This is a genomic window from Nocardiopsis sp. NPDC007018, from assembly GCF_040635075.1.
Lineage (GTDB): Bacteria > Actinomycetota > Actinomycetes > Streptosporangiales > Streptosporangiaceae > Nocardiopsis.
Genome location: NZ_JBEYHA010000002.1, coordinates 114,145 through 171,081, shown reverse-complemented (window position 1 = coordinate 171,081; position 56,937 = coordinate 114,145). Strand labels below are relative to the sequence as shown.

The following is a 56,937-nucleotide window of genomic DNA, read 5'->3' as shown; positions in this document are numbered from 1 at the left end:
GCGCTGGTCAACGCCGTCCAGAGGGGTTTCCAGTCGAGAGGTCATACTTTGCGCCCCCAAGGCCGATAGCGGTTTCCAGTTACAAATGCTAGGTCAGCGCCCGACTTGTGTCGTCGGTGTCCATTCCTTCTTCGGGTCAATTGTCCGATCATGTGAGCTCACGTACACGGGTGCGTGAGTCGACCGATGATCGCGCAGTACACGAGGGGTACACCCGATGCTCTCCACCACGTCCGCCCAGCAGTGTCCCTACGCCCCGGCCCAGGAGGTCGGCGCGGCGGAGGCCCGCGCCACCCGGGCGGAGAGCAACGGGGGCAAGCCCACCCTGAGCTTCGACCGCACCACCCCCTACGCCGACTACCTCGGCGTCGACACCCTGTTGAGCCTCCAGAACCCCCGCACCCAGGAGCCCGCCGAGTCGGCCTTCATCATCGGCACCCAGGTGATGGAACTGCTGTTCACCCTGATCCAGGAGCGCTGGGAGGCCGCCCGCGGGGCATTGGAGGTCGACGACGTGCCCGGCGCCGTCGCCTGGCTGCGCAGCGCCTGCAAGGCCCAGGACGTGCTGAACAGTTCGTGGGAGCTGTTCGGCGACATGACCCCCACCCAGTTCAACCGCTTCCGCGACTCCTTCGGCGAGGCCTCGGGTTTCCAGTCGTACGGCTACCGCAAGATGGAGTTCCTCCTCGGCCACAAGTCGGCGGCGATGATCCGCCCGCACAAGGCCATGAGCGGTGTCGTCGACGACCTCACCGCCCTCATCGAGCGCCCCAGCCTCTACGACGCCGCCCTGCGCCTGCTGCACCGCAGGGGCCTGCCCGTCCCGGACTCCAGCGCGGACCGCGACTGGACCCGGGACTACGAGCCCAGCGACGAGGTCGAGCGGGCCTGGACCGAGGTGTACGCCGACGACCGCCCCGGAAACGACCTGTACCTGCTCGCCGAGGCGCTGGTCGACGTCGCCGAACGGGTGACACGATGGCGTCAGCTCCACCTGGTCGCGGTCAAGCGCACGATGGGCGGCAAGCCGGGCAGCGGTGGGTCCAACGGGCTCAACTGGCTGGCCCGCAACGCCGAGAAGGACGTCTTCCCGGAACTGTGGTCCCTGCGCAGCACCATCTAGGAACGCGCCCGCGCCCGTCACGCGGGTGACGGCGGCCCCACCCAGTTCACAGCACGGCTAGGAAGCAGGACCCGATGACGCCCACCACCCGTGAGGAGTGCGCCGCCCTGGACGCGGCCGACCCCCTCGCCCCCCTCCGTGAGGAGTTCGTCCTCCCCGAGGGGGTGATCTACCTGGACGGCAACTCGCTGGGCGCCCTGCCCCGATCCACCCCCGCCCGGGTCGCCGACATGATCGAGCGCGAGTGGGGCCAGAACCTCATCCGCAGCTGGAACGACGCCGGCTGGTGGGACAAGCCGCGCACACTGGGCGCCAAGGTCGCCCCGCTGGTGGGGGCCGACGCCGACGAGGTGGTCGTGGGTGACGGCGCCTCCGCCAACCTCTTCAAGACCCTGGTCACGGCGCTGCGGATGTCCGACCGCTCGGTGGTGCTGGGGGAGGCGGGCAACTTCCCGACCGACCTGTACGTCACCGAGGGCGCGGTCGGTCTTGCCGGTGCCGAGCAGCGCCGCGTGGACCCGGACGGCCCCGAGCTGGAACGGGCCCTGGCCCGGGGCGACGTGGCCGTGCTGCTGCTGAGCCACGTGGACTACCGCAGCGGCGTGCTACGCGACATGGCCGCGGTCACCCGCCTGGCACACGCGCACGGGGCCCTGGTGATCTGGGACCTGTGCCACAGTGTCGGCGCGGTGCCCATCGACCTGTCCGGCGCCGACGCCGACTTCGCGGTGGGGTGCACCTACAAGTACCTCAACGCCGGTCCCGGCGCCCCCGCGTTCCTGTACGCCGCGCGCCGCCACCACGCCGTCGCGGACCAGCCGCTCAGCGGGTGGCACGGGCACGCCCGCCCCTTCGACTTCGCTCCCGACTACGAACCCGCCTCGGGCGTCTCGCGCTTCCTCAGCGGTTCCCAGCCCCTGGTGGCGGACGCGGCCCTGGAGGCCGGTCTGGACGTGTGGGCCCGGGCCGACCTGGGGCTGGTGCGGGCCAAGAGCCTGGCCATGACCGACCTGTTCCTGGCCCGGGCGGCCTCGGTGGGCCTGTCCTCGATCACCCCGGCCGAGCACGACCGGCGGGGCAGCCAGGTCTCCCTGATCCAGCCGGAGGAGGGCGCCGGATACCCGATCGTGCAGGCGTTGATCGAGCGCGGCGTGATCGGTGACTTCCGCGCGCCCGACGTCATGCGCTTCGGCTTCACCCCGCTCTACCTGCGCTACGTGGACGTGTACGACGCCGCGACCGCGCTGGTGGAGGTCGTGGGTTCGGGTGAGTGGCGTGCCGAGCGGTTCAACCGGAGGTCACAGGTCACGTGACCCGAGGTGTACTCCCCGGTGGGGCAACCTACCGGGGAGTTCTTTGTGTCGTGTGGCCCCGGGGCGCCCTTCGCTGACCGGCGCCAGTACGGGGATGGCGCGTCCTTTGCCCCGATCCGGCCGCTCCGCCTGCTTCGCCGACCCGCGTCCCGGTGGTCCGTATTCGTGCGGCCCCGGGGCGTTTCGCGGCCCTTCGACCGGTTGCGGCCCGTCCCGCACCCGTGTGTTCCGGTCTATGACGAGGGCCACGCCCGGGCCCGCCCGCCGTCCTCGGATGGGCCCGGGAACCCCTGCCGCCAGGGCGATCTCGTGACCTGGGCCTTCTCACCGAGGGGCGTCATATCGTGTTCGGCGAAACACGCGGTGTCATTTTACCCGGAATCCTTCGGCAGTTTGCCAAACCCTGGGTTAGTGTCCTTCGTGACCGGTTCGTTATGGACCTTTAGCGATCCGGTGCCGAGCCCTTGACCGGCCAGCGAGCCGGAAGGGAAATCGAGACCTTTCATCTCTCTCGGGAGCGAGCAGCGCGAATCCACGCGCAGCTGTCCGGCGGAGCCGATCCGGCCCCCCGCTCCCACCCGCCACTCGCCGCCAGCGACGCGGGACGTGCCACGGCAAGACTCCAGTCCGGAACACGGACCCTTACCGATTCGTGTGCCCTGACGCGCCCTGGCCCGGTCTCCTCGGCTTCTGTCGTCAACCTGGCTATCACTTCATGAGCAACGACACTCCCATTCAGTACGGCGAAGTCACCGCGACCTATTTCTGGGACGACGGTTCCGGCATCAACGGTGACACCGGGATGCCCGCCGGAGGCGAGCCCATGCAGAAGGGGCTGTTCTCCAGCCCCAGCTGGCCGCTGGGCACCGAGGGATTCATCGTCCACGAGGGCGAAGAGTACGACTTCTTCATCGGCGACCGCGGTCCCGGTATCCCCTCTGAGAACTGCGACGTCCTCCTGGACATCGACGGCAAGACCTTCGCCGACATGATGGGCGAGAGCTTCGACGAGAACTCGCTCGTCGTCAGCGGTGGCAACGGCCACGCCGAGGTCGAGTACTTCATCACCAAGTGGGGCGACGGCAACGGGACCGAGGGGGCTCCCCACCCGTTCAACCAGTCCGGCAACAAGTGTGAGAACGCGGTCTCCGACATCCCCGCCAAGTACCTCCCCGAGGAGAAGGCGGAGAAGGAGGAGAAGAAGGAGAAGTCCGAGGACAAGAAGGAGAAGTCCGAGGACAAGGCCTCCGAGGAGACCGCCAAGGAAGAGGAGCAGGAGGACGGCGCCGCCGTCGCCGACCAGGACGACCAGGACCCGGGCGTGACCGCCGAGACCGCGGCCAACGACCTGTCCGGCTTCGGGCTGACGGGCGCGGAGGGCACCCCCTCCGCCGCCGGTCTGCTGACCCTGGCGATCATCCCGGCGATCCTCATCGCGCTGTTCTTCGCGTGGACCCGCCGTCCGGCCGGTGCCCACGCCGGCGCCGAGGACGAGGGCGGCAAGGGCCTGCTGGCCGAGAGCGACGGCCGTCACGGCATCGCCACGCTGCTGGACCGACTGCTCGGGCGCTAGCTCCGACGGTCCGCGACAACCCCCGGACCCACCCCGGTCATCCGTGACCACGGGAGTCCGACATGCCAGGTGTTCCTCCTGGCGGGGGGAAACAAGAGAGACTCCCGCAGGGCACGGGCCCTCGGGGAGTGGGTAGGCCAGGGGCCGCGATCGACGATCGCGGCCCCTGCGTCGTGTACGACCCAGGGAGGGAGGCCCTCGCGGGATGTGTTGAGGACGGCCCCCCACGCCCTCCTGGGCGTCGGGCGCACACGGAGTACTCCGCCGTCCGGTTCACCGGGTACGACGAGGCCTTCGGCGCCGAACCGACCCGCTCCGGTGGCGGGCGGGTCGGGTTGGGGGGCGGGCCTCCGGTCGCCGTTGACGCGGAGGACCCGCCCACCCCGTGGGCGCGACGGCGCGCGGGCCGCGCGCCCTCACCCGTGCTGTCTCCCGCGCGCGGGGTTCTCCCGGGCCCGTGGTACTCGCGGCGGCGCCGTTGCCGCCCGTGGGCTCGCGATCCTGCCGGGGTACGGCACGGTGGTCGGTGCGGAGCGGTGGTCCGACCCGGGGCGCGGGCCGGTCTCCGGGGCGCGGTCAGGTCGGCCGGAGAGCGCCGGTCGTTCGCCGGGCGCGGACCTGCCACCGCTCCCGACCCGGGGGCAGAATCGGGCGGAACCGACCTTCGATGCGCTTCATGTCTTGAATATGAGGCGAATCACCCCATATTGTCGATGCCTCCGGAGTGATGCTGGACGAACTGCTCAGTTGGAGCCCCATCGGCGCACATCATCCAACGTGCCCCCGACGTGGACGGTATGAGGTAAGACACATGGCCGTGCAGCTGGACGACACCGACCGTCGGATCATCGCGCTCCTTCGCGACGACGGCCGCATGTCGATCCGTGCCGTCGCCGAGAGCGCGCACATCTCCCGGGCCAACGCCTACTCCCGCCTCGAACGCCTGCGCGACGAGGGGGTGATCCGGGGCTTCACCGCCGTCATCGACCCCGAGAAGTACGGCACGGCCCTCTCCGCCTACGTCTCCGTGCGGATCGAGCAGCACTCGTGGGAGAGGTTCCGGGGCTACCTGCGCGACATCCCCGAGGTCGACCACGCCGCCCTGGTGTCCGGAGACGTCGACCTGCTGCTCCTCGTACGCGTCGCCGACGCCGCCGCGCTGCGCACCTTCGTCCTGGAACGGCTCCAGCGCCTGCCCGAGGTGAAGAGCACCCAGACCATGTTCATCCTGGACGAGCCGCACCTGCAGTAGCCGGGTGGGGTCCACATCACCCGCAGGTGGACCTTGGCGGCTCCGGCCCGCCGGACAGAATGGACCCATGCCCGAGTACCGCGTCGTCGACGCCTTCACCGACCGGCCCCTGGCCGGGAACCCCGCCGCCGTGCTCGTCCTGGACGACGCCTACCCCGACGCCTGGGCGCAGGGGATCGCAGCGGAGTTCAACCTCTCCGAGACCGCCTTCGCCCGCAGGATCGACGCACCCGACGCCGACTACGAACTGCGCTGGTTCACCCCGGTCACCGAGATCGACCTGTGCGGACACGCCACCCTCGCCACCGCGCACGCCCTCACCGAACTCGGCGTCCAGGGGCCGGTCCGCTTCAGTACCCGCAGCGGTATCCTCACCGTCCGGCAGCGGGACGGCAAGCTCTGGATGGACTTCCCCGCACGGCCCGCCACCGCCACCGAGGCGCCCGAAGGGCTGGCCGAGGCCATCGGCGCCGAGCCCCGCTGGGTGGGGATCGGCGGCAACAACGACCTCCTGGTGGAACTCGCCGACGCCGCCACCGTCCGCGAACTGGACCCCGACCCCACCGCGATCCGGGCCCTGCCCGTACGCATGGTCATCGTCACGGCTCCCGGCGACGGCGGGTACGACACGGTCTCCCGCTGCTTCGCCCCCACCATGGGCATCGCCGAGGACCCGGTCACCGGCGCCGCCCACACCATCGTCGCCCCCCACTGGGCCGAGCGGCTCGGCCGGACCGAGTTCCTGGCCCACCAGGCCTCCCGACGCGGCGGCGACCTGCGCCTGCGTCTGGACGGGGACCGAGTGCACATCGGCGGGGACGCCGTCACCGTCGCCACCGGCGACCTGAACCTGTAGGGAGACCCCATGGAGCAGTGGTCCACCAAGGAAGAGATCAACGCCGCCCGCGAGCGGCTCGAAGCGGGCCACCCCGGATGGCGGCGCCCGGCCGCCTACGGGGTGGGCCTGCACCGGGACGGCCGCACCGTGTTCGGGCTGACCAACGTCGGCACCAGCCCACTGCCCGCCATCGTCCTGGCCGTCGAGTGCGGACACACGTCCGGCACGGCGGTCCACGAGCTCACGGCCGAGCGCCTCGCCTCGGCCGTCCGCGCCCTGGCCCCGGCCGGAGCGTGCACGGAGCTGCGGCACCCCAACCTGGTCGAGTGGGAGCGACTGCTCACGGAGATCGGGGAGGGGGACGGACACCCCGTCGCCGTGTTCGTCGGGGACCTCGCGGACGAGCCGGTGGACCGGCACGACCGGGCGTTCCGGGAGGCTATCGCCTGATACACGCCTTCCGGGGGGAAGCCCGAGCCGGCGAATTCCCGGTTTTCCCCGTACGGTCGCGCCCGGTCCGGTAAGAATGGTTCCACGACACCCCCCACCCCCCTCCGTGGAGGTGTCGGGACCGCGGTCCGACCGGAGCACCCCTTGATTTCGGACGGACCGTGTCCTCCCCGACGGCCGGTGCCGGTCCCCCTCCTGAACCGGTCGTCGCCCTCTGGCGGTCGGGCCGAGCGCCCCGTACCCGGCCCGGCCCCAGAGGCCAGGGAGCACTCAGGGAAGCGTGAAGCCGGGGGCGTCCAGAACCCGGGGGAAGAGCGCCCCGATCTCCGCCAACCCCATCCCGCGGGTCCGGGTCTTGGCCGCCTGCGCGCGCTCCGTCGTGGGCAGGACACCGGTCATCAGCCACGGCAGCCACAACCGCCGCAGGAGCACTTCCCGTTCGGGCACGCCCTGCGGGCGCCGCACCACCGAGTCGTTCACGCGGACCGCGTGCTCGTTCCCCGGCGCCGCCCCGGGCCGGTCCGTCTCGACGGCCGCGTAGCGGAAGCCGTGCGCCAGCGCGCAGGGGGCGCACCCGGCCGGTCCCCGGCCCAGCGGACCCGCGCACCCCTCGCACACCAGCCGCTCCAGCGCGGCGTCGACCACCCGCCAGTCGTACCGCTGGGGTTCTTCCGCCACCAACCCGGCCACCTCGGGCCCGTCCGGCAGACCCTCGCGCAGGAGGAAGGCGCGCCACTCCTCCTCCAGGACCGCGTCGACCAGCCCGCGGCAGCGCGCGCAGTCCGGGGCGCCGCTGTACTCGGGCCCGGGACACTCCGTGCACGCCCTCAGGGGCTCACCCACTCCAGGCCGCGTCGGCCTCACCTCCGGGACCCATCCAAGCTCGCGGGCTCCGCGCTCTCCACTCGTTTTCCTGGAGCGGCAGCGCGCCGGGCCCCGGTCTTCCCGCGACCTTCGGGCAGCCATCGCAAACCCGGTCGCACACCATGGCGGCTGATCACCTACACCCTCACCGCCACAGCCGGAGCGCTCTCTCACCACCTGACCGTCATGCTCCTCTGAGCCCACACCCAACCGACACGCCAGCGGCCGCGCCGGAACGTCCGGCGCGGCCGCTGCTTGTGCGGGCCCATCCCTCGGTCAGTCTGTCGCGGTGTTCTCCCCCGGGAGCACCGATGGCCAGGGAAAGTCCTCGGGCAGGGCGTCCATGACGACTTCGCCACAGCGGCCGCCCCGCCACCGCCCCGCGCTGCGTATGGTGCCGACCTCGCGGAACCCTGCCTTGGTGTATGCGGTACGTCCAGCGGTGTTGGGCTCCAGGACCTTCAGCCAGACCATCTCCAGTCCGATGATGTGGAAGGCGTAGTCCAGGGTCAACCGAGTGGTTGTAGTACCGACACCCTCACCCCGGGCTTCTGGGGCGATGACGAGAACGAACTCCGCGGTTCGCACCTGGTGATCGATGAGCAGACTGGCCAGGCCGCACGGTGCCGGTTCCGCCCCGCGCGTGTTGTAGACGGTGAACCGCGCCTGGTCGGGTGCTCCCCGCAACTGATGTTCCAGCCCCTCGGCCCTCGACTCGACGCTCTCAGGGATCTGGCGTCCGTAGCCGAGAACCGCGCCAGGATCGCTCTCCCACCGCCAGTACTCACGTACCAGGTCGGCGCGCAGCGCACCTAGGGCGATACCGTCCGCCTCCGCCCACAGGATCGGTGCCGTGCTCTCACTCATGTGTTTCCTCGAAGGGTGTGTAATCGGTGATGTCTGCTTGCTCGGCGACCGGTCGGCCGTCCACTTCGATCCAGGCGTGCAACCGGACGGGGTCCGTGGCCACTCCGTGCCGGAAGTCGGAGCGGTAGCCCGCCCAGCGCAGGGCCGTGTAGCTCGCTGCGGCCTCTTCCCAACATGCCACGCGCACCGGTAGGAGACGGCCCACGCGCCGAACCGCTTGCACGGCCCGCACCGCGACGACATGGTCGTTCGTGCCTTCACCGTGCCTGCGAACCAGAGCGCTGACTCGTACGAAGGCGTGCTTGGATCGTCCCGATTTGGTGACGATCACGAGTAGCAGCGCGACTGTGGCCAGGGCACTCCACCGAAGAGGAGCGCGAGGAAGGACCGGGAGCGCTGCCGGGCTGTCCCGAGTCCCCCAGCTGGGTGAGGAAGGCACACCCTGTGTGACCCCCTCCCACGCTCGCCGATCCTCTCCGGGAAGAAGTACCCCCGCGTGGATCAAGGCCACGAGGATGTCTCTCGCTACCGGTCTGTTGACGAATCGGTCGGTAGCACCCACCGTGCCCAGCAGGCCTGCGACCGTATGGGCTGCTTGCTCGGAGAGAGTGAGTACCTTCCCGCTGTTCAGGTCGAGGACTACGCAGGTCGAAGGGAAACAGACCTGTCGCAAGTGGGGTGCTGGAAGGACCACAGGAGGGAGTGTCACGCGGGTTCCTCCGCCTCCATTCCCGGTTGGAGTGGCCGGAGCCATTGAGGAGGGCTGTACGCCGTGACGGTTCGCGACCACACCTCGGCCGCGATCACCGGCTCCAGCGCGCCCCACGCGTACTCCTTCCCCGACTCTGCCGCGCGCAGTTCTGCGCGGACGGCCTGCGGGTCGATCAGCCCGTGCCCCGCCAGCCACCCGTCGAGGAGAGCGCTGACCTCATGCAGACGTATTCGTAACCCCAGGTGATGGTCCGCGTCCGTGCCGCCCTTGGTGCGGCGCTCCAGAACAGTGTGGGGTAGGACATCGGTCATGGTTCGAGTCAGCTGAGGTTTGTAGCTCCAGGGGGAACCCCGGTCCCTGAGGCGAAAGGCCAGCCCTGCCTCCACCACTGCACGGTCGAGAAACGGCGCCTCCAAACGGACCCCGAAACGCGATGCGAACTGCACGTCCGCGTAGGCGGTACGTCCGATCTCTCGTATGGCGACCATCTCCGCGTCCCTGCCGACATAGCGCAGTGCTCTCGGGCCTGGGCGAGGTGAGGCCAGACCCAGGGCCTTGGGTGTGAGCCAATGCGGCGGCGTGTCAACACGGACCCTCAGGACACGGGACAGCAGCCGGGCCGGACTGGTTCGGTCGAGCTTCGCCCACCCGTGTACGTCACGCAGAGCTCGAAGCGGATGACCGTGCAGGGCGAGCCGTATCGCCAGATCCGGTGACTGCATCAGGAGGGCGTCGCCACCGTCACCGGTCATGTGGACGGTGCTCCCTGCCGCGGATATCCGTTCGTAGGCGAATCTGTGCCGGGCAGCGGTGATCGTGGTCGGTGCCGGTTCGTCGGTGGGAGGAACACACCCCAAGCTGCTGTAGGGGAGCTCTTGTTCGGACAGGGGAAGGAGCATGTGGTTCACTCCTTCCCGCCCTTTCGCCGCTGCCCGCGCATAGTCCAGGTCACCGCCGCGGTTCCTGGACTCGGGATGGACCGTGCACGCAGTGAGGATCTGGAAGGCCTCTCTTTGCCGTGCCGCGAGGAGGCAGAGCGTGGTCGAGTCGAGACCACCACTCAGATCACAGGAAACGTGGTGCTCCCGCCCGAGCCGTAGCGCGACGGCTGTGTCAAGAGCCTGCCTGAACTGGCGGGATGCCTCCATGCGAGGCATACCCGCTGGTGGTGACCACCATCGGCGTACCCTCGGAGGCCTGTCCCCGGTTACCTCAAGGCAGTGGCCTGGTGGCACGGTACATACTCGTTGGAAGCCGCTGTCATGCACCGCTGGAGACTCCGGCGGGTTCGCGAGCAGACGAGAGACCCAGGTGAGGTTCGGGCCGAGTCCGGTGAGACCGGACAACGCCCGACTGGAGGAAGCCCACACCAGTGCGCCGTCCACCTCGGTGTAGTAGATCGGAAGCGCGTGGGCGGGGTCGGTGAAGACGGAGATTCCTCGCGTGTTGCCAACCACGACCGTGTAGGTGCCGGGCCACGGAGGAGGATCGGACTCTCCCCTCACAGACAGCCAGGTTTCCAGGCTCTCGGAATCCGTCCCGTGAGTTCCGAAGACAGCAACCCACTCTGGACCGGCCACCGCTGTGGCGACCGCTCTCCCGGAACACGTCCCCGCAGTCCACAGTTCGACCTTGGCGAGTACCAGGGACCACGTGGTCTCCAGAGGACGCGGGGCCGGGGCCCCGGTGGTCGCGACCGATCCGCCGAACCACTCCATACATCTCCATCGCGCTGTTCGGGACGGTGCACGACCACCGAGCCCGGAGGGGTTACTGGTACTTGTAGCGTTTGTCCTCGGTGCCGCTCCTGCTGCTGGTTCCCTCGGTCAGCTCAACGGCGTTACCGACCTCGCTGATGACGGGATCAGGGGACTCAGCCTGTGGGGTTTCTGCGTCCTGCTTCTCGTTCGGCACGGGTGTGCGCTCCCTTCTTCGGAATCACCAGTCTTTCCACGCCAGAGGGACATCGCTACCGTGTCAAGGACACCTCACAGGACGTCCTGGTGCGATAGAAACGTCCCCATGTCCCCCAACGAACGCCTACGCGCCCAACTGGAACGCTCCGACCACACGGCGGCCTCCCTCGCGGAGAAGGTGGGAGCGGACCCGAAGACTGTGGCTCGCTGGATCAGTACAGGCCGTGTCCCTCACCGTCGCAACGCCTACGCCGTAGCGCAGATACTCGGGGCTGATGTTCATGACCTGTGGCCGTCCCTGAGGGACGGAGCCGAGAGCGCAGAGGGGGCCGCGACAGAATTGGAAGCGGTCTATCGGAAGCGCTCTGACCTGTCGATCGATGTGTGGCGGTCCATGTTCGTGTCTGCCGAGGAATCGATCGACATCCTCGTCTACGCCGCTCTGTTCCTGCACGAACAGATCTCCGACTGGCACCAATTGCTGAAGGACAGAGCAGGTCATGGCGTGCGTGTTCGTGTGCTCATCGCTGATCCGTACTGTGACGCGGTCCGCGTGCGAGGGGAAGAGGAGTGTTTCGGTCACGGAATCGAATCGCGCTGTCTCCTGGCCGCGATGCACTACCGGCCGCTGCTCGGCGTCGCTGGGATTGATGTGGGGCTGCACGCCACGACTCTGTACAACTCGGTATACCGGGCAGACGGCCACATGTTCGTCAACTCGCATCTGTATGGGGTCAACGCCTACGGGAACCCCCTGCTCCGTCTGCGCCGAAAGGGTTCCGATGGGCTGTTTGACGCTTACGCTGCGAGCATGGACGCCGTATGGCGGACGGCGCGGCCCCTGAAGGAGTGACTGGGAGATGGCTCGAACCGAGTACTACGACGATCCGGGCGCCCCTGAGCCGAACCGTCTCGTGGTGGCGGCCAGCGCGGCGGTGATCGGCGACGACGGCCGCATCCTGCTCCAGAGGCGGGTGGACAATGGGCTGTGGGCGATGCCGGGCGGGACGATGGAGATGACGGAGAGCCTGCCCGAGGCCGCTGTACGGGAGACCCTGGAGGAGACCGGCTACGAAGTGAGGGTCACCGGTCTGGTAGGAACCTACACCGATGCCCGGCACGTCATCGCCTACAGCGACGGCGAGGTACGCCGCCAGTTCAACGTGTGTTTCCGGGCCCGCGTGGTCGGCGGGGAGCAGCGGGTCAGCGGCGAGTCCCACGAGGTGGGCTGGTTTCTGCCGGAGGAGGTCGCGGGGCTGCACATGCACCACACGCAGCGTTTGCGTGTGGAACACGCGCTCGGGTCGGACGCACCCCACCCCGGTTGAGTCGTTCCTACGTCGCGTGGGCCCGTGGTCCCCAGTCAGGGTGTCGAGATCAGGGCGCAGATGTGGTCGGCGGCGTTGCGGGCTCCGTCGACACCGGCCAGCCGCTGCCGGAGCTCCTCGGCTCGGACGCGCAGGTGGGGATCGCGGAGCAGGGACTCCAGGGCTCGGCGGAGCCGTTCCCCCTCGGTCTGGCGGGGGGTGAGTCCCACGGCGTTGCCGAAGCGGACGCATTCGGCGACGTTCCAGCGCTGCTCCAGCTGGAGCCCGATACCGAGGAACGGTTTCCCCGAGGCGACGGCGGTCTGCACGGTGCCCTCGCCCCCGTGGATGACCGAGGCGTCCACGAGGTCGCCGAGCCGGTGGGCGGGCAGCAGGTCGAACACGTGCACGTGTGTTCCGAGCCGCTCCCGGTCACCGGGCCCGAGGTAGCGGGCGACCGGGGCGATCACCGTGACGGGAAGTCGGGACAGCTCGCGCAGGACCCTCAGGACGATGTCGCGGTTCCCGGAACTGCCCATCGCGAAGTAGACGACCGGGCGGTCGGCCCCGCGCGCGGTCCGCACCAGGTGCTCCACCTCCGGCGGTACCTCCAGGGGCGGTTTCGCGTACACCGGACCCACCCAGCGGTAGTGGGGCGGGAGCCGGTAGGGGCGCAGGTAACCGGAGATCGAGGCGACCAGGTTGAGGTCACCGTCCAGGGCCTCCACGGTTCGGCGGGGGAGCCGCACCCCGTACTCGCGGGCGACCCTGGAGAAGCCGCCGGGCTTGAGGGTGGTGTATCGGGCTGCCTCGCGCAGGAGTCGTGCCGCGCCGGTGTTGACCGCCCGGGACAGGCGGCGGTTCTCCTGGAGGAGTGGCAGGGAGTCGGCCTGGCGCAGGTGCGGCCACGAGTAGGCGAAGGGTTTGACGTAGACCAGCGGGACCCCGCTGACGCGTGCGGAGATCATCTGGCTCAGCGTGGTGCCGATGACCGTGGCCGAGGGCCGCACCAGCGTGTTCAGGGCCAGCTCGCTCCGGACCCGGGCCCGAACCCTCTCCGTGGTGAAGGGGTGGCTCGCGCCACGGCCCTGGTCGAAGCGGATCAGCTGGTCGGCCTGTTCGTCGGTGAGCTCCGGGGAGAGCGGGTGGTACTCGAAGCCCGCGTCCTGGATCAGTCCCGCGTACCGCTCGGAGTACCCGGCGAACACGCACTCGTGCCGGTCTCGGAGTTGCCGTGCGACCTCGATCGCCCTCGTCGTCTCGGCGAGGTTGAAGGTTTCCGGTGCGAACAGGACCGTGTTCATGGTGCGGACTCCTCGGGAGAGGGGACTCCCCGAAACCTAGCCGTCGGGGAGGTGACGGGCAAAGGCCCTCCTGGGGAGGTGTCGTGCGTGTGCTGGAGGTCCGACGGCGTCCTGCCGCACCCGCCGGGCGAGACGAAGCCGGGCGGGTTCGAGGCGACCCTCACGGACGCGCCGCCCGTTCCGCCGGACTGAACCGTCGCCACGAGCGGAGAGCCCCCGACCGACGCGGTTGTCCACAGGGTCGGAGCGGGATGCGCACAGAAGTCCTAATCTGGCGGGAGTAGCAGTACGTAGCGACACCGGGGGAAGCGATGACGGAGCGACGCGGGAACGGCGGCCAGGGGCGCCGGTACGGCGGCGGGGGCCGTGGCGAGGGCGGCGGTCGCGGCGGCGGGGGCCGCAGGCCCGAGCCCGAGCCCATCCGCGGCAGGCGCGACGAGGCGCGCCTGTCCGAGGAGCTCCTGAAGATGCAGGGCGCCTCCTACGGGCGTTACAAGTCACTCAAGGGTGACTGGGACTTCGGTGACTTCACCCTCACCGTGCAGCGGGTCCAGGCCGACCCCTTCGCGCCGCCCTCGCGCGTCCGCGTCCTGCGTCCCGACGCCGGTATCCCCGCGAGCGCCTTCGCCGACCCGGTACGCCGCCGGGCCACCGCCGACTACCTCGGGCGGCGTGCCCGCCGTCTGCTGCGGGGGTCGCTGCTGAAGATCGACACCGGCGGCCAGGAGGTCATCGCCCGCTCGTCCTGCCAGGTCACCGAGGACGGGGCCCTCGACCTCCGGATCGGGGTGGACCTGCCCGGACACGGCCGCCGGATCGACGGTCGCACCGCCGAGCGGGAACTGTGCCGCACCCTTCCGGCGCTGGTCGACGACCTCGACTGGGACGAGATCGACGAGACGGAGGCCGTGGCCTTCGCCGACAGCGTGGCCGACACCGTCGCCCTCAGGGCGGGGCTGGCCGACCGGGGTCTGGTCGCCTTCGTCGCGGACGGGGCGATCCTTCCCCGGCGCAGCGGCGTGAGCGACCAGCCCATGGCGGGGGAGGGCGTGGTTCCCTTCTCCGCACCCGAGACCCTGCGGGTGAGCGTGGACCTCCCGCACGCGGGCACGGTCACCGGGATGGGGGTGCCCGAAGGCATCACCCTGATCGTCGGCGGCGGTTTCCACGGCAAGTCCACCCTGCTGCACGCCCTGGAGCGCGGTGTCTACGACCACGTGCTCGGTGACGGCCGCGAACTGGTCGTGACCAGGGAGGACGCGGTCAAGATCCGGGCGGAGGAAGGGCGCGGCGTGGAACGGGTGGACGTCAGCCCCTTCGTGCGCAACCTGCCCACCGGTGCCGACACCCGCGACTTCCGCACCGAGAACGCCTCGGGTTCCACCTCGCAGGCGGCCAACATCTGCGAGGCGGTGGAGGCAGGGTCGCGCACCCTGCTGGTGGACGAGGACTCCACCGCCACCAACCTGATGATCCGCGACGAGCGCATGCAGACCCTGGTGCACGGCGACCGGGAACCCCTGGTGCCGTTCGTGGACCTGGTGCGGCCCCTGCACCGTGAGCACCGGGTCTCCACGGTCCTGGTCATGGGCGGCAGCGGCGACTACTTCGACGTCGCCGACCAGGTGATCATGTTGGACGCCTACCACCCGCACGACGTCACCGAGAAGGCGCGCACCCTGGCACGCGACCGTGTCGACGCCGAGTTCACCCTGCCCCGGGCCCGCGTGGTCGACCCCGGGTCGGTGGATGACGACACCACGAAGGGGCGGAGCCGGATCAAGCGCCGGGACATGGACGTGCTGGTCTACGGGGAGGGCGACATCGACGTGCGCTCGGTGGAGCAGTTCGTGGACCCCGGACAGATCACCGGTGCGGGTCTGGCCCTGCGCGCCCTGGTCCGGGGGCAGCACCTGGACGGCCGACGGACCGTGGCCGAGGCCCTGGACTCCCTGGAGGAGACCCTGGCCAAGGAGGGCGTGGGCCTGCTCGGTACGGACTTCGGCGGCGACTACGCCCTGCCGCGCCGACACGAGATCGGCGCCGTCCTCAACCGGCTGCGGACCCTGAGAGTGGTCCGCCACCGCTGACGGCGTGTGCCGCGCCCACGGCGTCCGGCGCGGCGGGCCCGAGCGAGCGGAGCCCGGGCCCCTGTGGTCGCCCGGGCGCCCACTCGCGACCTCAGAACGCCCTGACCAGAAGGGCCACCAGGATGGTGGCGCCCACGGCGGTGTCGTACACCATGCACCACTCGGCCAGGGACCGCGAGATCACCTTCCGGGTCCACCAGTGCACGGAGTCCCAGGCGGCGTGCGCGAGCAGACCGACCGCGACCACCGCGACCGCTGCCTCGGGGGACACCACCAGTGTGAGGAGCCCGGCGCCGCCGAACACCGCCAGCGCGGGGGTCTGGAGCGCGAACACCCCGGGGCGGCGCAGGGGCCCGCGCACCAGTCCGACCGCGACCAGCAGCACCCCCAGCACCAGGACGAACGGCCAGGACGGCAGGCCCGCCGCCTCCAGCAGGAAGTGGAGGGCGATCACCGAGCCCACCATCAGCCAGCTGGTCCGGGGCCGGTCCAGGACCGCGACGGCCAGGTACATGACCGGAAGGGTGAACAGGAGGAACACGAGCCCGCCGCTGTCTCCGCCCACCGTGACGGTGAGCGCGGCGGCCGTGGCGGCGGTCAGCGCGGGCCACCAGCGCCCGAACGTCGTGGCGGGGGCGCCCCGCGCCCCGGCCGCACGACCACCGTCGGGGCCGACCGCCCCGCCTCCGGCGGAGCCGAGGTCGTCGGCTCCGGAGGGGAACCGGGCCGGTGTCACCGCCGGGGCGCCCCCGGCGGCCCGGCGGCGGACGTCGCCCCGCGCGTCGTGGCCGGTGTCCGCGTCCCGGTAGGCGCGGACGGGGGAGGAGGTGGACGGACGAGCCTTCGAGGACCGGCCGCCGGAAGGTGGGGATGTCATGCCGACCAGACTGCGCCGGCCCGCGGGCGGCGGCCAGGCGTAGGCTGGGACGGGTCCGAAATCCTGGGAATCCTGTCCGGACGGACCCGGTCGGGGGAGTGACCGTCATGGACGCACGCAGAGTCGTGATCGTGGCCTACGAGGACGCGGAGCTCCTGGAGATCTCCTCGGTCACCTCGACCCTGGCCACCGCCAACGATCTCCTCCCCGACGGGCCCGCCTACGAGACGACCCTGGCGACGCCGGGCGCGGCGCCGGTCCGCTGCTCCTCCGGCCTCACGCTCCAGGGCCAGGCGGCGTTGGAGGAACTGCGGGGTCCGCTCGACACCCTCGTGGTCTCGGGCGGATGGGGGCACCGGCGGGCGGCTGCCCACGCCCCGCTCGTCGCCCACGTGCGCAGACTCGCCCGGGAGAGCCGCAGGGTCGCCTCGGTGTGCACCGGTTCGAGCGTGCTCGCCGCCGCCGGGCTGTTGGAGGGTCGCCGCGCCACCACCCACTGGCACTTCGCTCGTGAACTCGCCGACCGCTACCCCGGGGTGACGGTGGACCCGGCGCCGATCTTCGTCCACGACGGCCCGGTGTCGACCTCGGCCGGGGTCACCAGCGCGCTGGACCTCACCCTGGACCTCGTCGCGCAGGACCACGGTCCGGCCCTGGCCCGGTTGGTCTCCCGGGTCCTGGTCACCTACTTCCAACGCCCCGGGAACCAGGCGCAGATGAGCGTGCTGACCACCCTCGACCCGGAGAACCTGCTGGTCCGGAAGGTGCTCACCTACGTCCGCGACCACTTGGACGGCGACCTCTCCACGGGCGCTCTCGCCCGCACGGCAGGGGTGAGCTCCCGCCACCTGCGCCGACTCTGCCTGGCGCACACCGGCCACACCCCCGCCCATCTCGTCCGCCGCGCCCGGGCCGAGGCCGCAGCCGACCTCCTGGAGTCCACCGCCCTGCCGGTCACCCGGGTGGCCGCCCTCTGCGGGTTCGGCTCCGCGGAGACCCTGCGCCAGGTCTTCGTCGAGTTCTACGCGACCCCGCCCTCGCGCTTCCGGGCGGTGCACCGGCGTCCCTGACGGTCCGGCCCCCCGGCGTGTGGTCGTCGTCACCTCCGGGGGCGCCGGGACCGGTCCCACCCGCATCGGGTCGGTATGGTGGAAAAGCAGGGCACAGCGACCCCGCCGCGCGCCGCTCGCGCCCTTCGGGCAGGCCAGTACGGGTGCGTCGCCGTCCTGCGACCCCGACCAGTTTTGGAGACGAGAACCCGGTGCGCGACCCCGCAGAACTGTACGAACTCCACCCCGGCTTCGACGACGTCACCGGGCTGGTGATGCTCGTCTGCCTGGACGGCTTCGTCGACGCCGGAAACGTCGGCAGCCAGTTGTCCGACTCGCTGTTCGAGCGGTTCACCGCCGAGGAGGTCGCGACCTTCGACACGGACCTGCTGGTGGACTACCGCGACCGCAGGCCGCAGATGACCTTCGTCGAGAACACCTGGACCGACTACCGGCCGCACAAGCTGGCCCTGTACCGGATGCGTGACGAGGAGGGCCACCCCTTCCTCGTCCTGCACGGGCCCGAGCCCGACCTCGCGTGGGAGGGCTTTGTCGCCGCCGTGACGGGGCTGGTGGACCGGTTCCGCGTCTCCCTGTCGATCAGTGTCAACGGCATCCCGATGGCCGTGCCGCACACCCGGCCGGTGACGGTCACGCCGCACTCCACCCGTCCCGAACTGATCGCGGGGCACACCCCCTGGATCGGTCGGGTCGAGGTGCCCGCCAGCGTGGCCGCCCTGCTGGAGTACCGGCTGGGGGAGCAGGGTCACGACTTCGTCGGCTACACCATCCACGTGCCCAGTTACCTGGCCCAGTCCACCTACCCCCGGTCGGCCATCGCCGCCCTGGAGTACGTGGCCGGGGCGACCGGTCTGGCCCTGTCCACCGAGGCCATGGAGGAGGTCGCCGCCGCCACGGACGTGGAGATCGCCGAACAGGTCGCCGCTTCCGAGGAGGTCCAGCGCGTGGTGGCCAACCTGGAACGCCAGTACGACGACATCATGTCCTCGCGCTCGGAGGAGGGCGGCGGCCCGACCCCGCTGACCGACGACGACTCGGGACTGCCCACCGCCGACGAGCTCGGCGCGGAACTCGAACGCTTCCTCGCGGAACGCGAGGGAGACGGAAACGGATGACCGTGTTCTACCAGATCCTCTTCAGCTCGGTCCTGCGCCACATGGACGCCGAGACCGTCCACAAGCTGAGCTTCGCCGCCCTGCGCGGCGTCACCGCCGTACCGGGCGTGGCCGAGGCCATGGGCAGGGTCCTGGGCCCGCGCGAACCCGAGCTGACCGTGCACGCCTTCGGCCGTGAGTTCCCCGGCCCGCTGGGCATGGCGGCCGGTTTCGACAAGAACGCCGAGAGCCCGCGCGGTCTGGCCGCCCTGGGCTTCGGCTTCGTCGAGGTGGGCACCGTGACCGCCCACCCGCAGCCGGGCAACCCCAAGCCGCGCCTGTTCCGGCTGGTGGCCGACCGCGCCATCGTCAACCGCATGGGCTTCAACAACGAGGGTTCCGCCCTGGTCGCCGAGCGGCTGCACCACCAGCGCCGGGGCCCGGTCCTCGGGATCAACATCGGCAAGACGAAGGTGACCCCGGAGGAGGAGGCCCCCGCCGACTACGCGCTGAGCGCGCTGCGACTGGCCCCCTTCGCCGACTACATGGTCGTCAACGTCAGCTCGCCGAACACCCCCGGCCTGCGCAACCTCCAGGGTGTGGAGCAGCTGCGTCCCCTGGTCGCGGCAGTACGCGCGGCCCTGGCCGAGGCGGGCCGACCCGACCTCGCCCTGCTGGTGAAGATCGCCCCCGACCTGGCCGACGAGGACGTCGACGCCGTCGCCGACCTGGCGCTGGCCGAGGGCCTGGACGGGATCATCGCCACCAACACCACCATCTCCCGCGCCGGGCTGGACTCTCCCGGCGCCGAGGTCGAGGCGGCCGGGGCCGGGGGCCTGTCGGGCGCCCCGCTCAAGGAGCGCTCGCTGGAGGTCCTGCGCCGTCTGCGTTCCCGTGTGGGCGACCGCGTGACCCTGGTCGCCGTCGGCGGTGTCGAGACCCCCGAGGACGCCTGGGCGCGTGTCCGGGCGGGGGCCACCCTGGTCCAGGGTTACACCGGGCTGATCTACGGCGGTCCGCTGTGGCCGCGCCGCATCCACCGGGGCCTGGCCCGCCTGGTCCGCGAGGCCGGGTACCGCTCCGTACAGGAGGCCGTGGGCTCCGACGCTCCCGCCCCGGCCCTGACGGTGGTCCGGGAGGCCCCCGAGGCCAGCTGACCGGCGTCGCGGGCGGTCGGCGGTGTCCCGTCGCCCGCCCGCGCGTGTTCGGGCCGCCCCTACCAGTCGCCGTCCCAGTCCGGCGGGTACACGCGGCCGGGTTCGGGTCCGCCGAGGGCCTGGCCGCTCGTGACGAAGACGTAGTCCCGGGCGCGCAGCCGCTCGATGATCTCCGGGACCGCGGCGAGCGTGGCGGGCTGGGGGTCGTGCAACAGGACGACAGCGCCCGGTTCGACCTCCGCGACCACGTGTTCCACGATCTCGTCCCGGTCGTGGCCCTCCCAGTCGCGGCTGTCCACCGTCCAGGCGACCTCCGCCATGCCCTGGGCGGCGATCTCCTCGTGCACGGCCTCGTCGGTGGCCCCGAACGGGGGCCGGAACTGTTCCACGGTGAACCCGGTCTGCCTGCGGACCATCGCGCTGACCGCCGCCGTCTGCGCGGGCAGGCGTTCGGCGTCCATCGTGTTCATGTGTTCGTGTTCGTCGCCGTGGCTGGCGATCTCGTGCCCTTCGGCGTAGGCGCGGCGCAGGACGCTCGGCCGGGTCAGGGCCGGTCCGCCGTTGAGGAAGAACGTGGCGCTCACCTCCTCCTCGGCGAGGAGGTCCAGCAGGTGCGGGGTGGCGTCCACGGGGCCGTCGTCGAAGGTCAGGGCGACGCACCGGGTGATCCCGTCCTGGCAGTCGACGCCGGGGTCGCCCGCCGTCACCGCGCCGGGGGGCGGGTCGTCGCTCGGGTCGTCCTTCCCGGCCTCCCCGGCGGACGGCGGGAGCAGGTCGGGTTCGTCCGCGAGGGAGGCCTCACGGGCCCGTTCTCCGAGGTCGGACAGGAGTGGTCGGGCCCGATCGTGGTCGACCACCACGGCCCGGCGCCCGGGTGAGCTGTCGGGTACGTGCCCGTCGACGATCGGTGACAGGTGCCCGTCGTCGAACTCCACCACGAGGTCCCCGGCGGCGTTGAACCCGATCGAGTCGTAGGTCCGCAGCACCGGCTGGAGGGCGTTCGGGTCCACGTCGGCCAGGTCGGCGAGCTCCTCGCGCGCGATCCCGTTGAGCAGGCCCAACTCCTCCTGCCCGCGCAGGAGTTCGGTGGAGGAGGACACGGCCCCGGAGCGGGCGTCGTACCAGTAGGTCGAGTAGCCCTCCCGCAGACCGTGCATGTCCTCTTCGGTGCGCACCAGCCGGACGCCGACGAGGCCCTCCCCGGCGGCGACCAGCTCCCAGCCGATGTCGAGGCGCACCGGGTCGCGGGTGCCCGCGCGAAAGTCCCGTACCTCCTGGTCCACCCGTGCGGCCAGGCCCTCGGACAGGCTTGCGGCGCCCTCGATCTCCGGGTAGGCGACGCTGATCTCCACGCCCGCCGGATCGACGGGGTGCCCGGGGAAGTCACGGGCCTCGCCCCGCCACTCGCCGATCCCGTCCACGGACCGCTCGGACAGCACCGTGAGCCGCTGCGGGTCGCCGCCGCCCGCGCCGGGGTTCGCGCTCCCGCAGGCGGCCAGCGGCAGGGCCAGGAGCACCAGCACGGCCCCGGCCCGGAACGGGCGCGGGCGCCCCGAACGGGCGCGCGCAACGGTTCTGACCGGTCCTGCTCTCCTCGGCGCCAACACCCGACTCCCTCGTCCCTGTGGGGGTTCTCCCCCGGCCGCTGGCAGCAACATAGGGGACGGGGCCGCGGCCTCCGGGCCGGTGACCACAAGTGGTCACCGGCCCGGAGGCGCGGGTCAGGCGGAGCCGTCGGCGGTCTCCCGCTCCTCTTCGTCGGGGGTGCCGTCCACGTACTCGCGTCCGGGTTCGGTGGTGCCGAGCAGCTGCGACACCGTGACCATCGTGAACCCGCGCTCGTCCAGCAGACGGATGGCGTCGATCGACGCGTCGATGGTCGTGGGGTGGATGTCGTGCATCAGGATGATCGCGCCGTCGGAGGCTCCGTCCAGGACGCGTTTGCGCACCACGCTGGCCTTGCGGTCCCGCCAGTCGTTGGTGTCCACGCTCCACAGGATCTGTGCCAGGCCCAGCTCGCGGGTGACGTCGGCGACCTTCGCGTTGGTGGCTCCGTACGGGGGGCGCATGAGGTCCATGGTGTAGCCGGTCTCCCGGTACACCAGGGCCTGGGTCGCCTCCAGGTTCTCACGGGCGGCGCCCGCCGACAGCTCGGTCAGGTTCGGGTGGTCGAGCGTGTGGTTGGCGATCTCGTGCCCCTCGGCGTAGGCGCGGCGCACCACCCACGGGTGTTCCGTGACGGGCAGGCCGGTGACGAAGAAGGTGGCCCTCGCGTCATGGGCGGCCAGCGCGTCCAGGAGTTCGGGGGTGCGCCCGCCGGGACCGTCGTCGTAGGTCAGCGCCACGCACGTGGTGTCGGGGTCGGCGCAGTCGACGGTGTCGTCGCGCGGGGCGAGCACGCCGGGCGCGGTGGGGGCGGAGCCGTCCTTGTCCGCCTCCGGGGCACGGTCGATCGTGAACGCGCGAACGCCCGTCGTGGCGGCCGCGCGCGCCCGCAGCCCGAACTCCGACAGCAGGGGCTCGGCCTCGTCCCGGGGGATGACCGCGTGCACCCGGCCCGCGCTGGCGGGGGCCACCTGGCCGGAGTCGAACTCCACCACCAGGTCGCCGTCGGGGTTGAAGCCGACGGAGTCGTAGAGCGCGCTGATCGGGTGCAGGGACGAGGGTACGGCGTCGGTGCCGGCCACCGCCTCGCGCACCCTCTCGTTGAGCTCGGCCAGTTCGGTCTGCCCCGCGATCAGTTCGCTGGAGCCGTGGACGGCGCCCGTGTCGGTCTCGTACCAGTAGGTGCTGTGCCCCTCCCTGGTCTCCTCGGAGTCGGTCTCGGCGGTGGTCAACCGAACCCCGAGGACACGGTCTTCGGCGGCGGTCAGGCCCCACTCGCCGACGAAGGAGCGCGCACCGGGGTTGGCGGCCTCGAAGGCCCGTACCTGGGTGGTGAGGGTGCGGTCCAGGAAGTCGGTCAGCGGCGCGGCGTGGGGCACCGCCGGGTAGGTGACGGTGACGTCGGCGCGTCCGTCGTGGGCGAGGGTCACCTCCTCGGTCCCGGGGACCGCGTCGGGGGAGACCGTGGTCAGTTGGTCGGGCTCGCCGGTGGCGGGGGGACCATCCCCGCCCTCCGAGGAGTGATCGCCGGTGTCGTCCGCCAGGGCGCTGTCCTCCAACGGTCCTCTGGGTCCGGAGACGGACAGCACCAGTCCCAGCACGACGACCACCGCGGTCGCGACCGTGAGGAGGGGGTGGTCGGGAGCCATGGTCTGCCGGTCTTGCTGCTTCACCTGGGGTTCTCCACGTTCATCGTCAGACGAACGTTCGTGGGGGTGACGGGGGAGAGGGCCCCCACGCACGCTGGTTGTCGGGTGTGATGCCGCGAACACGGGGCGGGTTCACGCCGAGTGGGCGATGGCCACGCCGGGTGTAGGGGCAGAGGGGGTGCTCCCTATACTTGCAGCCGTGGAAGGTACACGCTCCGCCTTTGGTCTCCCCGAAATCCCTTCGGGACGGGTGTCGCGTGTCGAGAGAGGGAACCCGGTGCGAGTCCGGGACTGCCCCGCAGCGGTGAGTGGGAACGAACGTCGCCTAGAGCACTGGTGATCCGACCTGAGAAGTCGGGAACTGGGAAGCGGTGACCAGTAGGAGTCCGGCGGTCACGCCGGAGGTGCCCACGAGTCCGAAGACCTGCCTCCACCCGGCGGCGCACCCGTGCCGTCGGTGGTCCCGTGCCCCGAGGGAGGGCCGAGGGCGGAGACGATCGTACGCCGCGAGGCGTCCGTCGGCGTGTCCGCGTCCTCACCTCCTCGTGGTCGGTGCCCGGCTTTCGACGAGGGAGAGAAGCTCCATGCCCAGCACCCCGGCCTCCCGGCCGTCCGTGCGTTCCACCGTGCACGGCTACCCGCGCATCGGCCCCCACCGCGAACTCAAGCGCGCCAGCGAGTCCTACTGGAAGGGCGGCACCACGGCCGCCGAGCTCGACACGATCGCCGCCGACCTCCGTCTGGGCGTGTACTCCCAGCTCAGGGAGGCGGGCGTCGACGACCTGCCGTCCAACACCTTCTCCTACTACGACCAGGTGCTGGACACGGCGGTCCTGTTCGACCTCGTCCCCTCCCGGTTCGCCTCCCCGGCCCAGGCCGGGGACCGCGACGAGCAGCTGCGCCGCTACTTCGCGCTCGCCCGGGGCGAGCAGGGCGCCCCGCCGCTGGAGATGACCAAGTGGTTCGACACCAACTACCACTACCTCGTCCCCGAACTCTCCCCCAGCACCCGGCCGCGCCTGGTCGGTGACAAGCCGGTCGCCGAGTTCCGCGAGGCGGCTGAGGCCGGGTTCCCGACCCGGCCCGTGCTGGTGGGCCCGCTGACGTTCCTCCTGTTGGCCAAGGCCGCCGACGACGCTCCCGAGGGATGGGAGCCCATCGAGCTCCTCGACCAGCTCCTGGACGCCTACGCCCGGCTCCTGGCCGACCTCAGGGAGGCCGGCGCCACCGAGGTCCAGCTGGACGAGCCGATCCTGGCCACCGACGAGGGCCGCGCCTGCGTCGGTCACCTGGAGCGCGTCTACGACCGTCTGGGCGCCCTCACCGACCGTCCCGCGCTCCTGGTCTCCACCTACTTCGGTTCCATCGGCGCCGCCGCCCTGCGGGTGCTCAAGGACTCCCCGGTGGAGGCGGTCGGCCTCGACCTGGTCACCGACTCCGAGGGCGTCGAGGACCTCGCGGCCGTCTCCGGACTGGGCTCCACCCGCCTGGTCGCGGGTGTCGTGGACGGGCGCAACGTGTGGCGCACCGACCTGCCCGCCGCCGTGGCGGAGCTGGGCACCCTGCTCGCCCTCACCGACGAGCTCACGGTGAGCACCTCCTGCTCGCTGCTGCACGTGCCCATCGACCTGGACGCCGAGACGGCGCTCGCCCCGGAACTGCGGGCCGCGCTGGCCTTCGCCAAGCAGAAGGCGGGGGAGGTGGCCCTGCTCGGCCGTGTCCTCAGCGAGGGCGGCGACTCCGCGTTCGACGCGTCGGCCACGGGGACCCCCTCGTTCACCGACGCCCGTGTGCGGGCCCGGCTGGACGCCCTGGGTCAGGACGCCTACGAGCGGCCCGAGGACCGTGGGATTCCCACGGACACCACGCTCACCACGACCACCATCGGTTCCTTCCCGCAGACCGCCGAACTGCGCCGAGCCCGCGCCGCCCACCGCCGTGGAGAGCTGGCCACGGAGGAGTACGAGCGCACCCTGCGCGCGGAGATCGACCGCGTCATCGCGCTCCAGGAGGAGATCGGCCTGGACGTCCTCGTCCACGGCGAGCCCGAGCGCAACGACATGGTCCAGTACTTCGCCGAGCAGCTGGAGGGCTACGCGACCACCGAGAACGGCTGGGTGCAGTCCTACGGTTCGCGGTGCGTGCGCCCCCCGATCCTGTTCGGTGACGTCTCGCGCCCCGAACCGATGACGGTCGAGTGGATCACCTACGCGCAGTCGCGGACCGACAAGCCGGTCAAGGGCATGCTCACCGGTCCGGTCACGATGCTCGCCTGGTCCTTCGTCCGCACGGACCAGCCGCTGGGCGAGACCGCCCGACAGGTGGGTCTGGCCCTGCGTGACGAGGTCGCGGACCTGGAGCGCGCGGGCATCCGCCACATCCAGGTGGACGAGGCGGCGCTGCGCGAACTACTGCCCCTGCGCGAGGAGCAGCGGGCGGCCTATCTCGACTGGGCGGTGAACTCCTTCCGCCTGGCGACGTCCGGGGTGGCGGCGAGTACCACCATCCACACGCACATGTGCTACTCGGAGTTCAACCAGATCGTCGGCGGCATCGAGGCCCTGGACGCCGACGTCACCAGTGTCGAGGCGGCCCGGTCCCGTATGGAACTCGTGGAGGCCCTGGGCCAGCGCGGCTACAAGCGCGGTATCGGCCCGGGCGTGTACGACATCCACTCGCCCCGCGTGCCCTCGGTGGAGGAGATCGAGGCGTCCCTGCGCCTGGCCGCCACGCACGTGGACGCCGGGAACCTGTGGGTCAACCCGGACTGCGGGCTGAAGACGCGGGGCTACGCGGAGGCCGAACAGGCCCTGCGCAACATGGTCGAGGCGGCCCGCCGGGTCCGCGCCGACCTCCCGTAGTCGGGAACCGCGCCCGAACGCGCGACGAAGGGGGCCGCGGCGACGCCGCGGCCCCCTTCGTGCCAGGTCCGTTCGGTGACCGCGCCGGTCAGCCCGCGAGGGCGGCCAGCGCCTCGTTCCCGGCGTTGAGCATGATCTCCTGGACGTCGTCGGAGAGCTCCAGGTCCTCGCGGCCGCCCCGGGTGGTGTCCAGGTAGTAGGTGACCGTGATGACCACGTTGTCCTGGCGCAGCAGCACGGTGGCCTCCGGGAGCCTGTCGCCGAGCCGCTCGGACCGGGTGACGAGCAGGTAGGACTCGCTGCCCAGGTCGAGCTCCTCGTCCACCTCGACGTCGTCGGCCTCGTAGCGGTCCGAATCGTGTTCGCCCCGGATGCGCTCCAGCGTGTAGTTCAGGTCCTCGGAGGCGGCCTCCGGGGAGTCGCTGGCGCTGTAGGGGAGCTTGTAGGCGATCTCGAGGGAGCCGAAGCCGTCACCGGAGTTGTTGTCCGGGAGTTCACCGAGGCCGGAGCAGCTCGACGAATTGTCGGAGACGTACTTGCGGCCGCTGTCGCGCAGGTCGAAGTCGGTCTGGATCTGCTCGGTGAACGACTCGCAGGGCTCGGTGGGCAGGGCGTGCGGCGGGTCGCCGAGCGCGCCCCCCGCGACGGGCTCCTCCTCGGCGGGCTCCTCCTCCACGGGCTCCGCCTCGGGGGCCTCGGAGGTCTCGTCGGGGCCCGCGGCGATCTCCTCGCCGCCGTCACCGCTGCCGTTGGTGACGAGCATGACCACCACGGCGATCACCAGGATGACGATGACGACGCCGCCGCCCATGACCACCCACAGGCCGGCCTTGCTGCCTCCGCCGCCCTGCTGGGGCGGCGGGACCGGCGGGTAGCCGGGGGGACCGCCGGGGCCTCCCGGACCGGGTCCGTAGGGTGGCTGTCCGCCCGCGTACATGCCCTGGTCCTGGCCGGGCGCGCCCGGGTAGGGGCCCTGACCGTAGCCCGGCTGGCCGCCCGTGGCGGCGTCACCGTAGGGGGCTCCCTGCGGCTGCCCGTAGGGCGGCTGTCCGCCGGTGCCGTCGCCGCCGTAGGGGTTCTGCGGTGGCTGGTTGTAAGGTCCGTTTTCGCTCATGGCTCCCCTCGCCCGGTGATGTGGTGACCGTCTTGTGTGAGGCGCTCGTTGGCGCCCGTGGGTTCTCACGAGTTCCCGTGGTGGCCACCGGCGGATCGCCGGGTGGGTGACAGCACGGGGAACCGTGGGGGAGGGCGGCCCGCCTCGGACGCCGTGACCGCGGGCGAGAGCGGACGGGTGAGAGCGGGAGTTCCCCGTGTCGTGAGGAGGTCCCCGGTTCCAACGGGGCACCGACCGCCGCATGTGGAGCCAGCGGGTCGGTTTCCCGCGGGCCAGGGGTCGGGACGCCTTGCATCCTAGCCGTGGCAGGTGCTGCCAGGGCAGGCCGGACCTGGGGTTAGGGACCGAATCGTCATCGTTTCGTGCCACTCGTACCCGAAGTCACCCTTGGTGTGACGTCATCGTGATGTCCGGGTGTGGACGCGCGGGTGGGGGTTCGGGTAATGGCTTCACGGGCTGTCGGGTCGGCGTCCCGCGACCTCCACGCCGCTGACCTGCGCAGGCGGGACGCACCGGGTTTGCGTGCGGGATGTGACGCCTGTGGCCGGTTGTGGCCAGGGTGCGGCCACGCCGCACCCCGCCCCGAGAGCTCAGAACATCGAGATGTGGACGTGGTCGAAGTGGTTCTCGGTCATGTTGCCCCGGTCGGACATCGCACGCCAGCCCTCGTCGCCGCGCCGCACGTCCCAGATCTGCTGCCGGTAGATGACGTACATGATCCCCAGGTCGTCGGCGTTCTCCCTCGCCCACTCGGAGATCTCCCAGCCCCGGTCGATCTGCTCCTGGTCGGGCATGCCGCCGTTCGGGTGCAGCATGAAGTCGCAGGCGCGCCCCTTGGGGTGTTCTCCGACCACCCAGCCGCCGTCCGGCCGGTAGCAGCCGACCCCGCCCACGTCGTCGCCTCGGCCGAACCGCTCGATCACCAGGTCCCGCATCTGTTCCGTGCGGGGGGTGATGCTGTTGTGCGGCTGCATGGGCTGGTTCGGGTGGTCGGCGATCAGGACGTGCACCTCCGAACGGCGCTCCTCCAGCTCGTCCATGTCCTCGGAGGCCTCGTCCAGCCGCTCCTGGGCGCTGCGCTGCGCGACCTCGTCGCGGGACAGCGCCTGGTTCAGGTGGTCGATCTTCTCCTGGTTGGTCGTGGACAGGTAGTCGATGACCACCGCGCGGTCGATGACCTCGTCCGGCTCGGCCTCCACGAACAACGACATGGCCGGGTCGATGCCACCGCTGGTGTAGGTGGCCACGGCCAGGGACACCACCTGGTCGCGGGCGTCCTCGACCTCCTCGCGGGTGGCGTCGGCACGGTCCCCGGCGCGTTCGGCCTCCTCCATCACCGCCTCCATGTCGCGCAGTTCGCCTTCGAACTCCTCGGTCAGGGCGGCGGCCCGGTCCTTGAGGTCGCTCATGCTCTCCGGTTCGCGGGGCGGCGCTCCCGGGGCCGGAGCGGCGGAGGCGGGCAGGAGCGGCAGGGCGGTGGCGGCGACCAGCGAGAGACAGAGCGCGGCGATCCGGGCTCCACGGGGCGGGGCCGCCGAGGCCAGCCCGGACAGGGCGCCCGCGCCCAGCGCGCGGGCGCCCTCGGCCAGGTCGGCCAGGGCCTCGCCCCGGGTGCGGGACGGTGGGTCGGGCGCCCAGAAGTCGGCGTGGCCGTCGGTCTGCGCCGCGCCCTGGAACTGCTCGGTGTCCTCGAACTGCACGGTGTGGTCGCTCCTCGGACCCACGCGCGTCCCCCTGCGGGCACGGGGCGTCGTGGGTGCGTCTGCTCGTCTTCTCCCGGGCGGGCGCGGCGGCGGTGGGGCCGCGGCGGCCCTCGGTACTCGCGGCGCGTGTGCGCCGACGAAGAGTCACGGGACGGTCATGAGTCTAGGCACTCGTGAGGACTCGCGGGCGGGAGAGTGCGGTAGGACTCTCCGGCAAAAGCCTCAATGTGTTCAAAATAACCATATTCACGGCGAGTAAAGTGATGAACCGACCCGGTCGGCCATGGTTGAGTTGACGGCGTGAAGGCTCCTGAGCACGGTAAAGCGACTCCCGCCGCCACGGCGAAGACCACCCGGCGGTGCGTTCCGCTGCCCGGCGGCCGCTGTCGCATGCCCCGTTAGCCGCCTCGGACCCCGAGCCGCGCCCGGCGCACCGCGCCGGGGCCACCCCCCGGGGGCCGTCCTCCGCCGCTCCGCGATCGCCGCGGGTACCGGCGCGCCGCCCCGCACGCCAGGTGAGCGCTTCGTACGCTCGGGTGTGGGCGTCACACCCGCGCCGGGCCCGGAGCGCATCCGCGCCCGTGAGCGCTCCCTGGGACACCACCGCCAGACGTCGATGGGAAAACCGTGATTGACGCAGTGGGTCTACACAAGACCTACAGGTTGAAGAAACGCCAGGTGCACGCTCTCAACGATGTGGACCTGTCGGTCGAGTCCGGCGAGATCTTCGGGGTCGTGGGCCAGAGCGGTGCCGGAAAGAGCACCCTCCTGCGCTCGGTGAACCTGCTGGAACGCCCCGACGCCGGTTCCGTGCGCGTGGGGGAGGAGGAACTCACCTCCCTGCGCGGGTCCCGTCTGCGAGCGGCCCGCAGGCGGATCGGCATGGTGCACCAGCACTTCGCCCTGCTCTCCTCCCGCACGGTGGCGGGCAACGTGGGCTTCCCCCTGGAGGTCGCCGGGGTCTCCCGCGCCAGGCGCGCCGCCCGGGTGGGCGAGCTCCTGGAACTGGTGGGGCTGGGGGACAAGGCGCGCGCCTACCCCTCCCAGCTCTCGGGCGGCCAGAAGCAGCGGGTGGGCATCGCCCGCGCCCTGGCCTCCGACCCCCAGGTGCTGTTGAGCGACGAGGCCACCTCGGCGCTGGACCCGGCCACCACCGACTCGATCCTGTCCCTGCTGCGGCGCCTGCGGGACGAGCTGGGCCTGACGATCCTGCTGATCACCCACGAGATGGACGTGATCAAGCGGATCTGCGACTCCGCCGCGATCATGGAGGACGGGCGGTTCCTGGAGTCCGGCCGCGTGCTGGACCTCATCGGCACCCCGGGCTCCCTGCTGGCCCGATCCCTGTTCCCGCTTCCGGACAACGGGGGTCCCCAGAGCGTGGTCATCACCTACCCGCGCTCCTTCGACGAGCCCTTCATGTCCGAGCTCACCCGCCGGTTCGACGTGGACGTGAACATCCTGGGCGGCGGCGTGGAGCAGGTCGCCGGACAGTCCGTCGGGCGGCTGAGCGTCGACATGCGCGGGGAGCGCCGAGCCGACGCGCTGCGCTACCTGTCCGAGCACGGCCTGCTGGTCGAGGAGGCCGGAAAGTGACCCTCAACCCCGCCGACGTCCTCGTCCTCGCGGAGGACGGCAACGCGCTCACCGCGATCGGTGACTTCGTCGCCGACTGGCCCACCATGTGGCCCAACCTGTGGCTGGGCACCCTGGACACCGTCTACATGGTGTGGTGGGCGACCGTCTTCAGCGTCCTGATCGGTCTGCCGCTGGGGGTGCTGCTGGTCGCCACCGACCGGGGTGGCCTCGTCCCGGCCCCGGCGGTGCGCGCCGTACTCAGCGCGGTCGTCAACATCGGCCGCTCCCTCCCCTTCATCGTGCTCATGGTGGCGGTGCTCTCCCTCACCCGCTTCCTGGTCGGCACGACCCTGGGCCCGACGGCCGCGATCGTGCCGTTGAGCATCGGGGCCATCCCGTTCTTCGCCCGTCTGGTGGAGACCTCCCTGCGCGAGGTCGACCGCGGGGTGGTCGAGGCCGCGCACGCGATGGGGACCCGCAGGCTCACGATCGTGGGCAAGGTGATGCTGCCCGAGGCCATGCCCGGTCTCATCGCGGGTGCGGTGATGACCGTGGTCACGCTCATCTCCTACTCCGCGATGGCCGGCGCCATCGGCGGCGGTGGCCTGGGCGACCTCGCCATCCGCGAGGGCTACCAGCGCTTCAACGACCACTACCTGTGGGCGACCGTCATTTTGTTGATCGTCATCGTGCAGGTGGCGCAGAGCCTCGGCGACCTGCTCGTACGCAGGCTGTCCCGGCGCTGAGCCGCGCCGCGGCCCCCCGCCTTCCCCCACCCCCTCCCGAACTGTCCGGATTCAACGGCGAGGAGAAGTGATGACAGGGACGAAGACGCTGCGGGGGGCCGCTGCGGCGGGTGCGGCCGCGGTCCTGCTGGCGGGCTGCGGCAGCCCCAGTGAGCGGGCGGGCGGCGGCGAGGGGGAGGAGGGCGTCGTGACCCTGAGGGTCGGCGCCACCCCGGTGCCGCACGCGGAGATCCTGGAGTTCGTCGACGAGCGGCTCGCGGCCGACGCCGGTCTGGCCGTCGACGTGGTCGAGTACACCGACTACAACCAGCCGAACGCGGCCTTGGCCGAGGGCGAACTCGACGCGAACTACTACCAGACGGTCCCCTTCCTGGAGGAGTACCTGGAGGGCAACCCGGGCACCGACCTGTCCTACGTGGAGGACGTGCACCTGGAGGCCTTCGGCCTGTACTCCGAGAGCGTCACGGATCTGGAGGACCTCCCCGAGGGCGCCCGGATCGCGGTGCCCAACGACCCGTCGAACATGGACCGCGCCCTGCGGCTGCTCGCCGAGAACGGCGTGGTCACGCTGGCGGAGGACACCCGGGGCCAGGCGTCGGAGTCCGACATCGAGGGCAGCCCCCTGAACGTCTCGGTCACCGCGGTGGAGGCGGCCCAGCTGCCGCGCTCCCTCCAGGACGTGGAGGCGGCCGTCGTGAACGGCAACTACGCCCTGGAGGCGGACCTGCCCGCGGCCGCCCACACGCTGGCGCGGGAGGAGACCGAGGACAACCCCTACGCCAACGGTCTGGTGGTGCGCGCGCAGGACCGGGACTCGCCGGAGCTGGAGCGGCTCAACGAGCTCCTGCACAGCGAGGAGGTGCGGGACTTCATGGAGGAGCGCTGGCAGGGGATCGTCATCCCGGCCGGTCGGGCCTCCGACTGACCGTTACCGTCCGTCCCCGCCTGCGGGGACGGACGGTAACGGTTGAATCTCGGGGAGGTGTCTCTCCGTTGACTCGCCGAGGGGCGTCTGCTTCGGTGATTGGGAGCGCTCCCAAGCGATGTCCACCCGCCACGGAAGGTGCGTACCGAAGCAGTGAGCAACCCGAACGACTTCCCCGAAGGCTTCCTCTGGGGGGCGGCGACCGCCTCCTTCCAGATCGAGGGCGCCACCACCGCCGACGGTCGAGGCCGCAGTATCTGGGACACCTTCGCCGAGACCCCCGGCAAGGTCCTCAACGGGGACACCGGTGACCCCGCCGACGACCACTACCACCGCTACGCCGAGGACGTCGCCCTCATGCGGCGCCTCAACCTCGGCGCGTACCGCTTCTCCGTCGCCTGGCCGCGCGTCGTCCCCGACGGGACCGGCCCCGTGAACCAGGCCGGGCTGGACTTCTACGACCGCCTGGTCGACACCCTCCTGGAGGCCGGTGTCCAGCCCTGGGCCACCCTCTACCACTGGGACCTGCCCCAGCCCCTGGAGGACGCCGGAGGCTGGCCCGCCCGCGACACCGCCTACCGGTTCGCCGAGTACTCGTCGGTGGTCGCCGAGGCCCTCGGCGACCGGGTCGCCCACTGGATGACCATCAACGAACCCTGGTGCGCCGCCTTCCTGGGCTACGAGAACGGCCACCACGCCCCCGGTCGCCAGGACCCCGCCGCGGCCCTGGCCGCCACCCACCACCTGCTGCTCGGCCACGGTCTCGCCGCCCAGGCGATCCGGTCCACCGGCCACCCCTCCAAGGTCGGACTGGCGCACAACCAGGCGGTGATCCGTCCGCACGGGGCCGCCGCCGCCGACGTCCGCGCCGCCCGCCGGGCCGACGGGGTGCGCAACCGCATCTTCACCGACCCCCTGCTCAAGGGCGCCTACCCCGCCGACGTCCTGGCCGACCTCGCCCACGTCAGCGACTTCGCGTTCGTGCGCGACGGCGACCTGGAGACCATCGCCGCGCCCCTGGACTTCCTCGGCATCAACTACTACTCGCCCGAGTTCGTCGCGGGCTCCGCCCAGGGCATCGACCCCGCCCTGGTCAGCGGCGACGGTGACGCCTGGCTGGGCGCGGGCCCCGACGAGGTGCACGTCTCACAGGGGCTCCCCGTCACCCACATGGGCTGGGAGATCGACCCCAGCGGCCTGTACGACGTCCTCCAGCGCCTGGCGGGGGAGAGCGGCGGCATCGACCTCTACGTGACCGAGAACGGCTGCGCGTTCGAGGACACCGTCAGCGAGGACGGCGCGGTCCACGACCCCGACCGCACGGACTACTACGAGGGCCACCTCCGGGCCGCGAAGGAGGCGATCCACGCCGGGGTGCCGCTGCGCGGTTACTTCGCCTGGTCACTTCTGGATAATTTCGAGTGGGCATGGGGATACTCCCGCCGGTTCGGGATCGTCCACGTGGACTACGAGACGCAGGAGCGCGTGGTCAAGGACACCGGACTCTGGTACGCGGAACTGGCCGCGACCGGCCGTTTCCCTGAGCGGTAGACCACCGCGCACGCACCACCGGGTCCGCGGGACGTCCTCGCACGGGCGCCCCGCGGACCTCGTGCGTCCGCACCGTGCCCACCACACCACCGCCGCCGGGCGACCGGCGGCACGACGTCCAAGGAGCCTCGAAGTGGCCAAGAGCGGAGGTCGGCAACGGCCGACCCTGGAGATGGTGGCGGAACGGGCCGGGGTCGGCCGGGGCACCGTCTCCCGGGTGATCAACGGGTCGTCCCAGGTCAGCCCGAGGACCCGGGAGGCCGTCCACGCCGCGATCGCCGAACTGGGCTACAGCCCCAACCAGGCGGCGCGGACCCTGGTCACCCGCCGCACCGACACGATCGCCCTGGTCGTGTCCGAATCGAGGGACCGCCTGTTCGCGGACCCCTTCTTCGCCGACATCATCCGAGGTGTCAGTTCGGTCCTGCACGAGCGGGACCTCCAGCTCATGCTCACCACCGCCAGGGGCGAGGCCGAGCACAAGCGTGTGGGGGAGTACCTCAGCGGTTCGCACGTGGACGGCGCCCTGCTGGTGTCCCTGCACCGGGACGACCCCCTCACCGCGCGGCTGGCCGAGTCCGGGGTCCCCGTGGTGCACGGGGGGCGCCCCTACTCGGAGGCCCAACCCGCGCCGTTCTGCGTGGACATCGACAACCTCGACGGAGCGCGGACGGCCACCCGGTACCTCGTGGACGCCGGGTACTCCCGGATCGCCACGATCACCGGCCCGCAGGACATGAACGCCGGGGTGGAGCGACTGCGCGGCTACCGGGAGAGCATGGCCGGCGCCGGACGCGGGGCGGACCCGCGACTGGAGATCCAGGGCGACTTCAGCGTGGAGGGCGGGGCCCTGGCCATGGCACGCCTGCTCGACCAGGGCGGTAACCCCGACGCGGTCTTCGTCGCCTCCGACATGATGGCGGTGGGCGCGGTCCGCACCCTGCGCGAACGGGGGCTGAGCGTGCCCGGGGACGTCGCCGTGGTCGGGTTCGACGACACCCTCATGTCCCGGCACAGCGACCCGGCGCTCACCACCGTCCACCAGCCGACCGTCCGGATGGGGCAGGAGATGGCCCGGCTCCTCGTGGACGTGGCGATCCCGCGCACCGCCGAGTCCGAGACCATCCTGCTCGACACTCGGCTCGTGGTGCGCGACTCCGCCTGAGACCGGCCCCGCGGGCCCCGCCACCGGGGACGTTCGCCCCGCGTGAGCGCTGGACTCCCATGTGCCGCCTGTGCGAGGCTGGTCGCGATTGCGCGGAAGACGGTGGGGGCACATGAAGTCGACGCGGGAACCGACCCATTCCAGGTGCGCGATTTCCGCGTGCGGCTGGTGCGACCGGGACGGCGACCGTTGCCGGTTCTGCGCCGGGACGGGGTGGTGGCGGCCGGAGCGGCCGCACCGGGAGGTCAACGGGCTGGTCGTCTGGCACCGGGTCGAGGAGCCCTGCCGGGGCTGCGCCGGGACCGGCAAGGAGCACAGCTCGACGGCGGCGTCCTGAGCCCGGCGCGGGGCGGACTCCCCTCGCCCGGCCGGTGCCGGCCCGTGAGCCGCGAGGGGATCGCGAACCGAACGTGGAGGAACATTGCGCTGGGTCACCTATCTGTCGCCGAGCGGCGGCGGTGCGCGCGCGGGCGCGCTGGACGACGGTGACGTGATGGGCAGCCCGGGGTCACAGGGCCTCGGCGAACTGCTGGAGGGCGGCGCGCAGGCCCTGGCGGCCGCGCACGCGCGCGCCGTGGACGGCGCGATCGAGATCATCGTGGAACCCGAGGCGCGCATGTGCGCCCCGGTGACCCCCGCCGAGCCGGTCCCGGTCCTGGCGGGCGACCGCGAGACGCTGGTCGCCCCGGAGCTGGTGAGGGGGGCCGACGACGCGGTGACGGCGCGGGCCCGTTCCGCCCGGGTGGGCGTGGCCGCCCTGAGCGGGGGGTCGGGGACCTCGAGCGCCTACACCCCGGCCTGCCTGTGGCTGGACGCGGAGGGTGTGCCGGTGCAGCTCGTCCTCGGCCCGGTCCTGACCACCGCCGACGAACTGTCCGGCGCGGCGGTGGAGCTGAGTACCTCGGTGGACGACCGGGAGAACGGGCGGGGCCGGGTCGATCCCGGGCACCCGTGGCTGGCCTCGGGCCCGGGGCGGGTCCGGGCGCTGCTTCCGGTGGCCACCCCGGACTTGGAGGCGAACGACGAGTTGTTCGTGGACGCCGGGGAGCTGGGCACGTACGAGGTCAGGGTGGGGTCCCAGGTCTGAGGGGTCCGCCCCCGGGCCCGGCCGTGGCTCAGGGGGTGAACTCCCAGTGCCAGGGCTCGAAGCCGTCCCTGGCCCACTCGGGGTTGTGCCAGCCGTGTTCGGGCGCGTGGTCGAGCATCCACCGGTGCTCCGGGGCGTCCAGCTCGTTCACGCCGCCGCACAGGTCCACGGCGAGGCCGAGCCCGTGCGCGCTGGTGCCCGGCCGGGCCGCCATCCCCGGAAGCATCTCCTGGAAGAGGCGGACTTGCTCGTGGTAAGGCCGGTAGGAATCGGTCACACACATGGGGCGGCCGAACTTTGACCGAAAGTCCCGGTCGAGGGCGACGAAAGCGGTCGCGGCGTCCGCGCGCAGCCGCTCACCGGCCTGAGGCAGCGGGCACAGCAGCGTCTGCGGCACCCGGCCGTTCTCGACGTCGGCGGACCCGCCCTTCTCCGCGCAGCCCTCGGGCGCCTCCCGCTCCGGCGGCCCGGCCGTCCGGGCCTCCTTCCCGGGGGCCGGGGCGGCGGCCATGGCCTTCTCCAGGCGGGTCTGCTGGTCCAGCAGCCTCTCGGACCTCTCCTCCTGCGCGGTGATCGCCGCCTCGGCCGCCTCACGCGCGTCCTCGGCCGCCTCGGTGGCCTCGGCCTGTTCCCGCTCGGCGGTCCGCGCGGCCTCGGCCAGCGTGTCCGAGGCGACCCGTGAGGCCCGCGCGCGGGCGAGGTCGGCGGAGCGGTGCTCCCCGAACAGCGTGAGGTAGGAACCCCGTTCCAGGGCCCGTGTGGGGCCCTCCGGATCGATCCAGGCCCGCATGGGGCTCAGGTCGACGCCCTTGTAGGCCCCGGCCGCCTGGCGTGCCGCGCCCAGCCGGGTGCCCTCGTGGCGCCGTTCGGCCGCGTCGGCGCGGGACTCGGCCGACTCCCGCCGACCGGTGAGCTCGTCGAGCCGGGCGCTCTCCTCCTCGTAGGCGCTGATCCTCTCCTGGGCGCTCTCGCGGAGGGAGGCGACCTCGGCGCGGGCCGTCGCCAGCTCCACCCGTAGGCGGTCCAGGTCGCTCTGGTCCGGATCGGTGACGTCGGCGCCCGCGGGGGCGCACGCGAGGGCCAACAGCAGCGCGGTGCCCAACGGCAGGGCGGTGTGGACCGAAAAGCGAAGAATCACGCGGTTCCATCGCGAACGGTGGTCAGGGTCCGGAGGAAGGGAGTCATCACTCCGAGTGATCGGACCGGGGCGCGCCGAGGTGCGCATTTCCGCCTCCCCCTTCGGGCCTGCGTCTACGTGCTGTCACGATGTCACGCAGAAGTGATCTTCCCGAGGAAGTTGGCGGTGTGTCCAAATAGTTACCTCAATGTCCGACGGGTTTTCGGTCGCCCATCCTGACCTGGGAGATTGGCCCTAATGCGGACTGGGTGGGGATTACGGTCGCCGATGACCCCGGATGATCTTGCTTGATGGGCATCAATCGCCCGAAGCGAGCCCTTCTCGCCCATTGGTACGCTATGCACCGCACGCGCACCACGACAGTGTTGGTGCGCCGCGCCTCTCCTCCCAGGCGAGTCCGGCGGACAGTCTTCACATCTCCCCACACTCCCACTGCTTCCTGCTTCTGGTGGACCACTGTGGCCATGGCGACCTTCCGGTCTGGAGCGGTCCGAATCCCTGGGTCCAACAGCCGTTCGAGGCGGTGACACGAAAGGTTGCGAGGGTCCGTGTCGACACGAGCGACGAAAAGCGGGGCCAGCGCTCAGAGCGAGGCAGCGCAGGCCGACAACGCCGATGCCCAGCCCCGGCGCAGAGCCATCTGGTGGCGGCCACGTAACTGGCGGGTGCGCTCCCGACTGGTGGCCCTCATCGTCATCCCGACCGCCGTGGCGCTCGCGCTCGGTGGTCTGAGGGTCTACGAGGCCTCGGTCTCCACCGTCACCCACGCGCACATCGAGGACCGCGCCCAGGTGGGCGTCCTCATCGTGGACCTGGCCAACCAGCTGGGCCGCGAGCGCACGGCCAGCGCCGTCTTCATCTCCGACAACGCGGACCCGGACCGGCGCTCGGCCGACCTCCGCCAGGAGATGGAGACCGAGCGGGCCGCCACGCTCGACCTCCAGAGCACCCTGAACGCCCGTCTCGACGAGATGGGCGCGATGGACGGCGACCTCGCGCAGACCCGACTCGCGGCGATGCGGAGCCAGCTCTCCACGCTGGAGTCCCTGCGCACCGAGGTCGACTCCACCCGCATCACGGTCCTGCCGGTCGTCACCAAGTACCGGACGATCGCCCGGTCGCTCTCGGACTTCAACCAGACGATCGCGGACGAGACCAACGACACCGAGCTCCGCGAGGCCGTGCGCGCCCTCACCGCGCTGTCGAACGCCCGCGACCAGCTCTCCTACGAGACCGCGCTGATGGGCCACTCCCTGGCCCGCAACACGATGACCGGCGGCATCGCCGAGGCGATCGACTCCAGCCGGGCCCGCTACGAGAACGAGATCTCGAACTTCATCCAGGCGGCCTCGCCCGAGCAGCGCGCGGTCTTCGACGAGAACTTCACCGGCCTGGAGGTCAGCCAGGTATCCACCATGCGTATGCGCGTCATGTACCGCGCCGACCGCGGTGACCCGCTGACCAACGTCACGCCCAACGACGGCCCCGAGGACTACGCGGCCATCGCCGACACCGCGCTGGAGCGCCTCCAGACGGTCGAGTCGACCCTTGCCACGGGCATCGCCTCCGACGCCAACGAGCTGCGCGGCCAGGCCCTGTTCCGCACGATCATGGACCTCATCATCGTCGCGGGCGTGCTCCTCGCCGTCTTCGTCCTCACCTCCCTGGTGGTCCGCTCCCTGGTGCGCCCGCTGCGCACCCTGGAGGACGGCGCGCGCCGCGTCGCCGAGCGCGACCTGCCCGACGCGATCAACCGGATGCAGGAGGCCGGCACGGCCCCCGAGTCGGTCCGGGTCACCCCCATCGAGGTGCACACCCACGACGAGATCGGCGAGGTCGCCCGCGCCTTCGACGATGTCCACCGCGTCGCCCTGACCCTGGCCTCCGACGAGGCGGGTCTGCGCAGCAACGTCAACGCGATGTTCGTCAACCTGTCCCGCCGGAGCCAGACCCTGGTGGAACGGCAGCTGCGCCTGATCGACGGTCTGGAGCAGTCCGAGCAGGACGCCGACCGCCTCTCCGACCTCTTCCAGCTGGACCACCTCGCCACGCGCATGCGGCGCAACAACGAGAACCTGCTGGTCCTGTCCGGCCAGGACAACACCCGCAAGTGGGCCCAGCCCGTCCCGCTGGTCGACGTCCTGCGGGGCGCGGTCTCCGAGGTCGAGCAGTACGAGCGCGTCAACGTGCGCGCCCCCTCCCACATCTCGGTCCTCGGCCGCCCGGTCAACGACGTCATCCACCTCGTGGCCGAGCTGGTGGAGAACGCCACGTCGTTCTCCCCGCACGACACCGAGGTGCTGGTCAGCGCCAAGATCATGGACAACGGCTCCGTGCAGGTCGACGTGACCGACAGCGGTATCGGCATGGCCCCGGAGGACCTGGCGGCGATCAACGCCCGCCTGGCCGCCCCGCCGGTCATCGACGTCGCGGTCTCGCGCCGCATGGGCCTGTTCGTGGTCTCGCGCCTAGCGCACCGCCACGGCATCCGGATGAGCCTCAAGGAGGCGCACGGCGGCGGCACCACCGCCAGCGTCGTCTTCCCGCCCGACCTGCTCATCACCCCGGTCGAGGGCCAGCACGCCCTCGGCGGCCCCGGGGCCCGTCCCGAGCTGTCCGCCGGTGCCCCCGACACCTTCGCCGACGCCGAGGCGGCCTTCGCCGCCAGCCCCGCCGCCGAAGAGCCGAACGACCCCTGGAACAGCCAGGACGCGGGCGGCCTCGGAGGCGACCTGGGCGGTCTGCCCAAGCGCAAGCCCACCGGCGGCCGTCCCGAGGAGCACCCGCCCAGCGGCCAGGACCTGTGGAGCACCACCAGCTCGGAGTCGGTCTGGGAGGCGCCCAGCCGCGCCGAGGGCCTCTCGCCCAACAGCGGCCTGACCGACGGCCCCGGCTCGGTCGTGGACCCCTACGACGTGCCGGAGGAGGACGAGCCGAAGCAGCAGGAGACCACCGGTCGCAGCCTCTTCGACCCGGCCCCCCGCACCACGGACACGGGTTCGTTCAGCGCACCGAACTCCGGAGCGTTCCGCCGTCCCACCGACACGGGCGCGTTCTCGCGCCCCGCCCCGGAGACGGACGCCCTCGGCCGGCCCGCCGAGTCCGAGAGCCGGTCCGCCGACTCCTACGACGCGTTCGGCACGGGCACGCACCGGAGCGGGGCCTTCGAGACCGGCTCGCGGGACGGCGCCCGGCCCGAGCGCCCCGCCGCTCCGGCGCGCGGTGAGGACAACACCGAGACGTTCCCGGCGATCTCCTCGTGGGACACCGGAGCCCAGCAGCCGCACCAGGCACCCGCGCAGGCCCAGCAGCCCCAGCAGGCCGAGCCGAACACCACCGGCACCTGGCGCTCCGGAGGCGGCGACTCCCGGGAGGGCTACGGCTCCACCGCCTACCTGTCGCGCCGCTACGGCGGCAGCCAGGGCCCGAACAGCACCGTCGTCCCGGCCGCCCCGGCGGGCGGGGACGCCGACTCGCTGCCGATCTTCGACGCCATCGAGTCCAACTGGTTCAAGCGCCGTACCGGGGGTCCCACCGTGGACACCACCGAGACCGGCCCGATCCAGCAGGTGCCCGCGGCGCCCCAGGAACCCCAGGAACCGCAGCGGACCCGCAGGGACGCCGCCGTCCAGCAGCCCGAGGCGGGCAACCGCTCCGAGCAGGAGTGGAACTCCGCGGCCGACCGCGGATGGAAGGCCGCGCGCACCGCGGCCGAGCCGCTCGCGGGCGGACTGACCACCTCCGGCTTGCCAAAACGGGTTCCCAAGGCAAACCTAGTTCCTGGTACCGCACCCAAGCCGGAGAACTTCAAGCAGATGCCCACCCGGAGCGCGGACCGTGTCCGCAACCGTTTCTCGGGCTTCCAGAAGGGCGTCCGCGACGGTCGGAACCGGCTCGGCGACAGTTCGACAGAGGAGTGACCCAAGTGACCAGTGGTGGGACGGGGTCCCTCACAGTCCCGGAAGCCGGATGCAATAGCATCTACCGAGCTTCTCGGACGCGCCACACCCATCGCTTGACGAGAGCGGAACACCAGACTCCCGGTCACCCCCACGGGAGGGGCCGGGTGGTTCGCAAAGGCAGTGCTGTCACATGCCGTGCCGGCGGTAGCAGTGCCCACAGATCGACCGGCGAACTTGGACAGGAGATCAGATGAGTCGACAGGTGAATGAACTCAACTGGTTGATCACTGACTTTGCCGACCGGGTCCCCGATGTCGCCCACGCGATCGTCGTCTCCTCTGACGGCCTTCCGTTGGCTTCGTCCGCGGGCTTCCCGGCCGACCGGGCCGACCAGTTGGCCGCCATCGCCTCTGGCCTGTCCAGCCTGACCCAGGGCGCGGCCAGGGTGTTCGAGGGTGGAGCGGTCGCCCAGACCGTCGTGGAGATGGAGCGGGGGCTGATGCTGATCATGGCGATCAGCGACGGCTCCTGTCTCGCGGTCCTCGCGGCGGCCGAGAGCGACCTGGGTCTGGTCGCGTACGAGATGACCCTGCTCGTCGAGCGGGCGGGGCGGGCGCTGACACCAACGGCGCGCACCTCGGGAATCCACTGATCCACCACCGACAGGAGGAAGTGGTGGCACCTCACAGTAGAGATGCCGGGAGCGCCTCGTGGTTCGGACAACAGCCGGGCCATCCCTCCACAGGAGGGATGCCCGCGGTTCCGGGCGGCGGAGATGTTCCTCGACCAATCCAACAACCGTATGACCAACGACCCGCGCCGGGCAGCGCCCCCAGTTCGCTGGTGCGTCCCTACGCGGTCACCAAGGGCCGTACCAAGCCGAAGTCGCAGCTTCCCCTGGAGGCTCTGATCTCGGCCACCGCGGCGGCCCGGAACGAGTCAGGGACGCTGACGCCCGAATGGCAGGCGATCAGCGACCTGTGTCGGGAGTGGCGATCCGTGGCGGAGATCTCCGCGCTACTGCGGATGCCTCTCGGCGTGGCGCGGGTGCTTGTGGCGGACATGTCCGAGCAGGGACTGGTCCAGATCAGGTCTTCGCTCAACAACGACGCTCGCCCCAACACCAACCTGCTTGAAAGGGTGCTCAGTGGACTTCGCAAGCTCTAGCCCAGCCGAGGAAGGCGGTGCTGGGGGGAACGCGATGACGTCGGTCAAGATCGTCGTCGCCGGGGGCTTCGGTGTCGGGAAGACGACATTCGTTGGCTCCGTCTCCGAGATCGTGCCGCTGACGACCGAGGCGGTCATGACCAGCGCCAGCGTCGGGGTGGACGACCTCGCCAAGACGCCGGACAAGCAGACCACGACCGTCGCCATGGACTTCGGCCGTGTCTCCCTCGACTCCGACCTGATCCTGTACCTGTTCGGCACCCCCGGGCAGCACCGGTTCTGGTTCATGTGGGACGACCTGGTCAAGGGCGCCATCGGCGCGGTCGTGCTGGTGGACACGCGACGTCTGGCCGACTGCTTCCCCGCGATCGACTACTTCGAAGAGGCGCGTCTGCCCTTCATCGTGGGCATCAACGGGTTCGACGGCTACTACCCCCACGCGGCCGACGAGGTCCGGGACGCGCTCACGCTCAGCCCGGAGATCCCCATCGTCCAGGTGGACGCCCGTGACAAGGCCTCCACCAAGTCGACGCTCATCACCCTCGTCGAGCACGCGATCACGGTGGGGGACCCCGAGGGCGCGGCCGGGCAGCAGCCCACCTCCACCGGGGGCCAGAACTCCTGGCGCTGACCAGGAGCTGCCCCGGGCCGGGGTCCCACACGGAGTACGGCCCGGTTCCCGCATGTCGGGAACCGGGCGTCCGTGTCCCGCGCGACCTGGCATCATGACGGGATGACCTCCTCCCATCCCGACGCGGCCGAGACGACCCGACGGTTCCGAGACGTGGCCGAACGGGTGCTGGACGCCCTCTTGGCGGACGACCCCGAATGGGCCCTGGGCCTGGGAGACACCCGGTGGGCCCACCGGCTCACCGACCACTCCGACGAGGCCGACTCCCTCCGGGTGAGCCTCCTGACCGACGCGCTCGGCTCCCTCGACGAGATCGACCCCGACCTGCTCGCGGCCGACGACCTGGTGGACCTGGAGATGCTGCGCACCAGGGTCAGCGCCGACCTGTGGCACACCACGGAACTGCGCCCGCGTTCCTGGGACCCGCTCGTGCACTCTCCCGGCGAGGTCCTGTACACGCTTGTGGAACGCGAGCTCCTGCCCCCGCAGGAGCGCCTGGCGGCCCTGACGGCGCGCTGCGCCGCCCTTCCGGCCTACCTCGAGACCGCCCGTACCCGCCTGTCCGAGGGCCCGGGTATGCCCCGCGTGCACGTGGAGACCGCGCTGGGTCGGCTGGAGGGCGCCCGCGCGATGCTCACCCGGGACCTGCCCGCCCTCGCGGCCCGGTTCCCCGGAGCCGCCCCAGCGGGGCTGGAGGAGGCGCGCACGGCCGCCCTGGCCGCCCTCGACGCCCACACCTCCTGGCTGCGCGTCGAGCGCGAGTTCGCCGACGCGGACCCCCGGCTGGGCGCCCGCCGCTTCGCCGCCCAGCTCTGGTACACCCTGGACTCCGAACTCACCCCGGAGGCGCTCCTGGTACGCGCCGAGAGCGACCTCCTGGCCACGGAGGAGGCGCTCGCCGAGGCGGCGTCCGCGTACGCGGACGAACCGAGCCGCCCCGGCCAGGTCGCCGAGGTACTCGCGGCGCTGGCCGACGAGTTCGCGATCGGTGCCGAGGAGGTCGTTCCCGCCTGTACCGGTGCCCTCGCCCACCTGCGCACCCGGGTCCGGGAGCTGGACCTGGCGACCGTCCACGACGACCCGGTCGAGGTCGTCCCGATGCCGGACGCCCGCCGGGGCGTGGCCGTCGCGTACTGCGACGCGCCCGGGCCGCTGGCCCCCGACGCACGCACCCAGCCCACCCTCGTCGCCGTGGCGCCGCCGCCCGAGGAGTGGGACGCCGAGCGCCGGGCCTCCTTCCTGCGCGAGTACAACGCGGGCCTGCTGCGCGACCTGATGGTCCACGAGGCGATGCCCGGGCACGCCCTCCAACTCGCGCACGCCGCCCGCCACCGGGGCGGCACCCGCGTGCGTTCGGCGCTGGGCAGCGGAACCTTCGTCGAGGGGTGGGCGGTCCACGCGGAGGAGGTCCTGGCCGGGCACGGCTGGACCGACGGAACCGACCCCGCCTCCCGGCGCGCCAACCTGGGACTGCGCCTGGTCCAGCTCAAGATGCGCCTGAGGTCCGTCCTCAACGCGATCCTGGACGTGCGCGTGCACACGGAGGGCCTCACCGAGCGCGAGGCCGTCGCCCTGCTGACCGAACGCGGCCACCAGGAGGAGGGCGAGGCCGTCGGCAAGTGGCGGCGCGCCCTGCTCACCAGCGCCCAGCTGTCCACCTACTACGTCGGCTACGCGGAGGTCTCCGACATCGCCCGCGACCTGGCCCGGGCACGGCCCCACGAGCCGGTCGGCCGCCTGCACGACGCCATGCTGGCCCACGGCAACCCCTCCCCGCGCCACCTGCGTACCCTGCTGGGTCTGTGAACCGGGGGGCCGCGCCGCCCCGGCGCGCGCCACGGCCCCGCCCGGCCCCGCGCCACCCCGGGCCCCAAGGTCCGGCGCTTCACCCGCCCGGCGCTTCTATGCTGGACGCGCAGCACGAAACGGTCAGGCGAGGGGAGCGGACGAGCCATGCGCGGTGCCCACGACGATCCCGCGGACGGACCCGACCGGCTCCCCGGAGCGGGAACCGGGACCCCGGACGGCCACGAACGCCTCTGGACGCCGCACCGCATGGCCTACGTCAAGGGCGAGGGACGCCCCACCGGTCCCGGCGCTGACGACGGCTGCCCCTTCTGCCGTGCCCCCGGCCTCACCGACGAGGAGGGGCTGGTGGTGGCCCGCGGCCGCACCGCCTTCGTCGTCCTCAACCTCTACCCCTACAACAGCGGCCACCTCATGGTGTGCCCCTACCGGCACGTCGCCGAATACTCCGCGCTGGACGAGGAGGAGACCGCCGAGGTCGCCGCGCTCACCCAGCGGGGCCTGCGCACGCTCACCGAGGCCTACCAGCCCGCAGGGTTCAACGTCGGCATGAACCTCGGTACCGTGGCCGGTGCCGGGATCGCCGCCCACCTGCACCAGCACGTCGTGCCCCGATGGGGAGGCGACACCAACTTCATGCCCGTGATCGGCCAGACCAGGGTCCTGCCCGAGATGCTGGAGCGGACCCGCGCCCGACTGGCCGAACTCTGGCCCCGCGAGTGAGACCGGGACCGCCGCCCGACCCCGCCCCGCCCGACCCCGGGGGCGACGCCACCCCCAGCGGGGGCTGATCCCACCCTGACGACCGTTCCCGCCCTACGATCACTAGAAGACATGCTGAGAATCCTTCGCCCCATGATCTCCCGGGTCACCGCCCCGCTCGGCCGGAGCCTGGCCCGTATCGGCCTGACACCCAACATCGTCACCATCGTCGGTGCCGCCGGTGTGGTCGTCAGCGCCCTCTACTTCTACCCCCGCGGACAGCTCTACGCGGGTTCGGTGGTCATCACCGTCTTCGCGCTCTTCGACATGCTCGACGGGGCGGTGGCCCGGGCCAAGGACAGCGCCAGCGCGTTCGGCGCCTTCCTCGACTCCAGCCTCGACCGGGTGGCCGACGCCGCGATCCTCGCCGGGCTCATGTGGTGGTTCGTGGGCGACGGTGACGACCCCGTGCTCGCGGGGCTCACCCTGTTCTGCCTGATCAGCGGTTTCATGGTCTCCTACATCAAGGCGCGCGCGGAGGGCCTGGGCGTCAACTGCGACGTCGGCGTGGCCGAACGCACCGAACGCCTCATCATCGTGCTGGTCGCGGTCGGCCTCAGCGAGCTCGGCGTCCCCTACATCCTCGCGGGCGGCCTGTGGCTCCTGGCCGTCATGAGCCTGCTCACCGTCCTCCAGCGCCTCGTGGAGACACGGGCCCGCCTCAACGACCCCGGCTTCACCCGGGGCGACGGCGAGGACGAGAAGACCAGCAACGGCGCCTGAGCGCGCCCCGGAGGGAACGAACGGACGAGGAAGCGACGTGGACGAACGCATGGCCGATCTGGCCTACTCGGCGGGATGGGCGCTGGTCCGCCGCGGACCGGACGGGGCGGGCCGGGCGGTGTTCCGCGGGCTTGCCGACCGGTCCTGGCGCGCCCACGACGACGCCACCCGGGGCCTGGAACGCAACCTGCGCAGGCCGCTCGGCCCGAACGCCACGGACGCCCAGCTCAGGGCGTTGTCCAAAGCGGGTATGCGCTCCTACATGCGCTACTACCACGAGATGTTCCGCCTGCCCGCCCTGAGCCGCGGGCAGATCCTCGGCCGGACCCGCCAGACCGGGATCGAGGCGCTGGAGGAACACGTGCGCTCCGGGCGCGGCGTGGTCGCGGCCCTGCCGCACATGGGCAACTGGGACCACGCCGGAGCCTGGATCGCCGCTCGCGGCACCCCGCTGACCACCGTGGCGCAGCGGCTGCGGCCCGAGAGCCTGTACCGGAGGTTCACCGCCCACCGCGAGTCCCTGGGCATGGAGGTGCTGCCGCTCGACGGCGGGGCCGCCAACACCGTCGGCGTCCTCTCCCGCCGTCTGCGCGCGGGCGGGCTCGTCTGCCTGCTCGCCGACCGCGACATCAACGGCACCGGTCTGGAGGTGGACCTGTTCGGAGAGCGTGCGCGCGTCCCCTCCGGGCCCGCCGCGCTGGCCCTGAACACCGGCGCCGCCCTCATGCCGGTCTCCCTCTGGTACGACGGCCCGTACTGGAACATCCGCGTCCACGACGAGGTGCCCGTGGCGACCGGCGCCACCCGCACCCGGCGCATCCACCGGACCACCCAGGAACTCGTTCGGGTCTTCGAGGGCGCCATCGCCGAGCACCCCGAGGACTGGCACATGCTCCAGCCCGTCTTCAGCGCCGACCACGAGGCCGACCGGGCCCGACGCCACCGGCACGGGACGCTCGCGGAACGGGGCCGGTGATCGGCCGGTGATCCGGCCACCGGACCGGACCGTCCCCCCGGACACGGTCTCCGAGAAGGACAGGAGCGGGATGCGCGTCGGGATCGTCTGCCCCTACGCCTGGGACGTGCCCGGCGGGGTGCAGCAGCACGTGGGCGACCTCGCCGAGGCGCTCGCGGCGATGGGCCACCAGGTCTCCGTGCTCGCCCCGCTGGGCGACCCCGGCCACCCGGTCCCGCCCTACCTGGTTCCGGCCGGACGGCCCGTCCCGGTGCCCTACAACGGCTCCGTGGCCCGGCTCAGCTTCGGGCCGCGCACGGCGGGCCGGGTGCGCCGGTGGATCAGCGGGGGCGGCTTCGACCTGCTGCACGTCCACGAACCCGCCGCGCCCAGCGTCTCCCTTCTGGCCTGCTGGGCGGCGGACGGACCCATCGTGGCGACCTTCCACACCTCGAACCCGCGCTCGCGTGCCATGGCGGCGGGCTCCGGAGCGCTGCGCTCGGCCCTGGAGAAGATCAACGCCCGCGTGGCGGTTTCCGAGGCCGCCCGGCGCACCCTCGTCGAACACGTGGGCGGCGACGCCGTGCTCATCCCCAACGGGGTGTCCGTGCGCCGTTTCGCGCACGCCGCGCCGCTGCCCGGGTGGCCGGGGCGGGGCGGCTCCATCGGGTTCCTCGGACGCCTGGACGAACCCCGCAAGGGCCTGGCCACCCTCCTCGCGGCCTTCGCCCGGATGGCGCCGCACCGGCCCGGACTGCGCCTGCTCGTCGCCGGGCCGGGGGAGGCCGACCTGTCCGGAGTACCGGACCACCTGCGCGAGCGCGTGGTCCTCCTCGGCCGTCTCGACGACGCGGACAAGGTCCGCGCCTACCACTCCACGGACGTGTTCTGCGCCCCCAACCTGGGCGGGGAGAGCTTCGGCATCGTCCTCACCGAGGCCATGTCGGCCGGGGCCGCCGTCATCGCCAGCGACATTCCCGCGTTCGCGGCCGTCCTGGGCGGCGGCACCGCCGGTGAGCTCTTCCGGGCGGGCGACCCCGACCATCTCGCCGAACGGGCCGGGGCCCTGCTCGACGCGCCCGAACGCCGAACCCGGCTGTCGGAGGCCGCACGCGGGGCCGTCCGGGCCTATGACTGGGACACCGTCGCCGCCGACATCGCCCACGTGTACGCGACCGTGCTGTCATGGGACGACCGGGCCGGGGTGAGGCTGGGCGCCCGGCGTCCGCCCGCGCGGGGTGAGTCGCCCTGATCGAGGACGTCGGCTTCGTCGGTCTGGTCGCGGGGCTCCTGCTCGCGCTGGTCCTGCTCGGCTTCTACCTCTCGTGGCGCGCCACCCGGCTCGACCGCCTCCACCACCGCGTGGAGACCGCGGGCGCGGCCCTGGACGCCGCGCTGCTGCGCCGCGCCGCGGCCGTCCTGGACCTTGCCGCCGACCCCGGACTGGACCGCGCGACCGCCGCGCTCCTGGCGGCCGCGGCCAACGACGCGCGCCGTGCCGGGGAGGGGGAGCGCGAACTCGCCGAGAGCGGACTCTCCAGGGTGCTGCGCGCCACCCTGGACGGCACGCCGACCGGCGCGTCCACGGACCGCCTCGGCGAGGTCGCCGTGGCGGCGCGCGGCGTCCACCTGGCACGGGTCTTCCACAACGACGCCGTGTCCGACACCCGGCGCGCGCGCCGGTCCCGCCTGGTCCGCGTCCTGCGCCTGGCGGGCACCGCCGCGCTGCCCGACTACTTCGAGATGGACGACCGGCAGCCCCGCCTCTGACCCCGGTGCGCGCCCCGGAGCGAAGTGGTCTGACGTCACACCCCAATTATCGGGCCCGGCGTCAGACCAAAAAAGGTGGTGGAACTAGGATGGGACGCCGGTCGACCGGTGCGCGCAACCGACCGCCCGGCCCCACCCAACCGAAGGAACGGGAGACCACCACCGTGGCCACCAACGCAGCGAACACCTCCGACAACGCCGTCGGCACCCAGCGCGTCAAGCGCGGTATGGCCGAACAGCTCAAGAACGGCGTCATCATGGACGTCGTCACCCCCGAGCAGGCCAAGATCGCCGAGGACGCCGGCGCGGTCGCCGTCATGGCCCTGGAGCGGGTCCCCGCCGACATCCGCAGGGACGGCGGCGTCGCGCGCATGTCCGACCCCGACATGATCGACGGCATCGTCGAGGCGGTCTCCATCCCGGTCATGGCCAAGGTCCGGATCGGACACTTCGTCGAGGCCCAGGTCCTGGAGTCGCTCGGCGTGGACTTCGTCGACGAGTCCGAGGTCCTCACACCCGCCGACGAGGCGTACCACATCGACAAGTGGGCGTTCACCGTCCCGTTCGTCTGCGGGGCCACCAACCTCGGCGAGGCCCTGCGGCGGATCGCCGAGGGCGCCGCGATGATCCGCTCCAAGGGCGAGGCCGGGACCGGCAACGTCGTCGAGGCCACCCGGCACATGCGCTCGCTCCGCGGTGAGATCAGGCGGCTGGGCACCCTCGACGAGCCCGAGCTGTTCGGCGCGGCCAAGGAGCTGCGTGCCCCGTACGAGATCGTCAAGGAGGTCGCGCGCCTGGGCAAGCTGCCCGTTCCGCTGTTCTCCGCCGGAGGCGTGGCCACCCCCGCCGACGCCGCCCTCATGCGCCAGCTCGGTGCGGAGAGCGTCTTCGTGGGGTCGGGCATCTTCAAGTCCGGCGACCCGGCCAGGCGGGCCGACGCCATCGTGCAGGCCACCCTGCACTACGAGGACCCCGCGGTGATCGCCCGCGTCTCGCGCGGCCTGGGCGAGGCCATGGTCGGCATCAACCTGGACGAACTGTCGGACTCCCAGCGCTACGCCGCGCGCGGCTGGTAGACGTCCCGCCGACCACCGAACGCACGACGACGAGGCAGCACGTGACCGCCAACCCCACCATCGGTGTCCTCGCCCTCCAGGGCGACGTCGCCGAACACGTCCGGATGCTCGACGACCTCGGCGTGGCCACCGCGCGGGTGCTGTCCGCCGAACGGCTCGCCACCGTCGACGCGCTGGTGATCCCCGGCGGCGAGTCGACCACCATCTCCAAACTCGCCGTCCGCCACGGGCTGATGGGTCCGCTCCGCGAACGCGTCGCCCGGGGGATGCCCGTCTACGGGACGTGCGCGGGCATGATCATGCTGGCCGACCGGCTCCTCGGGGGAACCGCCGACCAGGAGACCCTCGGCGGTATCGACATGACCGTTCGCCGCAACGCCTTCGGGCGGCAGGCGGAGTCCTTCGAGACCGGGGTGCGGATCGACGGCGTCGGCGGCGACCCGTTCGACGCGGTGTTCATCCGCGCCCCGTGGGTGGAGTCGGTCGGACCGGGGGTGACGGTCCTCGGAAGCGTTAACGGAACGGGTGGGGCCGGTAGGATCGTCGCCGTACGACAGGGCGGCCTGATGGCGACGTCCTTCCATCCCGAACTGACCGGCGACACGCGTATCCACCGCCTCTTCGTCGACATCGCGAAAGGACATGCATGAGCGGCCACTCCAAGTGGGCCACCACCAAGCACAAGAAAGCCGTCATCGATGCCAAGCGCGGCAAGCTGTTCGCCAAGCTGATCAAGAACATCGAGGTGGCCGCGCGTACCGGTGGCGGGGACCCCGAAGGGAACCCGACGCTCTACGACGCCATCCAGAAGGCGAAGAAGAACTCGGTGCCCTCCGACAACATCGAGCGCGCCCGCAAGCGCGGCTCCGGTGAGGAGGCGGGCGGCGCCGAGTGGCAGACCATCATGTACGAGGGCTACGCCCCCGGCGGTGTGGCGCTGCTCGTGGAGTGCCTGACCGACAACCGCAACCGCGCCGCCTCCGAGGTGCGCGTGGCCGTCACCCGCAACGGCGGCAACATGGCCGACGCCGGCTCGGTGTCGTACATGTTCAACCGCAAGGGCGTCGTGATCGTGCCCAAGGAGGGCACCTCCGAGGACGACGTGACGATGGCGGTTCTCGAGGCCGGGGCGGAGGACGTCGAGGACATCGGCGAAGCCTTCGAGATCGTCTGCGAGGCCACCGACCTGGTCCAGGTCCGTACCGCGCTCCAGGAGGCGGGCATCGACTACGAGTCCGCCGACTCCAGCTTCCTGCCGACCATGGAGGTCCCGGTCGACGCCGAGGCCGCCAAGAAGGTCATGCGGGTGGTCGACGCGCTGGAGGACTCCGACGACGTCCAGAACGTCTTCACCAACGCCGACATCCCCGACGAGGTCATGGCCCAGCTCTGAGGCCGGGACCCGTCCGGGACCACGCGTGAACGCCCGTGGCCGCGTCCCCTCGGGGGACGCGGCCACGGGCGTTGCCGGGTCCGGTCAGGGCAGACGGCGCAGGACCTCGGCGGCGAACTCGTCGGTCCCCGCCTCGCCGCCCAGGTCGCGGGTGCGCACCCGGCCCTCGGCCAGGACGGCGCGGACCGCGTCCATCATCTGGCCGCCCGCCTCGGGGTGGCCGAGGTGGTCCAGCATCATCGACGCCGACCACAGCGCCCCCAGCGGGTTGGCCACGCCCTTGCCCGCGATGTCGGGGGCCGAGCCGTGCACCGGCTCGAACATGGAGGGGTAGTCGCGCTCCGGGTTGAGGTTGGCGGAGGGGGCGATCCCGATCCCGCCCGCGACCGCCGCGGCCAGGTCGCTGAGGATGTCGCCGAACAGGTTCGAGCCCACGATCACGTCGAACCGCGCCGGGTCCAGCACGATCTTGGCCGCCAGCGCGTCGATGTGCTCCTGGTCCCAGACCACGTCCGGGTGCAGTGCGGCCCGCTCGGCCACCAGCTCGTCCCAGAACGGCATGGTGTGCACGATCCCGTTGGACTTGGTGGCGGAGGTGAGCCGTCCGCCGCGCCGCTCGGCGAGGTCGAAGCCGTACTCCAGCACCCGCTCCACGCCGCGCCGGGTGAACACCGACTCCTGTACGGCCCGCTCGTCGGGGGTGCCGCGGTCGAAGCGGCCGCCCTCCCGGGAGTACTCGCCCTCGTTGTTCTCCCGCACCACCACGAAGTCCACCTCGCCCGGCAGCGCCCGGGCCACGGGGCTGGGCACGCCCTCCAGGACGGTGATCGGGCGCAGGTTGACGTACTGGTGGAACGCGCGGCGGATCGGGATCAGCAGGCCCCACAGGGAGACGTGGTCGGGCACGCCGGGCCAGCCGACCGCGCCGAGGAGGACGGCGTCGTGGTGGCGGATGCGGTCCAGGCCGTCCTCGGGCATCATCGCGCCGGTGTGCGCGTAGCGCTCGCACGACCAGTCGAACTCGTCGTAGGCGAGTGAGAGTCCGTGGTGGGCGGCCACCCGGTCCAGGACGGCGGTCGCGGGGGCGAGGACCTCGCCGCCGATGCCGTCGCCGGGGATCGTGGCGATGCGGTACTGCTTCATGGGTCTCCGTCGGGTGAGAGGTGGAGGGGGAGGGGCGGGGGCGCGGGGGTCAGGCCGTGGGGGCGGTTGCGGTCAGGAACGCGCGCAGGGACGCGGCGGTGGCCTCGGGCGCCTCCTCCGGCACGTAGTGGTCGCAGTCCAGGGCGTGCCCCCGCAGGTCGGAAGCGTAGGCGGACCAGGCGTCGGGGACGTCGGAGTGGCGTCCCACGAAGCTGTGCTCGCCCCACAGGAGCAGGACCGGGCACTCCAGGCGGCGCCCGGAGTCCTCCCGGTCGTGTTCGAGGTCGACGGTGGCGGCCGCCCGGTAGTCCTCGCAGGAGGCGTGGACGGCCGCCGGGTCGCTGAAGCAGCGCACGTACTCGTCCACGGCCGCCGGGTCGAAGGCGGACCCGCCGTGGTGGCGCGCGTTCATCCGGGTGCGGACCCAGAACCCCGGGTCCAGGCCGATCAGGTGTTCGGGGATGCCGTGGCCCGCCGTCAGGAAGAACCAGTGGTAGTAGCCCGAGGCGAACTCCGCGTCCGCGTGCTCGAACGCGTACCGGGTGGGCACCACGTCCAGGGCCGCGAAGGCGGACACCGCTTCGGGGTGGTCGAGGGCCAGCCGGTGCCCGACCCGAGCGCCGCGGTCGTGGCCCACGACCGCGAACCGGTCGAATCCGAGCCTGCGCATGAGGAGGTACTGGTCGCGGGCCATCGCCCGCTTGGAGTAGGTCAGGTGCAGGGGGTCGGAGGGAGGTTTGCCGCTGTCGCCGTAGCCCCGCAGGTCGGCGAGGACGACGCTGAACCCGTCGGCGAGGAGCGGGGCGACCCGGTGCCAGATCAGGTGGGTCTGCGGGTACCCGTGCAGGAACAGGACCGGGGGCCCCTCCCCGGCCGTGCGGACGTTGACGCGCAGTCCCTCGACCTCCACGCTGCTCCGGGCGAATCCGGGAAGTAGGCCGTCGTTCATGCCACGATCACAGCAGCCCGGCCCCGCGCGCGTCCAAGACCGGTTGCCGATAGCCCTGATAGGCGCCGCCTATAGGATCGGACGTGACGGGACGAAGCGGACGGGGGCTGCGGTGTGGACGTGCGACAACTGGAGTACTTCCTGGCCGTCGTCGACCACGGCGGCGTGAACCGCGCGGCCGCCGCGCTCCACCTGTCCCAGCCCTCCCTCTCCCAGGCCCTGCGGACCCTGGAGCGCGACCTGGGCAGCGACCTCTTCCACCGGATCGGTCGCCGCCTGGTGCTCAACGACTCCGGTCACGCGCTCGTCGGACCCGCCCGTGAGGCCGTGCGCGGGCTGGACCTGGCCCGATCGGCGGTGGAGGCGGTGCGCGGGCTGCGCCGGGGACGGGTGGACGTGGCGGCCCTGCCCACCCAGTCCATCGAACCGTTGACCGGGCTGGTGGCGGGCTTCACCGAACGCCACCCCGACGTGTCGGTGTCCATCCGGGGCGCCCTGACCAACCGCGACGCCGTGCAGATGGTCCGTACCGGCGCCTGCGAGCTCGGTGTGGTCGCGACCGGGGACCCGCTCGGAGACCCCGGGGTGGACGTCCTCCCGCTGGTCCGGCAGGCCTTCGTCCTCCTCGCGCCCGCGGACGGCCCCTTCCGCCCGGGAGTCCCCGTCCCGGCCGCCGCGCTGACCGGGCACCGCCTGATCGTCGGTCACGAGGGCTCGGGCATGCGCAGGTTCGCCGACCGCCTGCTGGCCGAGGGCCTGGACGCCCGCATCGTGGTGGAGAGCGAGCACCGGGTTTCGATCCTGCCCCTGGTCCTGGGCGGGGCCGGGCTGGCGGTGGTGACCGACGCCTGGCGCGGCCTGGCCGAACAGGCCGGGGCGCTCGTCCTGGACCTGGAGCCCACCGACCACCTGGACGTGGCCCTGATCAGCCGCCGCGGGCCGCTCACCGCCGCCGCCCGGGCCTTCGTCGACCACGCGGCCTCGGGGGCCTGAACCGCGCTCAGCCGGTCATGTCCAGCTGCGCGACGACCCGGGTCGGACGCAGACGCACGACCAGTTCGCCGGGGACCCCGTTGCGTCGGCCGAACTCCTCGGCCTGATCCTCACCCACGTACCTGCGGGCGATCTCGGTGGCGGTCCGGAGCAGCTCGCCGGGGTCCTCGGACACCTCGGCCACCCCCTGGACCTGTACGAAGCCGTACGGCGGTTCCTCACGGTCCACCACGAGCGTCACCCGGGGGTCGCGGGCCAGCGCCCGGCCCTTCGCGCTGTCGCGGCCGGTGTTGAACACCAGGTCGCCGCCGTCGACGACGAACCAGATCGGAGCCGCCAACGGGCGGCCGTCCTCGGCGGTGTAGGCCACCTTGCCCGTTCGCGTTCCGTACGTCAGGAAGTCGTGGACCTCGGGGTCAGTCAGGGAGCTCATGGCCCCAACGTAGGCCGCCTCCGACCGCTCCCCGGGGTCCGACACGCTCACGCGGTGGCGGGCAGGCGCCGGGGGAAGGGCCCCACCCGGGGCGCGCGTCGCACCGGAACGCGCGCGTCGGCCCGGGTCGGCCCCGAGAACACCGCCTCCAACGGCAGCCCGAGGGCGTCGGCGAGGGTGGCGGGCACCGGTCCGGGGACGGACTCCAGCACAGGACGCGCCGCGCCCAGGAGACCGGTCAGCCGAGCCTGGCGGGCCAGGTCCGGCGCGGTCCCCGGGGCGATCCGCACCGGGCGGCCGTCCGCCAGCTCGTACCCCACGCACCAGAGCGGGTCCCGCCCCAAGCGGGCGGGGGCGTCGGCGTGCGTGACCACCAGTGCGTCCACCCCCTCCGCAGCCTCCAGCGCGTACCGCAGGGCGACCAGGTCCAGGTGACCCACCCGGAACCCGCCCTGCCAGGGGCCGGTGCGGTTGTGGCGGTCGGCCAGGCGCTCCGTGAGCAGGGCGTCCTCGGTCACCAGGGGCCCCGCTCCGTGCCGGGTGGCGAAGGTCCGGGTCACCCCGAGCCGCCGTGCCCGGCCCTCCATCCCCGCCTCCGCCAGCAGTGCCAACGGGTTCACGGAGGTGGTCGTGGACCAGGTCGTGTACGGGTGGAAGCCGTGCCACTCGTCCAGCAGCACCCCCTGGGCCCCCTCGAAGACCACCGGTGTCCGGGCCAGCAGCCGGGGCAGGTACCGCTCGTCCACCAGCTCCACCCGGTCGGCGAACGCCCGGTAGGCCTCCACGCAGACGCCGGGGTCGGGAAGGCGTTCGGCCGCCCCGGCGCCGGAAACGGCGGCCTCGCCGCCGCCCGGCCGGTCCGGACCGCTCGGCGCGGTCAGGACCGGCTCCAGCCGCTCGGCCAGCAGGTCGAGCTTGCGGCGGAGCACCACGGGGGTCGCGCAGTCGCCCGCCGTGGGGGCGTCGTCCGGGTACTCCAGGGCGTAGGCCGCCGTCTCGCCCACGCCCATCCCGCACGATCCGTGCCGGTCGCGGCCCCGCGCCCGCTCCCGGGCGCGGTTGGCGGCCGCGTGCCACGGGGTGCTCACCAGAGCGCGCCGATCCACCGTGACCAGGGAGAACGGGTCGGCCACCCCCAGACCGGCCAGGTGTTCGGCCTCGGCCGCCAGCGCGAAGGGGTCCACCACCACGAACCGGGACAGGTGGGTCGGCACCGGGCCACCCGGGGCGAGCGTGCCCGCCCCGAACTGCGCGAACGTGTGGTGCCGCCCGTCCGGGGCGACCACGTTGTGGCCCGCCTGGGCGCCGCCGTTGGCGCGCACCACCGCTCCGTACCCGCCGCCCGCGCACAGCAGGTCCACGGTCACGCCCTTGCCCGCGTCGCCGAACCCCAGGTCCACGACGATCGTGTGTTCGGCGTCGCGCGCCCTCGGCCCGCTCACAGCCGTTCCACCCCCGGGCCCTCGCCGGCCAGCTCCTCCAGGGCGGTGGCGGGCACGACCGCGCCGCGCTCGCGGGCCAGCGGCCGCAGCGCCCGACCGACCACGTCGGCCTGGTCGGAACCGGCGTCGGCCAGGTCCCGCAGACCCTCCTCCAGGTCGATGGCCTCCTCGCCCAGCCCCACCGTGACCGCGATCGTCTCGCAGACCGCGTCGAGGTCGTCCAGCAGGACGAGGTTCTGGCCCAGGTGCCGCCTCCAGAACTCCCGGACCCGGTCGTTGCCGAAGTGGTGGCTGCCGGTGGGCATGAGGAAGTACACCTCGTACTTGCGCCGCAGCTCGTCCAGGATCGCCGGGAGGGAGACGTCCTCGGCGAGGTCGTCTCCGACCACGTCACGGACCTCGCGCGCCTTGACCGCGCCGTAGGCCATCTCGTCCCCGACGATGAACAGGTAGCCGCGCCTGCCCCGCTTCTCCAGGCAGTCCAGGGCGGTGTGGCGCGCCATGAAGTACATGGCCAGTTCGTAGGACTCGGTCATCTGGCCTCCGCCCCCGCCCTCCAGCAGGATGTTGCCGAGGTCGTCCTCCAGCTCGTTGCCGGACTCGAACTGGCCGATCTGGAGGGGGACGCGGTCGCAGGTGGCGTCGCCGATCGCGCCGAACAGGATCTGCGGGTCCTGCACGTACCCCCGGCGCAGCAGCAGCCCGAACAGGTCGGGGAGCTTGGCCTGGAGGGAACGGGGCACACGCCCCATGGAACCGGTGACGTCGAAGAGCACCGAGACGGCGAGCGAGTTCGGGTGGGCGTCGGAGTCGCGGCTCTCGCGGACGGTGACGCCGTGCGGGTCGAGTGACGGGTGGGCCCG

Annotated in this window: 52 protein-coding genes and 1 riboswitch (2 of these 53 cut by a window edge); of the genes, 34 read left to right on the top strand and 18 right to left on the bottom strand. The window is 71.9% G+C overall.

Going from position 1 to position 56,937, the window contains the following annotated elements; translation table 11 throughout:
* Window positions 1-45: the beginning of an Lrp/AsnC family transcriptional regulator gene (locus tag ABZ635_RS01815; protein ID WP_357757304.1), read on the bottom strand. 423 nt of this gene lie to the left of the window's left edge; only the first 45 of its 468 coding nucleotides appear in the window; its start codon is at window positions 43-45; its stop codon lies off the left edge, out of view.
* 172 nt (window positions 46-217) lie between these two features.
* Here ABZ635_RS01815 and ABZ635_RS01810 point away from each other — a divergent pair, with 172 nt between their 5' ends.
* From ABZ635_RS01810 to ABZ635_RS01785, 6 genes are all read left to right on the top strand, one after another.
* Complete coding sequence (locus ABZ635_RS01810; RefSeq protein WP_357757301.1) at window positions 218-1,123, top strand: tryptophan 2,3-dioxygenase family protein; 906 nt, start codon at window positions 218-220, stop codon at window positions 1,121-1,123.
* 74 nt (window positions 1,124-1,197) lie between these two features.
* Window positions 1,198-2,436: a kynureninase gene (kynU, locus tag ABZ635_RS01805; RefSeq protein WP_357757298.1), complete on the top strand. Its 1,239-nt coding sequence runs from the start codon at window positions 1,198-1,200 to the stop codon at window positions 2,434-2,436.
* A 715-nt stretch (window positions 2,437-3,151) separates the two neighbouring features.
* Window positions 3,152-4,009 (top strand): hypothetical protein, encoded by an 858-nt coding sequence (locus tag ABZ635_RS01800; RefSeq protein WP_357757296.1) that lies wholly within the window; start codon window positions 3,152-3,154, stop codon window positions 4,007-4,009.
* 811 nt (window positions 4,010-4,820) lie between these two features.
* Window positions 4,821-5,261 (top strand): Lrp/AsnC family transcriptional regulator, encoded by a 441-nt coding sequence (locus ABZ635_RS01795; protein WP_017546220.1) that lies wholly within the window; start codon window positions 4,821-4,823, stop codon window positions 5,259-5,261.
* A gap of 67 nt (window positions 5,262-5,328) precedes the next feature.
* On the top strand, window positions 5,329-6,117 hold the full coding sequence (locus ABZ635_RS01790; RefSeq protein WP_357757292.1) for a PhzF family phenazine biosynthesis protein: 789 nt from the start codon (window positions 5,329-5,331) through the stop codon (window positions 6,115-6,117).
* Between the two features lie 9 nt (window positions 6,118-6,126).
* Entirely contained in the window at window positions 6,127-6,549 is a 423-nt protein-coding gene (locus ABZ635_RS01785; protein WP_357757289.1) for a hypothetical protein, read from the top strand.
* A gap of 270 nt (window positions 6,550-6,819) precedes the next feature.
* Here the strand turns inward: ABZ635_RS01785 and ABZ635_RS01780 are convergent, their stop codons facing one another.
* The 5 genes from ABZ635_RS01780 to ABZ635_RS01760 all read right to left on the bottom strand — a co-directional run bounded on the left by ABZ635_RS01780 (window position 6,820) and on the right by ABZ635_RS01760 (window position 10,906).
* Window positions 6,820-7,392, bottom strand: a complete 573-nt coding sequence (locus tag ABZ635_RS01780) for a hypothetical protein (protein WP_357757287.1) — start codon at window positions 7,390-7,392, stop codon at window positions 6,820-6,822.
* A gap of 297 nt (window positions 7,393-7,689) precedes the next feature.
* On the bottom strand, window positions 7,690-8,280 hold the full coding sequence (locus tag ABZ635_RS01775) for a GNAT family protein (protein WP_357757284.1): 591 nt from the start codon (window positions 8,278-8,280) through the stop codon (window positions 7,690-7,692).
* The gene (locus tag ABZ635_RS01770; protein ID WP_357757281.1) at window positions 8,273-9,034 is read right to left on the bottom strand and encodes a lasso peptide biosynthesis B2 protein; all 762 of its coding nucleotides are present in this window, start codon (window positions 9,032-9,034) and stop codon (window positions 8,273-8,275) included. Before ABZ635_RS01770 ends, ABZ635_RS01775 begins: the two co-directional genes overlap by 8 nt.
* On the bottom strand, window positions 8,986-10,710 hold the full coding sequence (locus ABZ635_RS01765) for an albusnodin/ikarugamycin family macrolactam cyclase (RefSeq protein WP_357757278.1): 1,725 nt from the start codon (window positions 10,708-10,710) through the stop codon (window positions 8,986-8,988). Before ABZ635_RS01765 ends, ABZ635_RS01770 begins: the two co-directional genes overlap by 49 nt.
* A 52-nt stretch (window positions 10,711-10,762) precedes the next feature.
* On the bottom strand, window positions 10,763-10,906 hold the full coding sequence (locus ABZ635_RS01760; RefSeq protein ID WP_357757275.1) for a hypothetical protein: 144 nt from the start codon (window positions 10,904-10,906) through the stop codon (window positions 10,763-10,765).
* 108 nt (window positions 10,907-11,014) lie between these two features.
* Here ABZ635_RS01760 and ABZ635_RS01755 point away from each other — a divergent pair, with 108 nt between their 5' ends.
* Together ABZ635_RS01755 and ABZ635_RS01750 are read left to right on the top strand one after the other, a co-directional pair.
* The gene (locus ABZ635_RS01755; protein WP_357757272.1) at window positions 11,015-11,761 is read left to right on the top strand and encodes an XRE family transcriptional regulator; all 747 of its coding nucleotides are present in this window, start codon (window positions 11,015-11,017) and stop codon (window positions 11,759-11,761) included.
* Between the two features lie 7 nt (window positions 11,762-11,768).
* Window positions 11,769-12,236, top strand: coding sequence for an NUDIX domain-containing protein (locus tag ABZ635_RS01750; protein ID WP_357757269.1), 468 nt, complete (start codon window positions 11,769-11,771; stop codon window positions 12,234-12,236).
* A 35-nt stretch (window positions 12,237-12,271) separates the two neighbouring features.
* Here ABZ635_RS01750 and ABZ635_RS01745 read toward each other — a convergent pair whose 3' ends face one another.
* Entirely contained in the window at window positions 12,272-13,519 is a 1,248-nt protein-coding gene (locus tag ABZ635_RS01745) for a nucleotide disphospho-sugar-binding domain-containing protein (protein ID WP_357757267.1), read from the bottom strand.
* A gap of 311 nt (window positions 13,520-13,830) precedes the next feature.
* On the opposite strand from ABZ635_RS01745, the gene ABZ635_RS01740 reads away from it, so the two are divergent.
* Window positions 13,831-15,609 (top strand): ABC-ATPase domain-containing protein, encoded by a 1,779-nt coding sequence (locus ABZ635_RS01740; RefSeq protein ID WP_357757264.1) that lies wholly within the window; start codon window positions 13,831-13,833, stop codon window positions 15,607-15,609.
* A 91-nt stretch (window positions 15,610-15,700) separates the two neighbouring features.
* Here ABZ635_RS01740 and ABZ635_RS01735 read toward each other — a convergent pair whose 3' ends face one another.
* A complete protein-coding gene (locus ABZ635_RS01735; protein ID WP_357757262.1) occupies window positions 15,701-16,486 on the bottom strand; it encodes a hypothetical protein in 786 nt (261 codons plus the stop codon).
* 107 nt (window positions 16,487-16,593) lie between these two features.
* Here ABZ635_RS01735 and ABZ635_RS01730 point away from each other — a divergent pair, with 107 nt between their 5' ends.
* The 3 genes from ABZ635_RS01730 (at window position 16,594) to ABZ635_RS01720 (ending at window position 19,807) form a co-directional block, all read left to right on the top strand.
* On the top strand, window positions 16,594-17,556 hold the full coding sequence (locus ABZ635_RS01730) for a DJ-1/PfpI family protein (protein ID WP_357757259.1): 963 nt from the start codon (window positions 16,594-16,596) through the stop codon (window positions 17,554-17,556).
* A 191-nt stretch (window positions 17,557-17,747) separates the two neighbouring features.
* Window positions 17,748-18,671 carry a PAC2 family protein gene (locus ABZ635_RS01725; protein WP_357757256.1) on the top strand — a complete coding sequence of 308 codons (924 nt, stop codon included), beginning with the start codon at window positions 17,748-17,750 and terminating at the stop codon, window positions 18,669-18,671.
* Window positions 18,668-19,807: a quinone-dependent dihydroorotate dehydrogenase gene (locus ABZ635_RS01720; RefSeq protein WP_357757253.1), complete on the top strand. Its 1,140-nt coding sequence runs from the start codon at window positions 18,668-18,670 to the stop codon at window positions 19,805-19,807. Before ABZ635_RS01725 ends, ABZ635_RS01720 begins: the two co-directional genes overlap by 4 nt.
* 59 nt (window positions 19,808-19,866) lie before the next feature.
* Here the strand turns inward: ABZ635_RS01720 and ABZ635_RS01715 are convergent, their stop codons facing one another.
* Window positions 19,867-21,330, bottom strand: coding sequence for a polysaccharide deacetylase family protein (locus tag ABZ635_RS01715; protein ID WP_357757250.1), 1,464 nt, complete (start codon window positions 21,328-21,330; stop codon window positions 19,867-19,869).
* Window positions 21,331-21,528: 198 nt separating this feature from the next.
* Window positions 21,529-23,061 carry a polysaccharide deacetylase family protein gene (locus tag ABZ635_RS01710; RefSeq protein ID WP_357757418.1) on the bottom strand — a complete coding sequence of 511 codons (1,533 nt, stop codon included), beginning with the start codon at window positions 23,059-23,061 and terminating at the stop codon, window positions 21,529-21,531.
* A gap of 231 nt (window positions 23,062-23,292) precedes the next feature.
* A riboswitch (cobalamin riboswitch) is annotated at window positions 23,293-23,508 on the top strand.
* Between the two features lie 137 nt (window positions 23,509-23,645).
* Here ABZ635_RS01710 and metE point away from each other — a divergent pair.
* A complete protein-coding gene (gene metE, locus ABZ635_RS01705; RefSeq protein ID WP_357757247.1) occupies window positions 23,646-25,922 on the top strand; it encodes a 5-methyltetrahydropteroyltriglutamate--homocysteine S-methyltransferase in 2,277 nt (758 codons plus the stop codon).
* A gap of 88 nt (window positions 25,923-26,010) precedes the next feature.
* Here the strand turns inward: metE and ABZ635_RS01700 are convergent, their stop codons facing one another.
* Both ABZ635_RS01700 and ABZ635_RS01695 read right to left on the bottom strand, forming a co-directional pair.
* Window positions 26,011-27,036: a DUF3558 domain-containing protein gene (locus ABZ635_RS01700; RefSeq protein WP_357757244.1), complete on the bottom strand. Its 1,026-nt coding sequence runs from the start codon at window positions 27,034-27,036 to the stop codon at window positions 26,011-26,013.
* A gap of 590 nt (window positions 27,037-27,626) precedes the next feature.
* Window positions 27,627-28,736 (bottom strand): hypothetical protein, encoded by a 1,110-nt coding sequence (locus tag ABZ635_RS01695; RefSeq protein WP_357757242.1) that lies wholly within the window; start codon window positions 28,734-28,736, stop codon window positions 27,627-27,629.
* 642 nt (window positions 28,737-29,378) lie between these two features.
* Here ABZ635_RS01695 and ABZ635_RS01690 point away from each other — a divergent pair.
* From ABZ635_RS01690 to ABZ635_RS01660, 7 genes are all read left to right on the top strand, one after another.
* Window positions 29,379-30,335, top strand: a complete 957-nt coding sequence (locus ABZ635_RS01690; RefSeq protein ID WP_357757415.1) for an ATP-binding cassette domain-containing protein — start codon at window positions 29,379-29,381, stop codon at window positions 30,333-30,335.
* The gene (locus ABZ635_RS01685; protein ID WP_357757239.1) at window positions 30,332-31,063 is read left to right on the top strand and encodes a methionine ABC transporter permease; all 732 of its coding nucleotides are present in this window, start codon (window positions 30,332-30,334) and stop codon (window positions 31,061-31,063) included. The genes ABZ635_RS01690 and ABZ635_RS01685 overlap by 4 nt, the downstream gene beginning before the upstream one ends.
* A 70-nt stretch (window positions 31,064-31,133) precedes the next feature.
* Window positions 31,134-31,988 carry a MetQ/NlpA family ABC transporter substrate-binding protein gene (locus ABZ635_RS01680; RefSeq protein WP_357757236.1) on the top strand — a complete coding sequence of 285 codons (855 nt, stop codon included), beginning with the start codon at window positions 31,134-31,136 and terminating at the stop codon, window positions 31,986-31,988.
* Between the two features lie 153 nt (window positions 31,989-32,141).
* A complete protein-coding gene (locus tag ABZ635_RS01675) occupies window positions 32,142-33,539 on the top strand; it encodes a GH1 family beta-glucosidase (RefSeq protein WP_357757234.1) in 1,398 nt (465 codons plus the stop codon).
* Window positions 33,540-33,672: 133 nt separating this feature from the next.
* A complete protein-coding gene (locus ABZ635_RS01670) occupies window positions 33,673-34,704 on the top strand; it encodes a LacI family DNA-binding transcriptional regulator (protein WP_357757230.1) in 1,032 nt (343 codons plus the stop codon).
* A 112-nt stretch (window positions 34,705-34,816) separates the two neighbouring features.
* A complete protein-coding gene (locus tag ABZ635_RS01665) occupies window positions 34,817-35,041 on the top strand; it encodes a hypothetical protein (RefSeq protein WP_357757227.1) in 225 nt (74 codons plus the stop codon).
* Window positions 35,042-35,125: 84 nt separating this feature from the next.
* Entirely contained in the window at window positions 35,126-35,791 is a 666-nt protein-coding gene (locus ABZ635_RS01660) for a hypothetical protein (protein ID WP_357757224.1), read from the top strand.
* Between the two features lie 28 nt (window positions 35,792-35,819).
* Here ABZ635_RS01660 and ABZ635_RS01655 read toward each other — a convergent pair whose 3' ends face one another.
* Window positions 35,820-36,926 (bottom strand): M15 family metallopeptidase, encoded by a 1,107-nt coding sequence (locus ABZ635_RS01655; protein ID WP_357757412.1) that lies wholly within the window; start codon window positions 36,924-36,926, stop codon window positions 35,820-35,822.
* 668 nt (window positions 36,927-37,594) lie between these two features.
* Here ABZ635_RS01655 and ABZ635_RS01650 point away from each other — a divergent pair.
* The 13 genes from ABZ635_RS01650 to ABZ635_RS01590 all read left to right on the top strand — a co-directional run bounded on the left by ABZ635_RS01650 (window position 37,595) and on the right by ABZ635_RS01590 (window position 51,114).
* The gene (locus ABZ635_RS01650) at window positions 37,595-40,849 is read left to right on the top strand and encodes a nitrate- and nitrite sensing domain-containing protein (RefSeq protein ID WP_357757409.1); all 3,255 of its coding nucleotides are present in this window, start codon (window positions 37,595-37,597) and stop codon (window positions 40,847-40,849) included.
* A gap of 232 nt (window positions 40,850-41,081) precedes the next feature.
* A complete protein-coding gene (locus ABZ635_RS01645; RefSeq protein ID WP_014909276.1) occupies window positions 41,082-41,483 on the top strand; it encodes a roadblock/LC7 domain-containing protein in 402 nt (133 codons plus the stop codon).
* 98 nt (window positions 41,484-41,581) lie between these two features.
* The gene (locus ABZ635_RS01640) at window positions 41,582-41,998 is read left to right on the top strand and encodes a DUF742 domain-containing protein (RefSeq protein ID WP_225942487.1); all 417 of its coding nucleotides are present in this window, start codon (window positions 41,582-41,584) and stop codon (window positions 41,996-41,998) included.
* Window positions 41,999-42,032: 34 nt separating this feature from the next.
* The gene (locus ABZ635_RS01635) at window positions 42,033-42,629 is read left to right on the top strand and encodes an ATP/GTP-binding protein (protein WP_017546195.1); all 597 of its coding nucleotides are present in this window, start codon (window positions 42,033-42,035) and stop codon (window positions 42,627-42,629) included.
* Between the two features lie 102 nt (window positions 42,630-42,731).
* A complete protein-coding gene (locus ABZ635_RS01630) occupies window positions 42,732-44,435 on the top strand; it encodes a DUF885 domain-containing protein (RefSeq protein ID WP_357757220.1) in 1,704 nt (567 codons plus the stop codon).
* Window positions 44,436-44,582: 147 nt separating this feature from the next.
* Window positions 44,583-45,158, top strand: a complete 576-nt coding sequence (locus ABZ635_RS01625) for an HIT domain-containing protein (protein WP_357757217.1) — start codon at window positions 44,583-44,585, stop codon at window positions 45,156-45,158.
* A gap of 132 nt (window positions 45,159-45,290) precedes the next feature.
* A complete protein-coding gene (gene pgsA / locus ABZ635_RS01620; RefSeq protein ID WP_357757406.1) occupies window positions 45,291-45,920 on the top strand; it encodes a phosphatidylinositol phosphate synthase in 630 nt (209 codons plus the stop codon).
* Between the two features lie 37 nt (window positions 45,921-45,957).
* The gene (locus ABZ635_RS01615) at window positions 45,958-46,896 is read left to right on the top strand and encodes a phosphatidylinositol mannoside acyltransferase (RefSeq protein ID WP_357757214.1); all 939 of its coding nucleotides are present in this window, start codon (window positions 45,958-45,960) and stop codon (window positions 46,894-46,896) included.
* Window positions 46,897-46,966: 70 nt separating this feature from the next.
* Window positions 46,967-48,127 carry a glycosyltransferase family 4 protein gene (locus ABZ635_RS01610; RefSeq protein WP_357757212.1) on the top strand — a complete coding sequence of 387 codons (1,161 nt, stop codon included), beginning with the start codon at window positions 46,967-46,969 and terminating at the stop codon, window positions 48,125-48,127.
* A gap of 23 nt (window positions 48,128-48,150) precedes the next feature.
* On the top strand, window positions 48,151-48,645 hold the full coding sequence (locus tag ABZ635_RS01605) for a hypothetical protein (protein WP_357757403.1): 495 nt from the start codon (window positions 48,151-48,153) through the stop codon (window positions 48,643-48,645).
* Between the two features lie 164 nt (window positions 48,646-48,809).
* Window positions 48,810-49,721, top strand: coding sequence for a pyridoxal 5'-phosphate synthase lyase subunit PdxS (pdxS, locus tag ABZ635_RS01600; RefSeq protein WP_357757210.1), 912 nt, complete (start codon window positions 48,810-48,812; stop codon window positions 49,719-49,721).
* A gap of 41 nt (window positions 49,722-49,762) precedes the next feature.
* Window positions 49,763-50,371, top strand: a complete 609-nt coding sequence (gene pdxT, locus ABZ635_RS01595) for a pyridoxal 5'-phosphate synthase glutaminase subunit PdxT (protein WP_357757207.1) — start codon at window positions 49,763-49,765, stop codon at window positions 50,369-50,371.
* Window positions 50,368-51,114, top strand: a complete 747-nt coding sequence (locus ABZ635_RS01590) for a YebC/PmpR family DNA-binding transcriptional regulator (protein WP_357757204.1) — start codon at window positions 50,368-50,370, stop codon at window positions 51,112-51,114. The genes pdxT and ABZ635_RS01590 overlap by 4 nt, the downstream gene beginning before the upstream one ends.
* Window positions 51,115-51,198: 84 nt before the next feature.
* On the opposite strand, the gene ABZ635_RS01585 is transcribed toward ABZ635_RS01590, so the two are convergent.
* Entirely contained in the window at window positions 51,199-52,257 is a 1,059-nt protein-coding gene (locus ABZ635_RS01585) for a tartrate dehydrogenase (RefSeq protein ID WP_357757202.1), read from the bottom strand.
* A gap of 49 nt (window positions 52,258-52,306) precedes the next feature.
* Complete coding sequence (locus ABZ635_RS01580; RefSeq protein WP_357757199.1) at window positions 52,307-53,206, bottom strand: alpha/beta hydrolase; 900 nt, start codon at window positions 53,204-53,206, stop codon at window positions 52,307-52,309.
* 120 nt (window positions 53,207-53,326) lie between these two features.
* On the opposite strand from ABZ635_RS01580, the gene ABZ635_RS01575 reads away from it, so the two are divergent.
* Window positions 53,327-54,199, top strand: a complete 873-nt coding sequence (locus tag ABZ635_RS01575; protein WP_357757196.1) for a LysR substrate-binding domain-containing protein — start codon at window positions 53,327-53,329, stop codon at window positions 54,197-54,199.
* A gap of 7 nt (window positions 54,200-54,206) precedes the next feature.
* Here ABZ635_RS01575 and ABZ635_RS01570 read toward each other — a convergent pair whose 3' ends face one another.
* The 3 genes in view from ABZ635_RS01570 to ABZ635_RS01560 are tightly spaced (at most 47 nt apart) and all read right to left on the bottom strand, a layout consistent with a single transcriptional unit that may run on beyond the window.
* Window positions 54,207-54,632: a PPOX class F420-dependent oxidoreductase gene (locus ABZ635_RS01570; RefSeq protein ID WP_357757194.1), complete on the bottom strand. Its 426-nt coding sequence runs from the start codon at window positions 54,630-54,632 to the stop codon at window positions 54,207-54,209.
* A 47-nt stretch (window positions 54,633-54,679) separates the two neighbouring features.
* Window positions 54,680-56,074, bottom strand: coding sequence for an adenylosuccinate synthetase (locus tag ABZ635_RS01565; RefSeq protein ID WP_357757191.1), 1,395 nt, complete (start codon window positions 56,072-56,074; stop codon window positions 54,680-54,682).
* Window positions 56,071-56,937: the 3' portion of a hypothetical protein gene (locus ABZ635_RS01560; protein WP_357757188.1), read on the bottom strand. The gene runs 120 nt beyond the window's last position; 867 of the gene's 987 nt are visible here — the last part of the coding sequence; its start codon lies beyond the right edge, outside the window — the gene reads right to left on this strand; it ends in the stop codon at window positions 56,071-56,073. The genes ABZ635_RS01565 and ABZ635_RS01560 overlap by 4 nt, the downstream gene beginning before the upstream one ends.

Bases quoted from the DNA above. Each gene is read 5' to 3' on its own strand.
- ABZ635_RS01785 (WP_357757289.1), top strand. From the start codon at position 6,127: ATGGAGCAGTGGTCCACCAAGGAAGAGATCAACGCCGCCCGCGAGCGG.
- ABZ635_RS01765 (WP_357757278.1), bottom strand. From the start codon at position 10,710: ATGGAGTGGTTCGGCGGATCGGTCGCGACCACCGGGGCCCCGGCCCCG.
- ABZ635_RS01590 (WP_357757204.1), top strand. From the start codon at position 50,368: ATGAGCGGCCACTCCAAGTGGGCCACCACCAAGCACAAGAAAGCCGTC.
- ABZ635_RS01720 (WP_357757253.1), top strand. From the start codon at position 18,668: ATGACCGTGTTCTACCAGATCCTCTTCAGCTCGGTCCTGCGCCACATG.
- ABZ635_RS01730 (WP_357757259.1), top strand. From the start codon at position 16,594: ATGGACGCACGCAGAGTCGTGATCGTGGCCTACGAGGACGCGGAGCTC.
- ABZ635_RS01795 (WP_017546220.1), top strand. From the start codon at position 4,821: ATGGCCGTGCAGCTGGACGACACCGACCGTCGGATCATCGCGCTCCTT.
- metE (WP_357757247.1), top strand. From the start codon at position 23,646: ATGCCCAGCACCCCGGCCTCCCGGCCGTCCGTGCGTTCCACCGTGCAC.
- ABZ635_RS01775 (WP_357757284.1), bottom strand. From the start codon at position 8,280: ATGAGTGAGAGCACGGCACCGATCCTGTGGGCGGAGGCGGACGGTATC.
- ABZ635_RS01700 (WP_357757244.1), bottom strand. From the start codon at position 27,036: ATGAGCGAAAACGGACCTTACAACCAGCCACCGCAGAACCCCTACGGC.
- pgsA (WP_357757406.1), top strand. From the start codon at position 45,291: ATGATCTCCCGGGTCACCGCCCCGCTCGGCCGGAGCCTGGCCCGTATC.
- ABZ635_RS01750 (WP_357757269.1), top strand. From the start codon at position 11,769: ATGGCTCGAACCGAGTACTACGACGATCCGGGCGCCCCTGAGCCGAAC.
- ABZ635_RS01610 (WP_357757212.1), top strand. From the start codon at position 46,967: ATGCGCGTCGGGATCGTCTGCCCCTACGCCTGGGACGTGCCCGGCGGG.
- ABZ635_RS01585 (WP_357757202.1), bottom strand. From the start codon at position 52,257: ATGAAGCAGTACCGCATCGCCACGATCCCCGGCGACGGCATCGGCGGC.
- ABZ635_RS01570 (WP_357757194.1), bottom strand. From the start codon at position 54,632: ATGAGCTCCCTGACTGACCCCGAGGTCCACGACTTCCTGACGTACGGA.
- ABZ635_RS01745 (WP_357757267.1), bottom strand. From the start codon at position 13,519: ATGAACACGGTCCTGTTCGCACCGGAAACCTTCAACCTCGCCGAGACG.
- ABZ635_RS01770 (WP_357757281.1), bottom strand. From the start codon at position 9,034: ATGGCTCCGGCCACTCCAACCGGGAATGGAGGCGGAGGAACCCGCGTG.
- ABZ635_RS01755 (WP_357757272.1), top strand. From the start codon at position 11,015: ATGTCCCCCAACGAACGCCTACGCGCCCAACTGGAACGCTCCGACCAC.
- ABZ635_RS01740 (WP_357757264.1), top strand. From the start codon at position 13,831: ATGACGGAGCGACGCGGGAACGGCGGCCAGGGGCGCCGGTACGGCGGC.
- ABZ635_RS01630 (WP_357757220.1), top strand. From the start codon at position 42,732: ATGACCTCCTCCCATCCCGACGCGGCCGAGACGACCCGACGGTTCCGA.
- ABZ635_RS01580 (WP_357757199.1), bottom strand. From the start codon at position 53,206: ATGAACGACGGCCTACTTCCCGGATTCGCCCGGAGCAGCGTGGAGGTC.
- kynU (WP_357757298.1), top strand. From the start codon at position 1,198: ATGACGCCCACCACCCGTGAGGAGTGCGCCGCCCTGGACGCGGCCGAC.
- ABZ635_RS01735 (WP_357757262.1), bottom strand. From the start codon at position 16,486: ATGACATCCCCACCTTCCGGCGGCCGGTCCTCGAAGGCTCGTCCGTCC.
- ABZ635_RS01640 (WP_225942487.1), top strand. From the start codon at position 41,582: ATGCCCGCGGTTCCGGGCGGCGGAGATGTTCCTCGACCAATCCAACAA.
- ABZ635_RS01800 (WP_357757296.1), top strand. From the start codon at position 3,152: ATGAGCAACGACACTCCCATTCAGTACGGCGAAGTCACCGCGACCTAT.
- ABZ635_RS01635 (WP_017546195.1), top strand. From the start codon at position 42,033: ATGACGTCGGTCAAGATCGTCGTCGCCGGGGGCTTCGGTGTCGGGAAG.
- ABZ635_RS01790 (WP_357757292.1), top strand. From the start codon at position 5,329: ATGCCCGAGTACCGCGTCGTCGACGCCTTCACCGACCGGCCCCTGGCC.
- ABZ635_RS01710 (WP_357757418.1), bottom strand. From the start codon at position 23,061: ATGGCTCCCGACCACCCCCTCCTCACGGTCGCGACCGCGGTGGTCGTC.
- ABZ635_RS01665 (WP_357757227.1), top strand. From the start codon at position 34,817: ATGAAGTCGACGCGGGAACCGACCCATTCCAGGTGCGCGATTTCCGCG.
- ABZ635_RS01680 (WP_357757236.1), top strand. From the start codon at position 31,134: ATGACAGGGACGAAGACGCTGCGGGGGGCCGCTGCGGCGGGTGCGGCC.
- ABZ635_RS01810 (WP_357757301.1), top strand. From the start codon at position 218: ATGCTCTCCACCACGTCCGCCCAGCAGTGTCCCTACGCCCCGGCCCAG.
- ABZ635_RS01645 (WP_014909276.1), top strand. From the start codon at position 41,082: ATGAGTCGACAGGTGAATGAACTCAACTGGTTGATCACTGACTTTGCC.
- ABZ635_RS01625 (WP_357757217.1), top strand. From the start codon at position 44,583: ATGCGCGGTGCCCACGACGATCCCGCGGACGGACCCGACCGGCTCCCC.